39 protein-coding genes and 1 tRNA gene are annotated in these 48,806 nt (G+C 57.5%); 19 read left to right on the top strand and 21 right to left on the bottom strand.

Annotation, left to right across the window (positions count from 1 at the left end):
- Positions 1-39: 39 nt before the first annotated feature.
- Both CJ255_RS09150 and def read right to left on the bottom strand, forming a co-directional pair.
- The gene (locus tag CJ255_RS09150) at positions 40-1,713 is read right to left on the bottom strand and encodes a GAF domain-containing protein (RefSeq protein ID WP_097643798.1); all 1,674 of its coding nucleotides are present in this window, start codon (positions 1,711-1,713) and stop codon (positions 40-42) included.
- Positions 1,714-1,723: 10 nt separating this feature from the next.
- Positions 1,724-2,284, bottom strand: a complete 561-nt coding sequence (gene def / locus CJ255_RS09145; protein WP_097643797.1) for a peptide deformylase — start codon at positions 2,282-2,284, stop codon at positions 1,724-1,726.
- Positions 2,285-2,580: 296 nt separating this feature from the next.
- Between def and CJ255_RS09140 the strand changes: the two genes are divergently transcribed.
- From CJ255_RS09140 to CJ255_RS09125, 4 genes are all read left to right on the top strand, one after another.
- Positions 2,581-2,655 (top strand) — tRNA-Lys (locus tag CJ255_RS09140).
- 57 nt (positions 2,656-2,712) lie between these two features.
- Positions 2,713-4,863, top strand: coding sequence for a glycoside hydrolase family 2 protein (locus CJ255_RS09135; RefSeq protein ID WP_097643796.1), 2,151 nt, complete (start codon positions 2,713-2,715; stop codon positions 4,861-4,863).
- Positions 4,864-5,117: 254 nt separating this feature from the next.
- On the top strand, positions 5,118-7,040 hold the full coding sequence (locus tag CJ255_RS09130; protein ID WP_097643795.1) for a histidine kinase N-terminal 7TM domain-containing protein: 1,923 nt from the start codon (positions 5,118-5,120) through the stop codon (positions 7,038-7,040).
- Positions 7,037-8,662, top strand: a complete 1,626-nt coding sequence (locus CJ255_RS09125) for a GGDEF domain-containing response regulator (RefSeq protein WP_097643794.1) — start codon at positions 7,037-7,039, stop codon at positions 8,660-8,662. The genes CJ255_RS09130 and CJ255_RS09125 overlap by 4 nt, the downstream gene beginning before the upstream one ends.
- 152 nt (positions 8,663-8,814) lie before the next feature.
- Here the strand turns inward: CJ255_RS09125 and CJ255_RS09120 are convergent, their stop codons facing one another.
- Positions 8,815-9,135 carry a type II toxin-antitoxin system HicB family antitoxin gene (locus tag CJ255_RS09120; RefSeq protein ID WP_174714063.1) on the bottom strand — a complete coding sequence of 107 codons (321 nt, stop codon included), beginning with the start codon at positions 9,133-9,135 and terminating at the stop codon, positions 8,815-8,817.
- 404 nt (positions 9,136-9,539) lie between these two features.
- Here CJ255_RS09120 and dndB point away from each other — a divergent pair, with 404 nt between their 5' ends.
- The 6 genes from dndB to CJ255_RS09085 all read left to right on the top strand — a co-directional run bounded on the left by dndB (position 9,540) and on the right by CJ255_RS09085 (position 16,562).
- The gene (gene dndB, locus CJ255_RS09110; RefSeq protein ID WP_097643793.1) at positions 9,540-10,178 is read left to right on the top strand and encodes a DNA sulfur modification protein DndB; all 639 of its coding nucleotides are present in this window, start codon (positions 9,540-9,542) and stop codon (positions 10,176-10,178) included.
- 112 nt (positions 10,179-10,290) lie between these two features.
- Positions 10,291-11,721: a DNA phosphorothioation system sulfurtransferase DndC gene (gene dndC, locus CJ255_RS09105; RefSeq protein WP_097643792.1), complete on the top strand. Its 1,431-nt coding sequence runs from the start codon at positions 10,291-10,293 to the stop codon at positions 11,719-11,721.
- A 10-nt stretch (positions 11,722-11,731) separates the two neighbouring features.
- Entirely contained in the window at positions 11,732-13,813 is a 2,082-nt protein-coding gene (gene dndD / locus CJ255_RS09100) for a DNA sulfur modification protein DndD (protein WP_097643791.1), read from the top strand.
- On the top strand, positions 13,810-14,196 hold the full coding sequence (dndE, locus tag CJ255_RS09095; RefSeq protein WP_097643790.1) for a DNA sulfur modification protein DndE: 387 nt from the start codon (positions 13,810-13,812) through the stop codon (positions 14,194-14,196). The genes dndD and dndE overlap by 4 nt, the downstream gene beginning before the upstream one ends.
- A gap of 291 nt (positions 14,197-14,487) precedes the next feature.
- Positions 14,488-14,943 (top strand): aminotransferase class V-fold PLP-dependent enzyme, encoded by a 456-nt coding sequence (locus CJ255_RS25075; RefSeq protein WP_097643789.1) that lies wholly within the window; start codon positions 14,488-14,490, stop codon positions 14,941-14,943.
- Positions 14,944-15,491: 548 nt separating this feature from the next.
- Entirely contained in the window at positions 15,492-16,562 is a 1,071-nt protein-coding gene (locus CJ255_RS09085; RefSeq protein WP_165774632.1) for a DNA sulfur modification protein DndB, read from the top strand.
- On the opposite strand, the gene CJ255_RS09080 is transcribed toward CJ255_RS09085, so the two are convergent.
- The 6 genes from CJ255_RS09080 to CJ255_RS09055 all read right to left on the bottom strand — a co-directional run bounded on the left by CJ255_RS09080 (position 16,557) and on the right by CJ255_RS09055 (position 20,646).
- Positions 16,557-17,555: an HNH endonuclease gene (locus CJ255_RS09080; protein ID WP_097643787.1), complete on the bottom strand. Its 999-nt coding sequence runs from the start codon at positions 17,553-17,555 to the stop codon at positions 16,557-16,559. The genes CJ255_RS09085 and CJ255_RS09080 overlap by 6 nt on opposite strands.
- On the bottom strand, positions 17,552-18,448 hold the full coding sequence (locus CJ255_RS09075) for a DEAD/DEAH box helicase family protein (protein WP_165774631.1): 897 nt from the start codon (positions 18,446-18,448) through the stop codon (positions 17,552-17,554). Before CJ255_RS09075 ends, CJ255_RS09080 begins: the two co-directional genes overlap by 4 nt.
- Positions 18,449-18,618: 170 nt before the next feature.
- On the bottom strand, positions 18,619-19,230 hold the full coding sequence (locus CJ255_RS09070; RefSeq protein WP_097643785.1) for a sulfite oxidase-like oxidoreductase: 612 nt from the start codon (positions 19,228-19,230) through the stop codon (positions 18,619-18,621).
- 75 nt (positions 19,231-19,305) lie between these two features.
- Complete coding sequence (locus tag CJ255_RS09065) at positions 19,306-19,671, bottom strand: roadblock/LC7 domain-containing protein (RefSeq protein ID WP_097643784.1); 366 nt, start codon at positions 19,669-19,671, stop codon at positions 19,306-19,308.
- A 16-nt stretch (positions 19,672-19,687) separates the two neighbouring features.
- On the bottom strand, positions 19,688-20,302 hold the full coding sequence (gene recR / locus CJ255_RS09060; protein ID WP_097643783.1) for a recombination mediator RecR: 615 nt from the start codon (positions 20,300-20,302) through the stop codon (positions 19,688-19,690).
- Between the two features lie 32 nt (positions 20,303-20,334).
- A complete protein-coding gene (locus CJ255_RS09055) occupies positions 20,335-20,646 on the bottom strand; it encodes a YbaB/EbfC family nucleoid-associated protein (protein WP_097643782.1) in 312 nt (103 codons plus the stop codon).
- A 454-nt stretch (positions 20,647-21,100) separates the two neighbouring features.
- Here CJ255_RS09055 and lysS point away from each other — a divergent pair, with 454 nt between their 5' ends.
- From lysS to argC, 7 genes are all read left to right on the top strand, one after another.
- Complete coding sequence (lysS, locus tag CJ255_RS09050; RefSeq protein WP_097643781.1) at positions 21,101-22,225, top strand: homocitrate synthase; 1,125 nt, start codon at positions 21,101-21,103, stop codon at positions 22,223-22,225.
- A 111-nt stretch (positions 22,226-22,336) separates the two neighbouring features.
- On the top strand, positions 22,337-23,563 hold the full coding sequence (locus tag CJ255_RS09045; protein ID WP_097643780.1) for a 3-isopropylmalate dehydratase large subunit: 1,227 nt from the start codon (positions 22,337-22,339) through the stop codon (positions 23,561-23,563).
- 229 nt (positions 23,564-23,792) lie between these two features.
- Positions 23,793-24,293 carry a LeuD/DmdB family oxidoreductase small subunit gene (locus CJ255_RS09040; RefSeq protein WP_097643779.1) on the top strand — a complete coding sequence of 167 codons (501 nt, stop codon included), beginning with the start codon at positions 23,793-23,795 and terminating at the stop codon, positions 24,291-24,293.
- Entirely contained in the window at positions 24,293-25,300 is a 1,008-nt protein-coding gene (locus CJ255_RS09035; RefSeq protein ID WP_097643778.1) for an isocitrate/isopropylmalate dehydrogenase family protein, read from the top strand. Before CJ255_RS09040 ends, CJ255_RS09035 begins: the two co-directional genes overlap by 1 nt.
- Positions 25,301-25,321: 21 nt before the next feature.
- Positions 25,322-25,489, top strand: a complete 168-nt coding sequence (gene lysW, locus CJ255_RS09030) for a lysine biosynthesis protein LysW (protein ID WP_097643777.1) — start codon at positions 25,322-25,324, stop codon at positions 25,487-25,489.
- A 180-nt stretch (positions 25,490-25,669) separates the two neighbouring features.
- Positions 25,670-26,512 carry a lysine biosynthesis protein LysX gene (lysX, locus tag CJ255_RS09025; protein ID WP_097643776.1) on the top strand — a complete coding sequence of 281 codons (843 nt, stop codon included), beginning with the start codon at positions 25,670-25,672 and terminating at the stop codon, positions 26,510-26,512.
- Between the two features lie 228 nt (positions 26,513-26,740).
- Positions 26,741-27,778 (top strand): N-acetyl-gamma-glutamyl-phosphate reductase, encoded by a 1,038-nt coding sequence (gene argC, locus CJ255_RS09020; protein ID WP_097643775.1) that lies wholly within the window; start codon positions 26,741-26,743, stop codon positions 27,776-27,778.
- A gap of 471 nt (positions 27,779-28,249) precedes the next feature.
- On the opposite strand, the gene CJ255_RS09015 is transcribed toward argC, so the two are convergent.
- The gene (locus CJ255_RS09015; protein ID WP_097643774.1) at positions 28,250-28,492 is read right to left on the bottom strand and encodes a type II toxin-antitoxin system Phd/YefM family antitoxin; all 243 of its coding nucleotides are present in this window, start codon (positions 28,490-28,492) and stop codon (positions 28,250-28,252) included.
- A gap of 101 nt (positions 28,493-28,593) precedes the next feature.
- Between CJ255_RS09015 and CJ255_RS09010 the strand changes: the two genes are divergently transcribed.
- Positions 28,594-28,875, top strand: coding sequence for a hypothetical protein (locus CJ255_RS09010; protein ID WP_097643773.1), 282 nt, complete (start codon positions 28,594-28,596; stop codon positions 28,873-28,875).
- Between the two features lie 48 nt (positions 28,876-28,923).
- Here the strand turns inward: CJ255_RS09010 and CJ255_RS09005 are convergent, their stop codons facing one another.
- The 11 genes from CJ255_RS09005 to CJ255_RS08950 form a co-directional block, all read right to left on the bottom strand.
- Positions 28,924-30,606 (bottom strand): fatty acid CoA ligase family protein, encoded by a 1,683-nt coding sequence (locus tag CJ255_RS09005; protein ID WP_097643772.1) that lies wholly within the window; start codon positions 30,604-30,606, stop codon positions 28,924-28,926.
- Positions 30,607-30,738: 132 nt separating this feature from the next.
- Positions 30,739-32,784: a S9 family peptidase gene (locus tag CJ255_RS09000; protein WP_097643771.1), complete on the bottom strand. Its 2,046-nt coding sequence runs from the start codon at positions 32,782-32,784 to the stop codon at positions 30,739-30,741.
- Positions 32,785-32,912: 128 nt separating this feature from the next.
- The gene (locus tag CJ255_RS08995) at positions 32,913-33,824 is read right to left on the bottom strand and encodes an alpha/beta fold hydrolase (protein ID WP_097643770.1); all 912 of its coding nucleotides are present in this window, start codon (positions 33,822-33,824) and stop codon (positions 32,913-32,915) included.
- Positions 33,825-34,471: 647 nt separating this feature from the next.
- Positions 34,472-38,203, bottom strand: a complete 3,732-nt coding sequence (locus tag CJ255_RS08985; RefSeq protein ID WP_165774630.1) for an N-6 DNA methylase — start codon at positions 38,201-38,203, stop codon at positions 34,472-34,474.
- Between the two features lie 203 nt (positions 38,204-38,406).
- On the bottom strand, positions 38,407-39,951 hold the full coding sequence (locus CJ255_RS08980) for a UDP-N-acetylmuramoyl-L-alanyl-D-glutamate--2,6-diaminopimelate ligase (protein ID WP_097643767.1): 1,545 nt from the start codon (positions 39,949-39,951) through the stop codon (positions 38,407-38,409).
- A gap of 184 nt (positions 39,952-40,135) precedes the next feature.
- Entirely contained in the window at positions 40,136-41,206 is a 1,071-nt protein-coding gene (locus tag CJ255_RS08975) for a lipid II:glycine glycyltransferase FemX (protein WP_097643766.1), read from the bottom strand.
- Complete coding sequence (locus tag CJ255_RS08970; RefSeq protein ID WP_097643765.1) at positions 41,203-42,009, bottom strand: PIG-L deacetylase family protein; 807 nt, start codon at positions 42,007-42,009, stop codon at positions 41,203-41,205. Before CJ255_RS08970 ends, CJ255_RS08975 begins: the two co-directional genes overlap by 4 nt.
- Positions 41,990-42,898 carry a HEAT repeat domain-containing protein gene (locus tag CJ255_RS08965; protein ID WP_245863287.1) on the bottom strand — a complete coding sequence of 303 codons (909 nt, stop codon included), beginning with the start codon at positions 42,896-42,898 and terminating at the stop codon, positions 41,990-41,992. Before CJ255_RS08965 ends, CJ255_RS08970 begins: the two co-directional genes overlap by 20 nt.
- Before the next feature lie 13 nt (positions 42,899-42,911).
- The gene (locus tag CJ255_RS08960; protein ID WP_097643764.1) at positions 42,912-45,053 is read right to left on the bottom strand and encodes a hypothetical protein; all 2,142 of its coding nucleotides are present in this window, start codon (positions 45,051-45,053) and stop codon (positions 42,912-42,914) included.
- Positions 45,050-45,199 carry a hypothetical protein gene (locus CJ255_RS08955; protein ID WP_097643763.1) on the bottom strand — a complete coding sequence of 50 codons (150 nt, stop codon included), beginning with the start codon at positions 45,197-45,199 and terminating at the stop codon, positions 45,050-45,052. Before CJ255_RS08955 ends, CJ255_RS08960 begins: the two co-directional genes overlap by 4 nt.
- 27 nt (positions 45,200-45,226) lie before the next feature.
- Positions 45,227-46,198, bottom strand: a complete 972-nt coding sequence (locus tag CJ255_RS08950) for an ROK family protein (protein ID WP_245863285.1) — start codon at positions 46,196-46,198, stop codon at positions 45,227-45,229.
- A gap of 174 nt (positions 46,199-46,372) precedes the next feature.
- Here CJ255_RS08950 and CJ255_RS08945 point away from each other — a divergent pair, with 174 nt between their 5' ends.
- The gene (locus CJ255_RS08945) at positions 46,373-48,706 is read left to right on the top strand and encodes a histidine kinase N-terminal 7TM domain-containing protein (RefSeq protein ID WP_097643761.1); all 2,334 of its coding nucleotides are present in this window, start codon (positions 46,373-46,375) and stop codon (positions 48,704-48,706) included.
- The last annotated feature ends 100 nt before the right edge of the window (positions 48,707-48,806 follow it).

Here is a 48,806-nt window from a genome sequence, read left to right as displayed (position 1 = left end):
CTCTTTGATCTCGACACGAAAACGGGTAATTTCAGTGTATCACAACAATGCGGAATGTTCAATGGTAATTGGTATAATCTGTTGCAGCGCCACGCGCAGCGCGGCATCGCTATGTTCAGCTTTAGCCAGGCGTCGTTCGATCAACTGGGCATGACCCACCAGAGCGGCCATGGGACTCTTCAGTTCGTGGGTGGCTACGGAGAGAAATTGGTCGCGCATGCGCACGGCGGCCTCGGCTTGGGCACGAGCCTTTTGTAGATCATCATAGAGGCGCACCCGATCTAGGGCGTGCAGGGTCAACTCAGCGACCGTTAGCAGAAACTCCTGTTCAGCCGGGCTAAAGCTATGGGCTTGTTTGAAAGCAAAGATGATCCCGCCGCGCGCACCATCGCCAAGGGGCAGGGCGGCCACCCCGCCCGTGGAAATGTTGATCGCCTGGTGCGTTACATCACGAAAACGCGGATCATCTGCGGGTATCTGAGCAAGAAACAGTGCGGTTCCACAGCGCACCGCTTCGGTAATCGGCAGCTTGGCATCCAAGGGACAATTGTCGGTTTGATGTCCTTGTTCAACAGTATGTTCACTGGCATTAGCCAATTCAAGGCTTACGCCATCAGCCGAACGTAGTAGCAGGTAGCCCTGCTGGGCCTCTATCGCTGCTGTTGCCAACTCTACGATCACACTCGCCACCGCTTGCAGGTTCAGGGCTTCACCAAGCGCAGCGGTGATGGTCTGGAGCCAGCCGAGACGCAGCACACTCTGGCGTTCCGTGAGGTGCGAGGTGAGCGCTTCGGGTTGTAGTGCGAGGGTACTGAGACGCAGGCTGAGGAATTCGCTCAACAACTCGGCAATGGTCCACAGGATAAAGGTGGTCGGGTGTGGCTGTGTGTAATCCACACAACAGATCATACCCCAGAGGCTACCGTGATGAAAGAGGGGAATATTGAGTGCGGCACGTACCCCCTCTTGCTGCAATACGCTCCGCTGTGCCGCAGGAGGTGCAAGCAGCGTTACGTACTCATAGGCAAGCGGTGGCGACCCATGTGCTGCGGAGATCAACCCAACTGGATCGGTTTTTAGATCAACTAGAACACAAATCTGCGCGTTGAGGTAGTAGGCGCGTTGGAGCGGGGGCAGGCGGGTGGGCACCATGTGTGGGTGAAATGAGGCCACATTCGCATGGAGTTGTTCAGCCAAAACGAGGCTACTTCCATCGGGCTGGAACTGGACAACCGTCACACGCTCAAAGGCGGTCAATCGGCGCACCTGAGCCGCCACTACGGGCCAGATGCCCGCCAGGCTACGCAGGGTACGCAAGGCCCGCAACGCAGCCACCAGTTCGCTCCAGGGCATCAACAAGGAGGGGGCGGGCTCAAGTTCAAGCAAGATGCATCCGGGTTGGCGTTGGACTTGCGCCAGCAGGGGGTGCTGGGGGTGAGGGGGTTGCAGTTGCAGATGCATGAGCGAACGCATCTCCGGTTGCAACAGCAGCAGCATCGTGTGCAGATGGGCCACCTGGGCGGTTCCGAAGAGGGCTGTCAGCGGCTGAGCGAGCAGTTGCTCGGGCGCAACTCCGAGCAACTGCTCGGTATTGGCGCTCACCTGAAGTACCGTCAGGTCAGCCTCATGCAGCACCAGCAGCACCCCATGAGCTTGGATGTGAATAACGACATCATGTTCTTTGGCATCACACTCAAAGAAGAGATTAGCCATGAAAATTTCTTCAGACTACCAATTTCTCCGCCTCAGCCTCAGCGTTCATATCGCGCAAGGTACTCAAATCACGGATGCGTTCCGTAAAGAGGATGCCATTGAGGTGATCAACTTCATGCTGAATTACCCAACCAAGCAGGCCACCTGCTTTACGCAAACGCCGGAGCTTGCCGCTCACATCCTGAAACTCAACCGTCACCCAGGTATGGCGGGGCACCTGGCCATACCAACCGGGTAGGCTCAGGCAACCCTCTTCGCGCATGACCTCTTCACCACTGACCTTGACAATTTTAGGATTGATGAGTACATAGTGCTCGACGGGAGCAACCTCAACCTGGGTGCCATCTGGTTGTTCTTCAACTTCAGGAGGAATCTCGATGATACAAAGCTGGATCGGCAAACCAACCTGCGGTGCTGCCAAGCCAACCCCATTCGCTGCCTGCATCGTCTCAAACATATCGGCAATAAGCTGTTTCATATTGCGGTCGGGCAACTTGACGGGACGGCAATGAGTTTTGAGAACCTTCTTATCGCTATCGTTATCAATACGAAAAATTCGTCGCAACGCCATGATTGATGCTTGCTCCTCATATGTTCTACGCTAACGGAGGGGATGCGAGGGAACCAGGTTCCCTCGCGCACTCTCTTAATAATTATAGCATGTGCTGTCACCAGGGGTAGAGCTACGTCAAAAGTTTTTGGGGCTACGCCCCAAACCCCGTTTGTTGTTGCGTTGTGGCGGCGAAGCCGCCACAACGCAACAACAAGAGTTTTTTGGGGGAGGCTTCGCCTCCTCCAAACCTCCACCGGGAGGCTTAATCTTGGTTGACAGGATAGGCCAAGCGGCGTATAATGCTCTCGCTTTGCGGGCCTCTAGCTCAATGGTAGAGCAGTTGACTCTTAATCAATTGGTTCAGGGTTCGAGTCCCTGGGGGCCCACCAAGTTCGCGTAACGCCCCGTCCAAGTGCTGGACGGGGCGTTGCTGATCTAACGACACTATGCACGACCAAACCCTCACCGATCATTGGCAGATCCGCCCACTCAAGGAGTTTCATCAGGGTATCTACCCGCGCGATGAGCATGGTTGGCAGCCTGCTCAGGTGCCGGGCCATTGGCAACAACTGCCGGGCCTTGAAGCGCATCACGGCAAGGTGGTCTACCGTTGCCGCTTTACCCATTCCCACCCCCACCCTGCGCCGGGGCAACGTCAATGGCTGCGGCTCGCTGGTGTCTTCTACTATTCCCGTGTCTACCTCAATGGCGTAGATCTTGGTGCCCACGCGGGCTATTTTATCCCCCATGAGGTGGAGGTGACCGAGTTGCTTCAGGCTGAGAATACGCTGCTGGTTGAGGTGGATTGCCCTGAAGAGCGCAACAAATTGGGCAAAAAGATGCTCACGGGTGTCTTTTCGCACTGGGATTGCCTCGATCCTCATGCTAACCCTGGGGGCATCTGGCTGCCGGTGGAGTTGCATGCCAGCGGTGCGGTGCGCCTGAGCCACGCCCGTCTGCTGACGAGTGCCTGTGATGCGCGCTTTGCCCAGGTGCGTTTTGATCTTGACCTCAATGCTGCCCATGCCGGCCCGGTGACGCTGCGCCTGCGCTTTAGCCCCCGTACCTTTGCTGGGGCTACCCAAGAATTTGCGCTGCAACGCGAACTCATTGCAGGCGTGCAACGCATTGGCGGGCTGATCAAGCTGCGCGAGCCGCGCCTCTGGTGGACGCATGATCTAGGTCGCCCTGATCTCTATGATGTAACACTTGACATTGTAGTGAACGAGCAACTTAGTGACACATTCAAGCTCACCTTTGGTGTGCGAACATTTGAATTGCGCCAATGGATTGCGTATCTGAATGGCCAACGCTTTTTCGTCAAAGGCAATAACTATCCGCCGGGTGATATGCGCATCGCTACAATGACCCGTGAGCGTTATGAGCATGATCTGGTTCTGGCCCGCGATTGCCACTTCAATATGTTACGTGTCCATGCCCATGTAGAACATCCTGAATTCTATGCTGCTGCTAATGAGGCGGGCATCCTGCTGTGGCAAGACTTCCCGCTACAATGGGTCTACGATCATAGTGTCTTAGCTGAAGGCTTACGGCAAGTACGCGCCATGGTGCGGCTGCTTGGCAGCCACCCGGCCCTTGCGGTCTGGTGTATGCACAACGAAGCCTTTCTGCTCGAAGATACTGCCGACGAAAGCTGGTTTGCGCGACTACGCACCCAAATCTCGGCCCTGGGCTTCAGTTGGAACCGCGATGTGCTCGACACCCAGATGAAGGCTTTGGCTGAACAGGAGGATAGCACGCGCCCAGTGGTGCGCTCGTCGGGCGAATTTCACCTGCCCTATGCGCGCGAAGGAACCGATTGCCACGCCTATTTTGGCTGGTATCGCAGCTATGGCACCCTTGAGGATGCCGAAATGATGCAACGCCGCTTCCCTGGCAACCTGAGCTTCATCACTGAATTTGGCACCCAGAGCTTTCCCAACCTTGAGAGTAGCCGCCGCTTTATGCCCGATCCGCTGAATGAAGCGGCGATCCGCCGGCTTGAGGCGCACCACGGTCTTCAGGGTGAGATTATGGCCAATTGGCTGCCTTGGCGTGAGGCCAAATCGCTGGCTGAAGTGGTGGATATGAGCCAAGATTACCAGGTTTTTATCAACCGCTACTACGTGGATCGCCTGCGTGAGCGCAAATATCAACCTACGGGCGGAATCATTGCCTTCCTCTTCCTCGATCCCTACCCTGCGGTTCTGTGGAGTATTGTGGACTATTGGCGTGTGCCGAAGCGCTCTTACTATGCCTTGCGCCTAGCCTTCAGCCCGCAGTACGTCTACTGCATCTTCTTTCCACGCACCTACGCCCTGGGCGAGGCGATCCATCTGCCCATCAGCGTCGTCAACGATGCGCGACGCACGATCCTGGGGGCACAACTAGAGGCGCACCTGCGCGATCCGGCAGGCAACCTGATTGCCGAAGTGCGCCAGCGCCTCGACCTGCCCGCCGACTGCGCCCCGATTGTGGCCGACCGGCTGCGCCTCACTCCCACCATGCCCGGACGCTACACCCTGCACCTGCATCTGGCCGGCGTAGAACACGAGGTGCGTCAGGTCTACGAGATTGACGTGGGTGGCTCACGCTAGAGGTTTGCAGAGATATAGAGTTTTTTACCACAGAGGCACAGAGAACACAGAGGGGAGGTATAGCATTTCACAACAAAAACTCTGTGTCCTCTGTGCCTCTGTGGTGAAATTCTCTGTGCCTCTCCCTCGCAGATGGTGAAATCCTCTGTACCTCTCCCTCGCAGAGGGCGTAATGGTATAATTAGCGTTACACACATGGCCCTCGTGCCGCGTGTAGCTAATCGCCTCCCCCAATCCGAAGGTGTAGCTCCCTCATGCTACTAATCCTCGACCAACTCAACCAGTTGCTCGCAGCGGCTGTGTTGATTGTCACCTTCTCGCTGCTGGCCTATATCGCCATGCAGAATTGGCGTAATGATCTGGCCCGCGCTTTGTTGGTGTTGCTCACCGGGGTGGTGGTGGTCTATGGTGGCGATCTACTGCTCGCCCGTGCAACCCGGGCGAGTACGATTGAATTTTTGGCGCGAGCGCAATGGCTCGGCATTGCCCTTGTGCCCGCCGCCTACATCCATTTGGCCAATGGGCTGCTGGCAATTGGTGATCGCCAGACCCTCGCAGCGCGTACGCGCTCGCTGATTCCCCTGGCCTACGTGGGGAGTATCGCCTTCTTTCTGCTGGTGGCCTTGGGCACCGATCTGGTGGTGCGCGGGGAGTTGCCGAGTGGCCCGATTGCCCAATTTCGCCCCGGCCCGCTCTTCTGGGGCTATACGCTCTTCTTTATCTTTAGTGCGATCACGGTGATGATTGCGATTGTTGCCTCCGAACGTACCGCCCTGACCATTACCCAACGGCGCCGTCTGCGCTACCTTGGGGCCACCTTCGCCGCCCCCGGCATTGGCGTCTTCCCCTTTTTGGTCCTTGGTGCACCGAGTGCCACCCCTACCGCCGCCATCCTACTGCTCCAAGCCATCGCCAGCATCATCGTTGCTATTATGATCACCGTAATGACCTATAGCGTCGCGTTCCAGGGAGTGCTGTTGCCCGACCGCCTGATCAAGCAAGACTTCCTGCGCTGGTGGCTCTATGGCCCCTTTGTGGGCATCTCAATTGTCCTCTTTATGCAGGTGGTGCCGCTCTTTGAACAACTGCTGGGCTTGCCACAAAATACCCTGCTCACCTTTGGCGTCATGCTGATGACCGTCCTCATGCCCCTGTTTGTGAGTCGCGTCAAGCCCTACCTCGATGCCCTCGTCTACATGCAGGATCAGGACGAGATTGACTATCTGCGTAATCTACCGCGCAGTACCTTCACCCGGGCCGACCTGCGGGCACTACTGGAGAATTCGCTCGTGGCGATTTGTGGTGCGTTGCGGGTCGAGATCGGCTTTGTTGCCGCCCCAACCAACGATGGCAGCTATACGATCAAGGCGGTCTGTGGCCCGCGTAGCGATGTCAAACGCTTTGCCGCCGAGTATCCACTCGATGACCTGATGCCCCAATTGGAGCAACTGCCAGCGCGGGCGCGTGATACCCTGCCCCCAACCGATGCCTTCCTCTACTGTGGCGGCTTCTGTCTCTTGCCGCTCCGCAGCCCCGACGGCCTCTTCCTGGGCGCCTTGGCGGTTGCCTATGCGCCCGAACAACTCCAGCGCGGGGGCAGCCTTGCGCCCGAAACGCGCCAATTGATCAGCATCTTAGCTCATCAGATGGAATTGGCGCTCTCGACCGTGCAGATGCAGCAGCGCATCTTTGACACCCTGCGCGGCCTTGGCCCCGAAATGGAATCGCTGCAACAACTCGCGAGTCGTCTCGAACAGGCCACCCCCGCAACCATTAATACACTTGATAGCGACCTCATTCTCGATCCGGCCTTCCCGCAGTTGGTGAAGGAGGCGCTGACCCAATTCTGGGGCGGGCCAAAATTGAGCGACAGCCCTCTGCTTAGTCTCCGCACGGTGCGGCGCATGATCCAAGACCAGGGCGGCAATCGTACGCGGGCGCTCCAGACTGTCCTGCGCCAAGCAATTGCCAATCTGCGCCCCGATGAACAACTCGACCCCTCGGCCCAAGAGTGGCTGCTCTACAATCTGCTCGAAGGCCGTTTTCTGCAGCGCAAAACGGTACGCGACGTGGCCAACCGCCTCGCCATGAGCGAATCGGACTTCTACCGTAAGCAGCGTATCGCCATCGAAGAGGTTGCTCGCCAACTTGCGCTGATGGAAGATAGCGAACGTTGAACACGCATGTTCCTCCCGAAATTGACCAGCTCATTCATGCGGTGATGTCGCCCCTGACGAGCATCCATAGTACAGCTCAGTTGCTCCAGCGCTGTCTCAGCACCAGCGAACATGCCCAAGTTGGAATTTTACTGAGCGTTCTGGAGCGTAATGTGGTGCGATTACAGCAGACGTGTGAATGCTTTATTCACCATGCGAGTATCCATGATCAGCATATTCACATTTCACTGCCTGTAGCATATTTTAATGCCGAAACCGAGCATATCGCTCAGGTGGCCCAGCAAGCGGTGCCGCAGACCCAGCAGCGCAGGCCGTCACACGTACCGCTGGTGAGTGCGGTCGGCCAGATTCTGTTGCTCATTCCCAATGGAACGACCAGCACAACCCTCAGTACCGCTCTTGCTAGGTATGGCCACCAGATTCATATGGTACACAATTCCGTGGAGGGGCTGGATCTGGCGCGCACGCTACATCCTACGCTCATCCTGATTGATCCAGAGGTAGATGCCCAAAGCGAATTTATCATCCCACTGTTGAGCGAAGATCCCGAAACAAAAAGCACCCGCTTGGCACTCTTGGGCCAGCATATGCCAGCGGGCCAAACCATGCTGCCCCAGCTCATCAACCCGCAACTCACGCCAGAACAGATCGCAACCATGATCAACGGCATGATTGCTCCTGATGTCCATGCCCGCACAACTCGCCCCCACATCCTCATTGTTGATGACGAAAGCGACATTGCCGCCATGCTCGCCCATCAACTTGAAGACGATGGCTTTCAGACCACCCAGGTCTACAGTGGCACCGCAGCGTTACGTCTCACCCGCGAGCAGCCCTTCGACCTGATCCTGCTCGATCTGATGCTGCCCGATTTGGACGGCTTTACAGTGCTTGGCGGCTTGCGCGCCCAACCCAAGAGTCAACTGAGCCCGATTATTCTCGTGTCGGCGATCAATTCACCAACAGAGAAGGTACGGGGCTTGCAGTTAGGGGCCGACGACTACATCACCAAACCCTACAACACCGCCGAACTGAGCGCTCGGGTGCTGGCCACCCTGCGCCGTAGCGAACGCGAAGGCGGTGCCAACCCCTCAACGCGCCTGCCGGGGAATATCGCGATTGAACGGGCAATCAACCGACGCATTACTCAAGGCGAAGCCTTCGCAGTCTGCTACTGTGACATTGACAACTTCAAAGCCTACAACGACAGCTACGGCTTTCTCAAGGGCGACGCAGTGATCAAACGGACAGCCCAGATTTTGCTCGAAACCATGAGTAACCTAGGCAACCCCGAAGACTTCGTGGGGCACATTGGCGGCGACGACTTCGTGCTGATCAGCAGCCCCGAACGGGTTGAAGCAATCTGTCGCAGCGTCATTCGCCAATTCGACGCCACCGCGCCCTTCTTCTACGACCCCGCCGCGCGCCATAGAGGCAAAATCTGTGGCGAAGACCGCCAAGGCCGCCCCGCCGAATTTCCCATCGTCACCCTCACGATCACCGTAGTCAGCAGCACCCATCAACCCTTCCAGCACCTCGGCGAAGTAGCCCAACGTTCGATTGCCATCAAAAAGCGCGGCAAACGAACCCCGGGGAGTGTCTATGTGCTTGAAGGGAGGTAGGGGTAAGACGATTGCAGATTGCAGATTGTAGATTGTAGATTGTAGATTGCCGAACGTGGGGCTTGACATTGTACGACAACTCACACCAAGCGTTGAAGGCAGCGATCATGCAACCTATGACCTGCCATCCCTGCGCTCCATTGAACGCAGGCTTAACTGGCCTCAGCCAGCTTGTCACTGATCCACTGGTTCAAACTCTTGCCCTCACGCTGCGCCCGAACATAGGCTTTCCGATGCAATTCAGGCGACAGGCGCAACATCAGCCGTCCCGTGAATGGCTTGTTTGGTTCCTCGCCCCGCTCTGTGCAGAAGTCGAGGTAGTCATCAATCGAGTCACGGAAGGCTTGGATTAACTCTTCCACACTCTTGCCCTGGAAGGTGACCACATCGCGGAGATCGAGTACCTCTCCATGGAAGATGCCCGCCTCGTCATCAAGTTCAACACGACCTGTATAGCCCTTGTACTGCAGCATGGCTCATTCCTCCGGCTCAACGCCTGCTTCCGTTAGGAACCGTCGTAATGACTTGAGCGCACCTTTGTCGGTATCTGGCATAGGATGCGGGCGATGAAAGACGGCGCACACACCGTTAAGCTGGATCCGAACACGCGCTTCCTGCGCCAATCTCAGCACCTAACGCGTGCAGAAGCTACTCAACGTCCGCCCACGCAACGTCAGCGCGAACGGGATCAGCAAAAACGGCCCGTAGTGTCTTGCGGTGTCGGCTGTTTAGCTTCATAGTATCATGATACGACACTAAAGACAGTCCCGCAAGACTGGCTTGCGAGAACTCCCTAGCAGTTGTATAATGTAGCTTCCTGTATGTATCATACATACTTCCATTGTGATAAAATATACTTCCAGAGCAGGGTTGTGGGATGGACGGTTTCACCTATACGTTTCCGGCTATGCGTGGCGTGCAAGCGGGGCGTGAATACTATGTTGCCATGTGTCCCCTGCGCCTCTTGCCCAGGATCTTTGTCTTTGATGCTCAAGATTTGCCCCCTGAGTTGCGCTCACAGCGCGTCCTAAACCGCGCCCGTATCCCTGCGCTCACCCGCTACATTGTCGAGCATCCCAATGATTATGTCTTCTCGGCGATAACTGCCTCAATTGATGGCGAGGTGCGCTTTCTGCCCTCCGAAGATGCGACGCTACCGCGTGATCTGGGGCGGCTCATTGTTCCAGTTGATGCCCGCTTTATTGTCAATGATGGTCAACATCGGCGCGCCGCCATCGAAGAGGCGCTGCGCGAACGCCCCGATCTTGCTGACGAGACAATTGCTGTCGTCTTTTTTCTCGATGCTGGTCTGAAGCGTAGCCAACAACTCTTTGCCGATCTGAACACGCATGCGGTACGCGCCAGTGCTTCGATTGGTATCCTCTACGATTTTCGTTCACCATTAGCCGGTGTTGCGCGCCGCGTAGCGAATGAGGTGCCCGTCTTTAAGGGCATGACGGAGATGGAGCGTTCGACGATTGCTAACCGTTCGCTCAAGCTCTTCACGCTACCGTAAGTGCACTGAAACAGATACTTGGCCTACCCCTTTCGCCGGAGGAGTTGCGTCTCGAACAACTTCCCGTTGCGCCTGCGGTGGCGGCTGAGGATGATCTGCTAGAAATTGAACCATGACCACTTCTATCTTTTCGCAGCGGACAATCAGTGCAATCTACCAAGAGATTCGTGAGGTCTACCGCAGCAATGCGATGCCTTGGGTGATTGGCTATAGTGGTGGCAAGGATTCTACCGCTTCGCTCCAGTTGATCTGGTGCGCTCTGCGCGAGTTGCCACCCGATCAGTTGACCAAGCCGATCTATGTGATCGCCACCGATACGCTGGTTGAGACGCCCCTGATTGTTGATCATGTCAATGATAATCTCGGCAAGATTGGCCGCGTGGCGCGCGAGGCGGGTCTGCCGTTGACGGTACACCGGCTCACTCCGGCGATGCGCGATAGCTTCTGGGTGAATCTGATCGGGCGTGGCTACCCCACGCCCCATAGCCGCTTCCGCTGGTGTACCGAGCGCTTGAAGATTAAGCCCGCTGATACCTTTATTCTCAGTAAGGTCGCGCAGCATGGCGAGGTGGTACTGGTGCTTGGCCAGCGGCGCAGCGAGAGCAACGCCCGTGCCCAGGTGATGGACGACTATAAGATTACGGGCTATCGCCTTTCGCGCCATTCGACCCTGCCACGCGCCTATGTCTATACACCCATCGAAGACTTCGCCACCGATGATGTCTGGAGCTACCTGCTCAGTCTGCCTTCGCCCTGGGGCGGCAATAATCGCGATCTCGCTTCGCTCTACCGGAGCGCCCAGTCGGGTGAGTGTCCGCTGGTGGTGGATCTCTCGACGCCATCCTGTGGCAACAGCCGCTTTGGTTGCTGGGTCTGCACCGTCGTTGAACGCGACCGCTCAATGGAGGCGCTGATTGACAATGGCGAGGAGTGGATGACACCAATGCTTGAGTTCCGTGATTTTCTTGCTGCGACGCAAGATCCGGAGCGCCGCAAGGAGGTGCGCGACTACCGCCGCCGCGATGGGCAGGTTCATTTCCGCAAACGCGGTCAGGGCGAGTTGCTCATCCGTGGCCCCTACCGCCTCGCCTTTCGTAAAGAGTTGCTCACACGCCTCTTGAGCGCCCAGCGCCAGGTGCAGCGCGACGGCCCCGATCCCCACTATGAACTGATCAGCGCGGATGAATTGTACGAAATCCGGCGCTTGTGGCGGGTTGAAGCCCACGATTGGGAAGATGCCGTACCCGAGATCTACCGCCAAGCCACCGGGCGCGATCTGCCCTGGCCGCAGGATGATGGGGCCATCTTTGGGGCGAACGAACGGGCGGTGTTGGCCCAGATCTGCGCGGAAGAGGAGGTGCCGCTCGATCTGATGCTGGCGTTGATCGAGAGTCAGCGCCAAGCCAGTGGCCTCGGCGGGCGCACGCAGATCCACGCCCGGATTGACGAGGTGCTACGCAGCGAGTGGCGCAGCGAGGCCGAAGTCGTTACCGCCGTCGAGGCGCATCAGCAATGGATCGAGGGTCGCTTGGCGACCGCATAGGGCGTGAGACGTGGACTTTACCGAATTTCGGCTGATCAACTTTGGCCTCTTTGCGGGCGAGCATGTGATCAATGTGCAACCGCCACCACACCAGGGGAGTAATGAGCGGCCAATTGTGCTGATTGGCGGCAAGAATGGTGCGGGCAAGACGACACTGCTAGAAGCGGTGCGCCTCTGTCTCTATGGCGCTGCGGCGCTTGGGCGGGGAACCAAACGGGCCACCTACGAGGACTACCTGCGGAGTCGTATCCATCGTCAACTTGGTGCTCCGCTACAGAATACCTTTGCCGGCGTTGGCGTGAGTTTTGTCCACACGATTGATGGCAGAAGCCACACCTTTGCGCTGCGGCGCTTGTGGGAGCGCAAAACGCAGCGGGTGAGTGAGACCTTCTTTGTGGAGCGTGATGGTGGGCTGCTCAACGAGCAAGAGATGGCCGGGTGGGATCAGTTTCTGCACGATCTGCTGCCGCCGGGTTTGGCCGATCTCTTCTTCTTTGATGGCGAGAAGATCCAGGCGTTGGCCGATGATAGTGACTATAGCCTGATCGGGGCGTCGATTCGCTCTTTGCTGGGCTTCGATCTACTTGATCGCCTACGGGCTGACCTGAATATCTACTTGGCACGCCAGCGGCGGAGTGGCGGCACGAGTTTAGATGCGCTCTTAGCCGATCTCCGCACGCGCCGTGCGGCTGTCGAGGCGGAGTTTGCCCAGACCTATGCTGAACTTGGCCGACTCAACAGTCTCATTGCCCATAAGCAGGCCAAAGTAGAGGCCGCCGAGCGTCTGCTGGCCAGTGAGGGGGGCGATGTTGCTGCACAGCGCGCGGCGCTCAAGCAGCGGGCCGAAGCGCTCAACGAGACGTTGCGCCGCCATGAGCGCATGGTGGCCGAGCATGCCAATGGCCTCTTGCCCTTTGCGCTGATCCCGCAACTCGCGCACGCCCTCAGAGCGCGCCTTGAACTGGACGAGCGTACCGAACACTATCTACAGGTAACGACCGTCGCCGACTACTTTGTGGAGGAGTTTGAGCGCCGCCTGACCTTGGAGGAGGAATGGAGCAGCGGCGTAGATCTGAATGTAGCGCAGCGTGATAAACTGATTACCAAGCTGAACAGCCTTGTTCGTGCGGTTCAGGCGAGTCTGATCAACGCAGAGGATGCTGATCTAGCGCAAGAGGAGATCGTGCATCCGCTCGAAAAGGAGGCGCGGCGCGAGATGATGCGCTGGCTCGATCAGGCGACGAGTAGCCTACCAGAGCAACTCGCGACCATTGGCGAGGCGCTTGAGCGAGCGAGCGCTGAGTTGGCCGCAGTTGAGTTGCTACGCACCAAGCTACCGGCTGATGAACATACCCAGCCCATCCTGCAGCAACTGGCAACGCTACAGCGCGAGTTGGGGGGCCTAGAGCAGCAGCAGCGGACGCAGGAGGAGGCGCTGCACCAGGTTCGGCTGAAGCGCGAGGCGCTACAGCGTGAAGAGCAGGAACTCTACACACGCCTGATGCGATCTGATGATCCAAGCTACCGCGCAGACATCGCCATTCGTGCCCAGCAGGTACTTATACGCTACGAAACACGCTTGCGCCAGACCAAACTTGGCGAGCTTGAACGGGCGATTGTTGCATGCTTTGGCCGCCTGAGTCGCAAGGGCCAATACATCAAGCGCGTCACGATTGAGCCTGAGAGCTTTGCGACAACGCTCTACAACGGGCAGGGCGACCCCCTTCCGCGTGAGCAACTCTCGGCTGGTGAGAAGCAGATCTATGCGATTGCCGTCCTCTGGGCGCTACGCATCGTATCGGAGCGCACCATTCCGATCATCATCGACACGCCGCTTGGTCGCCTCGATAGCGAGCATCGTCAGCGGCTGGTGCAGCACTACTTTCCTCAAGCGAGCCACCAGGTCGTCCTGCTCGCAACCGATAGCGAGATTGATACGCCGCTTTACGGGCAACTCAAGCCAGCCATTGCGCGCGCCTACCAACTAACCTATCAGCCGGGCGAGGCGCGGAGTTGCGTTGAGCCGGGCTACTTCTGGCCCGAGGCGGAAGAGCACGAGTCTCACGAGGTGCCGGAGGTTGCAGGCCCATGAAACTCACCCGCATCCGCTTCTGCGACGAAGCCGACCAGCGCCTACGCCAACTCAAGTCGCGCACCACCCTCAGCGCCAACCTGCTCTGTCGCATCGGCTTCAACCTCTCGCTTGCCGAACCCTCCATTCCCGATCCGACCCAATACCCCGAGAGCAGCACACGCGAGATCGAGCGCGACACCCTGACCGGGCGTTACGACACCCTTTTTCTCGCCCTACTGCGTCAGCGCTGCCTCAACGACGGCATTGCATCTGATGGCGAAGCCTTTGAAGCGCAGTTCCGCGCCCATATGAATCGTGGCGTACTCTTGCTGTATCAGCAGGTGAAGTCATTGGCTGATCTGTGTAAATTAGCGTCTTTAGGGCAGGAGCGAGGCGAGTAGGCAGAAGACCTTTTTACCGTCGTAGTGCCGACTTTAGTCGGCATCCCAGGGTTGTCGGTGACCTCAGCCGACTGAAGTCGGCACTACCTATAGGCAACGGAAATGGGTTTGGTCACATCCATGGCGTCGTGCTTTGTCATGCTGAACGCAGCGAAGCATCTCTCTGTTGACCGCAGTAGACCCTTCGCTCCGCCTGCGGCTCCGCTCAGGGTGACAGCATGCCACAGTGCAAAAACGAACCAAACCTATTTCCGAATCCTATACCTCTCCCACGCCGAAAGGCACAACCCTATGACAGAACCACCAATCTACATGGATCACCACGCAACCACCCCGGTCGAGCCGAGGGTCTTAGCTGCGATGCTCCCCTACTTCACTGAGGTCTTTGGCAACGCGGCGAGTAGCGATCACGAGTTTGGCTACCAGGCGAGCCAAGCGGTGGAGCATGCGCGCAGCCAACTGGCCGCGCTAATCAATGCGCGGCCTGATGAGATCATCTTTACCAGCGGGGCGACCGAAGCGAATAACCTTGCGCTCTTTGAACTCGCCATCGCCACCGGCTCAGCCTGCACCAGCGCCACCGTCGCGCCATCGCATGTTATCATGGCACTCGGCCTAGGCGAAGCGCGGGCGCACTCCTCACTGCGCTTCGGACTAGGGCGTGCCAACACAAGCAGACAGATCGCCACCGCCGTCGCAATCGTCGCCCGGCGAGTAGCGGAACTCAGGGCGTTGTGGGGGGGGTAGGGGGTGCGAATCGCCTGGCAATCTATCTGGGAACCAATTCTAGCCCCTGGTCAGTTTTTGGCATCTTGGTCGAAGCCGTACATTCATGGAATATGCACGCATCACGTCATACGCCAATGTAGGGGCGTAGCAGCGGCCATCCCCAGGGATCGCCGTGCAGGAGGGAATGTGCGGGCCGCTGCTACGCCCTCCCCTGTAGCGATCGCCAATCCATCGCATGCGTAGCGGGCGTCATGGGATGAGTCGTTAGCGCAGCATGTATGGAACACGCACGCATCCCGTCGCATCCCAATGGCACCACCGTGGCATGGCCTCGGGAGGGCGTGACACCGACGGAAAGGGCGTAGCAGCGGCCTTTGGCTCTCGGTAGCGGCATGATTCCTTGGGTGGCCGCTGCTACGCCCCTACATGTGGGGGAACATGGATTGTTCGTCCAACTAGGGGGGGCGTCGGTCACCAAGAGATCGGTGCGAAAATTTATGTCATACTCTAGTGCCTAGCCCCCCCGCCCTGAACGGGGATACTGCGATGAAAGGAATGCTCTGGCTGTGAATTGTTATACCTTCCCTGCGCTCCTTGGAAATCAAGGTGAATATATCTACTACCTTATTCAGTGTAAAATACGTCTATTAACAAGAATTTTTCTATTTGATGAGGCTGAGGTGCCAGCAGATCTGCTGCGTATGCAGACGGTTGATCAATCAATTGTTACGAAATACATGGATTATCTCGCCAATCGCAGAGGTGACTATACTCTGGCGCCACTCGTTGCCGTTGTAGATGAAGTTGGCACGTTTGAGCCATTAGCGCCTGAGATGGCGGAAATTGGGCGGCTGCATGTGCCAATGAGCGCCCGCTTGATCATCCGCGATGGTCAACACCGTCGCGCAGCGCTGACCGCGTTGCTCAAGCGGTCTCCTGCGCTCGGTGACGATACGCTTGCGATCATGCTGCTTCCCGATCCAGCATTGCGCCGGGCAGCCAGCATCTATGCCGATTTGCATCCAAGTCCAATGGCCGCCACCCGATCAAAACGGGTTCTCCACGATCACGGCGAACTCGCTTCGCTCGTGCGGCAACTTGTGAATGAAGTGCCCCTATTTCAAGGTTTCACTGAATTAGAGAAGACAACTATATCGAATCGTTCGACCGCAATCTTTACGCTCAGTGCAATCTACCAAGCAACCCAGGCGTTGCTGAACAATGGTGCAAAGGAGATCATTCGCGTTGAGCAGGCGGCCATCGTGCGCGAATTCTGGCGGATACTCAGCACGACAATCCCGCAGTGGCAGCAAGCAATGCGCCGTGAAATGAGTGCTGCCACGCTACGCCAAAACTACATCCACTCCCACACGGTTACGCTGCTGGCGATTGGCATGGCGGGACACGACCTCATTGCTGCCCATCCTGACGATTGGCAAGAGCGGTTGAAGATCTTGGGGGATGTTGATTGGTCACGCGAGAACCGATCGCTCTGGGAGGGTCGGGCGATGGTGCGTGGCAAAATGAATAAGTCACACGACAGCATTCAACTTACTGCCGCAGCGATCAAGCGCCTTTTGGGCCTGAAGATGACTGAACGTGAGCTCGCATTGGAGCAAGCCCTATTGGACTCATGATAGGGTATGAGGGTTGACTGGACGAAAGACCCTCTCCATGTGCCATTGTAGCGCGATAGCCGCGGGCCAGAGAGCCTTGTCAGTCGGCTTATAGATCGCTTTTCCATTCAACATGAGCACAGATTCGGCTTGTTGTTCATTCAGCGCAAGAACAGGGGAGGTTTTGATAATATATTTGGGTGTGACTGTGATCAACCCTTGATCAAAAATCCAGTGATGCAGACCGCATAATGCCATTCCATTACGTGGATCGTCGTTATGGCTATGACTCCAAGGAACAATGTGGGCCGCAGCAACAGAAGTACGCCCCTCTGGTGTTACGATACGAATACCACATAGCGCACATGTATGCTGATACGCATCAACTACCACACGGCGGAAAGCAGTGGAGCGCACCTCAGTAGCATACTGCTCTTCAGGCAATGGCGCTTCCTGAAGCGTGAAACGACCACGCGAGCGGTTTAATAGATCGCGGCTGTATGCAAATGAACTCGTAGTAATATGGCTGACGTCAACAACAGTCGAACGTACATCAGGGCTAAACCAGTTCTCTATGAGAACACGGCGCAATGCATCTCGACTTTCAGAATCCTGGAGCAGTTGGAAGAGATCTTCATTGAGTTGGGCAAAGAGGGTCTGGTTTTTGATTTGCCGAAACACCTCGTTGCGATTCATGAGCCGAAGATTCGGTGCCACGCCATGATCATCTACTAGACGCCAAAAGCCCTCACTACACATGTGGTAGAAAGGCATCACCGAGTTACTTTCACGATCGCTTCCTACAATCTTCACCCAATACAAATCAAAGGCGTCCATAAGATCAACATTAAGCCGGATGGTATTACTATTGATAATCTGTTGTGCAAGCAGATCCATTACTGACATGAGCAGAATGGGTTTGTAGGGTGCATAGTGAAATGTTGCCTCAGGCCAGAAGGGTTTCTTATCGGCTTTGAGTTTGGTAAAGGCTACGGTGTACTGATCAAGGCTCATGGAGGTGGATCCTGTTGTTTAACCGCAGCAGCCAAGGCGGTGATGGTCTTGCCGGTGCCGGTGGCCATTTCGCAGATGCCTTGGCATTCGTTGGCAAACCATGCCTCTATCGCCTCTTCTTGGTAGTCGCGGAGGCGTAGCTCGCTGGGGCGCTGGGGGTGCGTGCGGCGGTAGCGTTCGCTCCGCTCTGCGGTCTGTTTGGCTACTTGGTAGGGCCGCTCGTGGGTGCGGAGTTTGAGGATCTGCTCGCGGATGGCGTCGGGCAGGAGCAGCACGCGCACGTTGGGGTCTTCGTCGCGCCAGAGTCGCTCGAAGCGTTCTTGGTCATGCTGAATGAGTTCAAGGTGTCCTGCTTTCCACGAGCAGAAGATTTTGATCGATTCGTAGTTGCGCGTCCCCTGAATACTGTCGTTGTAGCTCCCCTCAAAGCTGACTTGATTGCCATGCACGTCACTGAAGAGGCCAAATTTGGCATGAAATTCGCCCGTAAGTTCTGCGGTGGGCACGGCGAGGCGGAAATCGAGGATGTTGTCGGCCACCATCCAAGCCAAAGCGGAAAGCGTGTGCGCCTCTAGGCTACGCGCAAGATCACCAACGGCATGGGCCAGCACGGCCCGCAGCACCTCGTCGCGGCGGGCCTCTACGCCCTGCTGTAGCGCATGCCAATCCTCTTGTGCAAGGATCGGGCTGGTAATCCAGCGTGCATGCCCGCCACGGGCAGCAAATGCAGTAAGCCCAATGGCGTTGATGCGTAGCCAGCCGGAGCTAAAATAGCCTACCCCACGATCATACCGGATCGCTCTGCAAAGCAGAGGCTCGAAGAAGTCGTGTGTCAGATCATGGCGTGAGGTTTCGAGTGTAGCCGGTAGGTTGAGATCGCGGAGTAAAGTCATGGGTTTTAGCATCATTGTCACCCTGAGCGCAATGAAGACTTTCTCTTGGGAACCAAAAGAGATGCTTCGCTGTGCTCAGCATGGCAATCATGCGGCATGTTTAAGAACGCTAAAGCCCATTAGGACGCCATGTTCGGCAATCTACAATCTACAATCTACAATCTACAATCTCACTCAGCGTAGCGCTCTTCTTTCCATGGATCGGCATTGTTATGATAGCCATACCGCTCCCAGAAACCGGATGTGTCCTCACTGAGAAATTCAATCCCACGTAGCCATTTGGCGCTCTTCCAGAAGTATGTGCCGGGGGTCAAGAGGCGTAACGGAAAGCCATGCTCAGGCGTCAGTTCTTCGCCTTCATACCGATAGGCTAGTAATGCGTTGGGCTGCATCAATACCTCAAGCGGCACGTTCGTCGTATAATTCTGCTCACAGTGGGCAAGTACAAAGCGGGCGGTTGGCTTCAGAGGCGGGAGGGCTTGCACAAAGGTACTGAAGCGCACCCCCTCCCAGCGGGTATCGAGCTTACTCCAGCGCGTCACACAGTGAATGTCGGTCACCACCTCGCAGGTAGGCAGTGCCCGAAATTTGGCAAAACTAAAGCTCACTGGTGCCTCAAGTTCACCCCAAACCCGCAAATCCCAATCGTGCTGCACATCCCGATAGATCGGCACATGACCATAGTGCATCACAGGAAATTTATCAGTCACATACTGACCCGGCGGAACACGATCCTCTTCGCCTGCGGGTGTATGGTCATGCTGTTTGTTCAGATTAAACATGGGCTCTTCCTTACGTTCCGCCGGAACACGCGAAGGATGCATGGGAACCACGTTCCCGTGCATCCTTTACGAACATCATAATTCCTCACGCAACCGATCAAGCAGATCATCAAGCGTAACGCGGGCTTGCTCAAGATCACCATCAGCATAGAGGCCCAAGACCGCAAAATAGCCAGGGGTGACCAATGAAGCAAGGTAGACCAACTCCTCGGTCTCAATGGTCAGATCAAGCACATGCCCGCTCCCAATCCGCCCTGACGCGGCATTGCTCATCGCAGCAATGGTAGCTAATTCCAGTTCAGCCAATTCGAGGTCGTATTCTTCCTCTTCTTCATCATCGAAGACCATCTCGACGCGCAGGCCATCGGTGGCAACCACGCCAGCGAAACGGGCACCATCCAAATCGTCAAGGGCGTCATAGAGAATGTCGGTGAGGCTCATGGGGGTTACTCTTTGCTCAAAGCTCACGGCGGCTCTCCAGGGCTGCCCCAAGCGTCGCGGGGTCGGCCCACTCCAGATCACCACCAGTCGGCAGACCACGGCCAGGGCGGGTGACACGCACCCCAAGTGGGGCGAGATCCTTCAGCAATAGATAGGCAGTTGCATCCCCCTCAGTATTGGGGTTGGTTGCCAGAATGACCTCATCTACCGGCTCGCTACGTACCCGTGCCAACAGTTGCTCGATCTTCAAATCTTCGCGATAGATGCCCTCCAAGGGTGCAATATGGCCATGCAGTACATGGTACAGCCCCCGGAAGGCAGCCGTTCGTTCAATCGCCAAGACATCCAAGGGTTCCTCCACCACACAGATCTTTGTCTGATCGCGCGTGGGACTCGCACAGACCGGGCAGAGTTCGTCTACCGTGATGTTAAAACAGCGCACACAGAGTGTGACCTGTTCCTTCATTGCTTGGATGGCCTGTGCTAAGTTGCGTGCCTGCTGTGCGTCAGCCCGCAGCAAGTAGAAGGCAAGACGCGAGGCGCTCTTCGGCCCGATCCCCGGTAGCCTACTCAACGCTTCGATCAGTCGCGCAACGGGCTCGACAATCAGGTTGTCACTGTGTGATGACATAGGTGTTTTGGCTTTCGCCTACGGAAACAATGCTAAAATAGCCCAGGCATGCCCTTCATGCCGCCCATCAATGGCCCCATGCGCTCTTCAGCCAGATCTTGCGCTCGCTTGGTCGCATCGCTGAACGCGGCAAGCAAGAGGTCTTGTAACATCTCCACATCGTTGGGATCAACCACTTCAGGGCTAATTGTGACCCCTTTGATCTCGCGGTGGCCATTCATTTGTACGGTAATCGCGCCGCCACCTGCCGTACCCTCAACAATCGCTTCGCCAAGCTCTTCCTGAATCTTCTGCATCTGACGCTGCATCTGCTGGGCCATCTGCTGTAGCTGCCGTGGATTCATGCCTACTCCTTTTTTTGGGCTACTCAAGGTGTCATAGAGGGGAACCATGTGCCCCCACGCCGCATAATAACAACGAGGTTGCCTCATATCTTCCTAGTGTCCTAGCTTACCACATCCGCGCAATGCCTGCCAAGCTTATTGTTTCCGATTTGACACCCCCCGCAAACCATGCTATCATCCGCCTCGCCCTTCAGCCATCTGTTCTTCTGTTTTTCACCTATGCCAATCTTCTCGAAGCAGTTCAAGCGCAGCAAAAAGCCAGCCATACGGCTTGGTTAGCAGCGCTTGCACGCGAGTATCGAGTGTAGGCCCGGCGCACCAGGCTATGCTGGTGCGCCGGGTTTTCTATGTCACTTTGGAGGTATCTGTATGAAACCGATCTGTCGCCTCACCCCCCGATTAGCCCGCCCGGAGTTGTTTGGTGCATGTCAAGTCAGACAAGGATCTTCTACATATGTCGCTTGAGCGCTGTTTTTTGCTCGATACGACGCTGCGTGAAGGTGAGCAGTTTGCAACTGCGCGTTTTACCAGTAGCCAGCGTCTTGCTATTGCCGAGGCGCTTGATGCCTTTGGGGTTGAGTATATCGAGCTTACCTCGCCCGCTGCTTCGCCGCAGAGTGCCCGCGACCTTGAGTTGATCGCTCGGCATGGCCTGCGTGCCCGTATCCTTGCTCACGTCCGTTGCCACCTTGATGATGTGCGCCTCGCAGTTGAGCATGGGGCTCAGGGGGTGAATCTGCTCTATGCCACCTCCGCCCAGCTTCGCCAAGCAAGCCACGGGCGCTCCCTTGACCAGATTGTCGAAGAGGCTGCGAAGGTTATTGCCTACCTACACGGCCATCAGGTTGAAATTCGCTTCTCGTGCGAAGATACGTTTCGCACTGAGTTGCACGAGTTGATCCGCATCTATCGCGCAGTCGCTGCATTGGGAATTGAGCGCATTGGCCTGGCTGATACGGTTGGTATCGCAACCCCCCGCCAGGTCTATGATGTGGTGGCCCAAGTGCGCCGCGAGGTTGATTGCGATATTGAGTTCCACGGCCACAATGATGCTGGCTGTGCGATTGCCAATGCCTTCTGTGCGCTCGAAGCGGGCGCGACCCATATTGATGTGACGGTTTTGGGGATTGGTGAACGCAATGGAATCGCTTCGCTCGGCGGCATGGTGGCCCGCCTTGCAACCTTCAATCCTGATTTGGTGGCCCGCTACGATCTTACGCTGCTCCCCGAACTGGATCGCATGCTGGCCGAGATGGTGGGCGTTAGCATCCCCTTCGATGCGCCCATCTCAAGCCCCTATGCCTTCCACCATAAGGCCGGGCTGCATACCAAAGCGGTGCTGGCCGATCCACGAAGCTACGAGGTTCTCGATCCCGCTGCCTTTGGCCGCACCCGCACCGTCGCAGTGGCCCATCGCCTCGTTGGTTGGCACGCGATTGCTGAACGCGCCCGCGAACTCGGTATCTACCTCAATGAGGCCGCCGCCCGCGAAGCCGCCGCCCGCATCAAAGCCCTCGGTGATGAGCATGAACTTGATAGCACCAGCGTGGACGAGATTTTGTATGAATATGCGGAGTAACGGGTAAGGGTGCGTGAGGGAACCAGGTTCCCTCACATCCCTCCAGAATTTAGTTATGGCCTGGGGCGTAGCCCCATCAATACAAGTCGCGCTCATGGAGCCACAACCAACATGCAAACCCTAAGTGAACAAATTCTCTCCCGTGCCGCTGGGCGTACCGTCAGCGCCGGGGATGTCGTGACCGTCAATGTGGACTTGGTGATGATGCACGATAGCCTGTCGCCAAGTATTATTCGTGTGCTCCATGAGGAGCTTGGGGCTGAACAGGTTTGGAACCCGGAGCGGGTTGCGGTCGTGATTGACCACGTTGCGCCTGCGGCGAGTGTGCAGACCGCTGAGAAGCAGGCGGATGTGCGCCGTTGGGCGCGGGCCCAGGGGATTACCCATTTCTTCGATGTGGGCCGTGGCATCTCCCATCCGGTCTTGGTGGAAGAGGGAATCGCGCGCCCCGGTATGGTCATTGTGGGCAGCGATAGCCATTCGACCGCCTATGGTTGTGTGGCGGCCTTTGGCTCTGGGATGGGTACGACCGATATTGCGTTGGCTGCTGCCACCGGGCGCACCTGGTTTCGCGTGCCCGAAACGGTTGTTGTGCGTGCCCACGGCAACTTCCGCCCCGGTGTGAGCGCCAAGGATTTGGGACTCCGCGCTGCCCGTGAACTGCGTGCCGACGGCGCAACCTATGCGGCTGTTGAATGGCACGGTGTTGAACAGCTTACCGTCATGGAGCGTATGACTCTTGCGACGCTCTCGATTGAAGTGGGTGCCAAGGCGGGCCTTGTGCCCCCCACTGGCCTCAAGCTGCCCGTGCCTGAATGGCTTACGTTGCAAGAGGACGCACGCTACAGCCGTGTGATTCATGTTGACCTGAATACCCTGGAGCCGCAGGTGGCTGCGCCCCACACCGTAGATAATGTGACCGACCTGAGCGCTTTGGGTCGCGTTGCGGTAGATGTGGTCTACTTGGGCACCTGCACCAACGGCCACTACGAGGACATGGCGGCGGCAGCCCGCTTGCTGCGCGGGCGACGCCTTGCCCCCGGCATGCGGATGCTCGTCGTACCTGCAAGTGCCCAAGCGCTGCAACGGGCCACTGAGGATGGCACGCTGAATACGCTGCTCGCCGCTGGGGCTACGATTGGCACGCCTGGCTGTGGCGCCTGCATCGGGCGGCATATGGGTGTGCTTGCCCCCGGTGAAGTCTGCCTCTTCACGGGCAACCGCAACTTCCGTGGGCGCATGGGCAGCCCCGAAGCGCAGATCTACCTCGCCTCGCCCGAAGTCGCCGCCGCAACCGCCCTGACGGGCTACTTGACCCATCCGCAAGAGCTTGGGTAGGGGTGGGAGTACCAGGTACTCCCACGCTTAACTTTCCTCACCGAGCCACCGCCCCGCTGGCTCGGTGGTTGAGCCTGCTGAAACCAGCCTGTCGAAGCCAAGCGGCGTGGCCCAGAGCTTTTTCACGCTAACAAAGGTGGCTTCGACAAGCTCAGCCACCGCGCCGCTGGCTCGGTGAAGGTTTACAATAATGGGAGAAGCCACTTCTCCCCGATCCCCGGAGGTTCCTATGGCCCGCGTCTGGATCTTTGGCCAAGACATCAATACCGACCAGATCGTCCCTGGTCGCTATGCACCCTACATGTTGAAGAACGAAGCCGACCTACGCAACTATCCGTTTGTTGAGCATCGGCCCGATTTTGCTGCCAATGTGCAGCCGGGCGATCTCATTGTTGCGGGTAACAACTTTGGCTGCGGGAGTTCGCGTGAGTATGCGCCGCTCGCGCTGCGTATGGTTGGCGTTGGCGCGATCATTGCGCCCCTCTTTGCGCGCATCTTCTTCCGTAATGCGCTCAATTTGGGCATTCCCTGCTTCACCGCCGACCTAACTGGTGTCCTGCGTGATGGTCAAATGGTTGAACTACAGCTTGAAGCAGGACAGATCATCACGGAAACGGGTGAATGTATTCAGTTGCCGCCGCCGCCCTCCTTCCTGCGTGAAGTGTGGGCGGCTGGTGGGATTGTGCCCTTCTACCGCACCCACGGGCGCTTCCCAGGGGAGGCGGCCTAATGCGTGTTTGTGTGATTCCGGGTGATGGGATTGGGCCAGAGGTACTAGGGGTAGCCACGCGCATCCTGCAAGCCTTGGTGCCAAGTGTAGCCCTGAGTGAAGCTGAGGCGGGTTGGGCCACCTTCGAGCGCCACGGGACGGCCCTGCCCGCTGCGACCTTGGCGGCAGCCCAGGCTGCCGATGCGATCCTCTTTGGTGCGGTTGCCTCGCCGAGCCATAGTGTACCTGGCTACCGCAGCCCGATTGTGCAGTTGCGCCGCGAGCTTGATCTCTACGCCAATATTCGCCCGACCCAGATGCGGGCAAGCGCAAACCAACCGGCCCATTCGCTCGTTGTGGTGCGCGAAAATACCGAAGGGCTCTACGCCGGGCGCGAACGGCTTGCCGATGATGGGGCCACCGCGATTGCTGAACGGGTGATTACGCGCCAAGCCAGCACGAGGATCGTGCGTGCCGCCTGCGAATTGGCCCGCAGCCGGGCGCATGATCTGCAACGCCCTGGCCGTGTTACCATTGTGCATAAAGCCAATGTACTGCGGGTTAGTGACGGCCTCTTCCGCGAGACGGCGCTCGCGGTGGTGCGCGACTACCCTGACCTGACCCACGATGAACTGCTGGTGGACGTGGCGGCGATGCATCTTGCCCAAAGCCCCCAACGTTTTGACGTGATTGTCACCACCAACATGTTTGGCGACATCCTCTCGGATGTTGCCTGCATTCATGGCGGTGGACTGGGCCTCGCCGCTTCAGCCAATCTAGGCGAGCAACGCGCCCTCTTTGAGCCCGTCCACGGGGCTGCGCCCGACATCGTTGGGCGTGGCTGCGCCAACCCGCTTGCCGCCATCGAATGTGTTGCCATGCTTTTGGCATGGCGCAAGCTGCCCGATCAAGCTGCGCGGCTACGCAAGGCCAGCGCCACAGTGCTGCGTGATGGGCCGCACACCCCCGATCTGGGGGGCAACGCCACAACTGAAGCTCTTGCTGAAGCTGTTTTAGCACAATTGTAATAATGGAGTAAAAACAAACCTATGGAAGCCACATGCCCCGAATGTGCCGCCAGCGTCGCCCTACCCGCCGACACCCTCGAGAGCGAGATTATTGTATGCCCCGAATGTGGTGCCGAGCTAGAAGTTGTCAGCCTCGATCCGCCCGCATTGGCGCTCGCCCCTGAAGTCGAAGAGGACTGGGGCGAGTAGCTAGGCGAAAAACCGATAGAAGCAAGAGATGCAGAGGATTTCACCACAGAGGCACTGAGAGCACAGAGTTTGTAACGCAGAGAGTGCTAACGATGGTGATTACCGTACCATGCAACTCTCTGTGTTCTCTGTGTCTCTGTGGTGAAATTCTCTGTACCTCTCTCTTCTCAAGGAGAAGTTATGCGTATTGGAGTTCTCTGTTCACGCATTCGCGCCGAAGAGAAATTGCTCTTCACCGAACTAGATCGGCGCGGGTTGCGTTATACCAAAATTGATGATCGTGCCCAGATCTTTGATCTGCACCAGCGCGAGTACCCCTACGATGTGGTCCTTGAACGCTGTATTCAGCATAGTCGGGCGCTCTATATGCTCAAGCTCTTTAACGACGCGGGAGTGCCGACGGTCAATACCTACCAAGTTGCCGACATCTGTGGCGACAAGTTTCTGACGACTCAGGCGCTCGTGCATGCCGAAGTGCCCACGCCCCGCTGCCTGCTCGCCTTTACCCCAGAGAGCGCCTTGAGCGCCATGGAGCAACTGGGCTACCCAGTGGTACTCAAGCCGGTCGTTGGCTCTTGGGGGCGCATGGTGAGCAAGGTGAACGACCGCGATGCTGCGGAGGCCATCCTTGAGCATCGTGATGTCTTGGGCAACTACCAGCACTCGATCTTCTACATCCAAGAGTACATTGACAAGCCGGGGCGTGATATTCGCGCCTTCGTCGTGGGCGATGAGTGCATCGGGGCGATCTATCGCGCCAGCGAACACTGGATCACCAACACCGCCCGTGGCGGCACCGCCAGCAACTGCCCAGTCACCCCCACCTTAGCCGATTTGAGCCTACGGGCAGCCAATGCCGTCGGTGGGGGCGTGGTAGCCATTGATCTGCTTGAGACCCACGATGGCCGGCTGTTGGTCAATGAGGTGAACTACACCATGGAGTTCCGCAACTCAATTGAGACCACCGGGGTGGATATTCCGGCGCGGATTGTTGATTATGTGCTTGCCGTGGACAAAGGCTAGGGCTGCCGCCCTCGCACCCGTTATTGGGGCGAAGCCCCAAACCCATTGTTCTCTTTCGTGTTGGCGGCGAAGCCGCCAACACGAAAGAGAACAAGTTCTTCGTGAGGGGCGCAGCCCCAAACCCAGTTTTTTGTTCCGTGTTGGCGGCGAAGCCGTCAACACGGAACAAAAAAACTTTCTTGGAAGAGGCGCAGCATCCCCCAAACCCCCGCTAGGAGAAGAGAAACTATGACCCTCAAAGTAAGCATTGTTGGCGCATCGGGCTATGTTGGTGGCGAGTTGCTGCGTTTGTTGCTGTGGCATCCGGCGGTGCAGGTGGCCCAGGCGACCAGTGGGCGCAATGCGGGGCGCTATCTGCATCAGGTACACCCCAATCTGCGTGGCCGCGCCCAGATGCAGTTTGTGCATCCCGACCGCCTGGAGCCTTGTGATGTACTCTTTTTGGCGTTGCCCCATGGCGAGGGGGCCAAGGCCATTGAGCATTACACCAGCCTTGCGCCAACCATTATTGATTGTTCTGCCGATTTTCGTCTGCGCGATCCTGCGACCTATACCACATGGTACGGTACGCCCCACCCCGCGCCCACCTGGCTCGAACGCTTTGTCTATGGGCTGCCCGAAGTGAGCCGCGAGGCGCTGCGGGGCGCGAAGTTTGCCAGTGGGGTGGGCTGCAACGCCACGGCTACCAACCTGGCCCTGCTGCCGCTCGTGCGTGCCGGGCTGATTGACCAGAGCAAACCAGTTGTGGTCGAAGTCAAAGTAGGCTCGTCAGAGGGCGGCGCAAGCTCTAGCGACAGCAGCCACCACCCGGAACGAGCGGGCGTCGTGCGCTCCTTCGCCCCAGTGGGTCACCGTCACACCGCCGAGGTTGAACAGGTCACCGGCTTATCCAACGTACACCTCTCGATCACCTCAGTTGAACTGGTACGCGGAGCCTTAGCCACAGCCCACGCCTTCGCCGCCCAGCCGATCAGCGAAAAGGAACTTTGGCAAGCTTATCGTAGCTTCGTCAAAGATCAACCCTTCTTACGGATCGTCAAGGAGCGCCAAGGCATCTACCGCTTCCCCGAACCCAAAATCCTCGCCGGGAGCAACTTCGCCGATCTGGGCTTTGCGCTCGATCCAGCCAGTGGGCGAATTGTAAGCATCTGCGCCCTCGACAACCTCATGAAGGGCGCCTCAGGCAGCGCGGTGCAGTGCATGAACCTGATGTGCGGCCTTGAGGAGACATTGGGCCTTGAGTTTCCTGGGTTGCACCCGGTGTAATACCAAATCCGATAGCCGATAGCCGATAGCTGAAAGCCGAGCATGGCATCTTAATGCGCTAGATTGTCATTGGGCATGCGGCATGCTCAATGGTAAAATTGGTATTACGAGTGATGAGTGACGAGTGACAAGCAGGGTATACCTCATTGCAATGCGTTCACCACATGCCTCGACACCATCCATACAAAGTAGGTAGTGCCGACGTTAGAGAAGCAGAAATTTGTAAGTACCCCAGCAGCCTGTCATGCTGAATAGTACATGGTTCGCATGCATCGTAGTGCCGACTTTAGTCGGCTGAGGACTTTGGCAGCGATGGGAAGCCGACTAAAGTCGGCACTACCTACGGCATCTCAGAGTGGCACAGCAACGGGGCAATCAACAACTTCTGCTTCCCTTAGTCGGCTTCCCATCACTGCCATAACGTCCGCACTACGATGCATGCGAACCATATTTGTCACTCTTGGCTCCTTGTCACGCATCACCGGTATCATATCTTCGACGGCTCTCTGCGAGAGCTTCGAGGATCGTATCGCGTGTTACTGGACGATCCAACTGGATACCGGGAATGTCTAGTGGTGATACCGTCCGTGGTTCGGGGGTCAGGACGAAGCTCTGACCGTCACGGCGTTGGATGCGTACCGCGCCATCGCGGTATGCTTGTTCTAGGATGGCGGCAAAGTTCTGGCGTGCTTCAGAATAGGTATAGCTTTTCATAGCGCAACCGCAAGAATGACAGATGTATCGTCCACGATGAGCATATTGTTTTCCTGATGTACAACTGTACAAGTATTCTAGCATATGAGCGAGGGGGCTTTATGAGTACAACGATTGCGCTACGCACCATACCAGCCGCTCATCTCACTTTTGATTTGAGCATGGTGTTTGAACTTGCGCGTCATCTCTCGATTGAAGAGCAAGATCAACTTATCGCACAACTCCTCGAATCTCGATCTTCCAATCCTGCAACTTCATCAAGCGAACTACGTGACCACTTTGCCGCGTGGGATCAAGAAAGTAGCCTGCATCCCCCTTCCGCAGATGAGGAACTTGCCTATGATGCGCTCCTCGCCCGCTTAGGTAGGGAAGTTGCTGCCTAAAAACCTCTGTGTACTCTGTGCCTCTGTGGTTCAACCTCTCCCTCCCCGCTACCCCCGCTGCTCCGCCGCCCAGAGCGCCAATTGCTCACGGAAGATCTTCGCGTTGTGGCGGATGTCCACCGGGAAGGCGGGGTGCAGCAGGAAGCGCTGGATCGGTGCGGTCATGGGGTAGCGTGCCCCAAGGTTACGCAGTTCACCAATCAGAATCTTGACCGCCGCTGGGTCGCGCATGATCCGTACTTCGCGTGGTTCGATGATTACTACGGGCTCTTGTGCGCCGCTGGGCCCAATCCCAACCAATGCACTGCGGGCAACGGCGGAGTTTTGGTTGAAGACCAGTTCTACCGGCTCGCTGTAGAGTGTCCCATGGGTTGGGCCGGTCTCGACGCGGTGGCTCTTGCGCCCGTAGAACCAGAGCCGCCCCTCGTCGTCGAGGTAGCCCAGATCGCCCATGCGGTGCCAAATGGTTGTACCTTCGGCAATCTTGGCTTTGGCCGTCGCTTCGGGCCGATTGATGTAACGGTGGGTTACGGCAGGGCCTTTGACCACAATTTCGCCCACTTGGTAGGCGGGGAGCGCCAGAGTTTCATCCCAGGTGGCAATGGCTTCATCCGTAATCGGGATGATCCGTAGGGTTACTTCGGGCACAGCGCGGCCTACGCAGGTACCGGCCAGCGGATCGCCGCCGCGGGCCGCATTGGCCGCCTGCACTTCGCGCCCGTTGATCGATGCAATCGGCAGCGCCTCGGTAGCCCCATAGGGCGTATGGGTGTCGGCCAGCGGATCGAGGATCGCCCGAAAGCGCTCGTGTAGGTCAGCAGGCACGGGCGCACCGGCCATCATCACACGGCGCAACGTCGGCAAGCGAATGTTCTTCTCGAGGCAATAGGTCGTCACCTTACGCCAGATCGCAGGCGAACCAAAGGTTGAAGTGACCGCCTGATCTTGGATACATTCCACCACCGCCGCCGGATCGCAACTGGCTGGGCGGGTGGGATCAATTGGTGGAATAGCCGAAGTACAGCCAAGGGCAACGTTAAAGAGTGCAAAGAGCGGAAAGGCGGGCATCTCGATCTCGCCAGGTTCAAGCTGAAAGAGGTTACGCAACAAGCGCACCTGCGCCTCGAACATACCGTGGCTATAGAGGACACCCTTCGGCACTCCGGTGCTCCCAGTCGTAAAGATGATCGCCGCATCATCATTGGCATGCACAGGTGCCAATGGGAAGGGCGCATCCAAAGGCGGACTGAGATCCGCCAGGTTGAAATCGCCAAAGGGGGCCAAGCGCGAACCAACCATAATGCTCCGTTGCACCGTCTTGAAGGCGCGGGGAAAGAGCATACGGGCAACATGAGCACGCGGCACGCCCACCATTGCCTGTGGCTCACACTCTTCAATACACTTGACCAGATTGCGTCGGCCCATGGCCGGATCGATCAGAATCGGCACCGCGCCCAACTTCATCAACGCAAAGGTCATACTAATCAACGGCAGACCGGCTGGTACCATCGAAAGCACCCGCGTCCCCTGCGTCAAACCAATTCCACTCAAGCCCCAGGCATAGCGATCGCTCACGCGATCCAACTCAGCAAAACTCAAGCGCCGATAGATCGTGATACCGGCACGATCACGTCCCTCACCCATCACCACCGCAACCTGATCGGGGCGTTCACGGGCCATCGCGGGCAGGTGGCGGGCAATATTGGCCTTTGCGGGAGTGGTAACAAGCATCGGGGACTCCTCTATATAACACCAATTACCCTTGAACATGCCGCATCATCAAGAACGCGAAAGCTCATTGAGACGCCATGTTCGGCAATCTACAATCTACAATCTACAATCTGAAATGGATGGCGCAAGTGATCACGCCCCACCCCCAAGCGCCTCAAGCAAAAAGGCATACTCAAAGGCAAGCTCCTCTAGGATGGCGAAGCGTCCAGAGGCCCCGCTATGGCCCGCTTGCATGTTGGTGCGTAACAGCAGCATGTTGCTGTCGGTCTTGCGTGCCCGGAGACGCGCCACCCATTTGGCTGGATCCCAATAGGGCACTTGCAGGTCGTATAGACCGGCGGTGGCGAGGATATGGGGGTAGGCTTGGGCACTAATCTGGTCATAGGATGAATAGTCGCGCATCGCGTGGAACTGTTCAGCAACGGCGGGATCGCCCCACTGCTCATATTCGCCAATGGTGAGCGGCAGTTCTGGGTTGAGCATGGCGCTGATCACGTTGGTGAAGGGGACGCGAGCAATCACGGCGCGGAAGAGGTCGGGGCGCATGTTGACGACCGCGCTCACGAGTAGTCCACCAGCACTAGTGCCGCTGATGGCAAGCCGTGCGGCGCTGGTGTAGCCATGTTCAATCAGGTGTTCCGCGCAGGCGATGAAGTCGCTGAAGCTGTTCTTCTTGTTGGTCAGACGGCCTGCTTCGTACCACGCCCGCCCCAACTCTTGCCCACCACGCACATGGGCAATCGCACAGACAAAGCCGCGATCCAACAGGCTGATCCAGTGCGGATTGAAGCCGGGATCGTAGCTCATACCATAGGCACCATAGCCTACCAGCAGCGCAGGGGCAGTGCCATCCTGGGGCGTCTCGCGGCGACGTACCAGCGACATGGGCACCAAAGCCCCATCGGGGGCCGAAGCCTCGATCCGTTCGGCCACATAGCGTGCCGGATCGTAGCCACTGGGAATCTCGTCGCGCTTACGCAACTGCCAGCGCCCCTTCTGCAGCTCATAGTCAATCACCGAGCGCGGCGTGACCAGTGAGCTATAGACGAAACGCACGCTGTCGCTGGTATACTCGAAGTTGCCTTCAGGATAAAATTTGTAGACCGATTCAGGAAAGCGCACATAGCGCACATTGGTGCCGTCGGGAGCCGAGATGCGCAATTGTTGCAAGCCAGCACGCCGCTCGTAGACCACGAGGTGGTTGGCGAAGGCATCCACGCCATCAATCAGCACATCGGGGCGGTGGGGCAGCAGAACACAACGCTGGCTTGGATCGGCCACGGCAGCAATGCGTACACAGAAGTTCTCAGCCTCGGCATTGCTCACAATCAAAAAATTGTCACCCTGATGCTCAAGCTGATACTGCACCTGAGGCTGCCGCTGATCAAAGACAACAAAGGGGGCAGCGGGATCATCAGCGGGCTTGTAGCGCACCTCGCTACAATCGAAGCTGAAGAGATTGAGTAGCAAAAACGCACCCGAACGGGTCTTACGCAACGTCAGCGAAAAACGCTCATCCGCCTCCTCATAGAGCAACTCATCCTCAGCGGGGTCGTGACCAAGGGTATGGCGGTAGAGACGATAGGCGCGGTGGGCCTGATCAAAGGTCGTATAGTAGAGTGAACGACCATCCTCGCCCCATGCTATGTTCCAGGCAACATTGGGGATCTGTTCAGGCAACAGCGCCCCACTCTGCAGATCCTTGATTGCCAGGGTATAGATCTTTGCGCCAGTGGTATCAAGGCCATAGGCAAGCAGGCCATGATCAGGACTCGGCGCACAGGGGCCAAGCTGGCAGTAGGCATGGTTCGCTGCAAGCGCATTGAGATCGAGCAGTAACTCTTCCGGGCCATCGGGGGCCCATTGACGACAGAAGAGCGCATGCTCATGATCGGCCTCGTTGCGCTGATAATAGAAGTACGGCCCACGACGCACCGGCACCGAGCGATCCTGCTCCTTGATGCGCCCACGCAACTCATGGTAGAGCTGCTCACGCAGAGGCGCATGCTCAGCCAACAGAGCCTCCGCATAGCCATTCTCAGCCTCAAGATAGGCCAACGTCTCCGGGTTATCACGATCCTCAAGCCAGGCATACTCATCACTGAGCAGCAGCCCATGCACCGTGCGCGTCAGCGGACGCGGAATCGCATGGGGCGGCTGCGGGTCTTTAGTGGCCATGAAGCTGGGCTCCTAGTCGGAAGAACAGAGGAACAAGGGAATAGAGGAACAGAGGAACAAGGGAACAGAGGAACAGGAGGTCTTCAGCATATTCTGATGCCGCAAACCTACTTTCTATTTTCTCGTTCCTATTTTCTCGTCTCCGTATCCTTCCCTAAGAAACGTACCACCCGAGGCACCGCCTCTGCATGGGCATCCTCCAAGACATAGTGGGCCGCATAATCAAAGCGCACCACTTCTGCATCGGGGAAGCGCTGCATCCAACCGGCGAGGAAGTGATCAGAGAAGCACCAATCCTGCCCGCCCCAGAGGATCAGCATCGGTTTGGAGCACAACGTAGGTAACTCACGATCAATCGCATCAACCAGGGCCCAGGTGGGATGCTTCGGGCTCATGGGGATGTCGCGCACAAAGCGCTGAATAGCAACCCGGTTGGCCCACGAATCGAAGGGTAGCAGGTAGCCTTGACGCACTGCAGGTGCCAAGGGACGCGCAGCGGCCATGACGGTTGCGGCGAGCGCAAAGGCATTCAAGCCGCGCACAGCAAGATCGCCAAATATGGGGTAGCGACAGACCGCAATGCGCCAGGGCAGGCGCGGGGAGAGAAAGGCGGAAGTATTGAGCACCACAATACGCCGCACCCGTTCAGGGTTGCGTACCGCCCAACCCATACCAATCGCCCCGCCCCAATCATGCACAACCAGATCAACCTGTTGCAAGCCCACATGATCTACCAAGCGCCCCAAATTCTCAATGTGGGTTGCCAAGCGATAGGGATAATCCTGCGGCTTATCAGAGAGACCACAGCCAATATGATCGGGCACAATGACGCGCTGGTGCGGACGCAACCCAGCGATCAGGTGGCGGAAATAGAAAGACCAGGTTGGATTGCCATGCACCAACAGCACTGGCGGCCCAGCCCCCTCATCCACATAGCTCATCGTCGCCCCAGGCAGAGGCAAGCGGGCCGTATGGAAGGGGTAGAGATCGCGGATCGGCGTCAGATCGAATGGTGACAGAGCAGCATGAGTCGCATCCATGAACATTCCTATTGCACAACGTTGCTTTAGCAGCCAGTATAGCATAGAGCAACGACCCCACCATTCGCATTACCTTCCTCGTGGCCGATGCCGGGCCACATGTGCCCGGCCCCTCGCAGTTTACCTACCTCGACGGTATCCGTGAAGCGGTCGCCCGTGGGGTTAAAATCTACCCTATACCGTGGAACGGCTTGATGATCTGATTGTGGGTATTGTTGAGCGTGAATTGAGTACGGCTATTGGTGCGCGCTAGAGCGAGGGGGAGGCAGATGGAGATGCATTCCTCTCTCTAACTCTCTCCTTTCCGCTGTATCACGAGGTTCTTGTTATATCTTGCCAACGTTCCACCCACTCTTCGTGCAAGTAGAAGTGGAAATTCGGCACAAGCATCGGTTTTAGCTTGAGGGTTCCACTAATGATGAACGCTGCATACTCCACAAGCGTTGCGGTCGGTGTCAATCCACGCTGCTCGGCAAGCTTGAGCAACTCGTTTACGGTTTCCCGGTTGTGAGTGCGAATATGGTAGGTGCGAACGGTGCCTTGATCATCAAAGCGAAGATATACTAACCACATTGTGTTATCTCCAAGAGATACGATTTTGCCTTATTGGGTCTCGTTGGATGCCACCCCCAACAAGCAAGCCCATATCACACCCCACCTGCATCACGCCGCCGCCGTGCCCACGGCAGCATTGCGCTGATCGCGGCGCACATCGGTGGCGTGAATTGATACCAGGCCATCACCACCGCATCAATTTGCTGCTGAAGAGCAACACACTGATCCCATTGCGCTTGTGCGTCACGACATACGCCCTCAAAGAGTGGTAGCCATGTGCTTGCGGTTGCTGGATCGGGGATTTGGATTGTGCGTGCCATTGTCCAAGTTCGCTCTTGAATGGTTGGGTCATCAAAGAACTGGTTCAGCATTCGATGCGCCGCAGCCTGTGGATGCGCGATGGTGATGCGCTTATTGTTCTGCAGCCAAGCAACGCGCCGTGATGCTGGCCCAGTGATCGTGATGACACCCTGCTGTTCTAGGGCGTCTAGGGTGATGGTGACACCGGCCACTCGTTGCAGGTAGGCTGTCGGTAGGATGGTGATTGCTTCTGGACTTATGGTTGGTAACGCATCGGTAGCGATGGCAAAGGGTTGTACGTAGTCTGTCTCGAATTGGTGACGGGCTGCTAACAGGCGATCCGCAAGGCTTGCCAGTTGTGCTTCAGGGAAGGTTGCCGGATCAGGAATGGGTAGGCGCTCCAACTCATCCTTGCTGATGTGGCTGTTGGTAGAAAAGAGATTGATCAAGTAGGCAACGGTGGTGCTGCTCAACAAGGCCAACAATGCCTTGCCCCGCGCTTCTGTCTGACCTGGGAGCAGGAGCATGCGCCACACAACATGGGTAAATGCGAGTGGCCGTGTGCCGTCCCGCGTAAACCATGTAGGGGTGAGCCGTTCACGGGTGTTGAGCCGCGCCGTTTCGCGGAGTACAATGCCCATTTGTGGCGACGTGAGGGCTGCAATCTCGGTAAGAACCGCTGCGGTGCGCCCATGATTGCCCGTTGCGCCCGTTGATGGCATAGCCCAATCAGACGGGTTATATGGTAGTGGAGCAAAGGGACGAACGTTCTCCCCTTTGTAGAGCGCTACGGCACCCGCCCGCCCCCGGCATGCATCTCCCTGGCGGAATGGATTGGTATAGGTTGCGTTAACATCACCCTGGCGTACCTCAAACGCCGCCAAGAGCGTTCGCATCTGGTAAGCAAGGGTGTCACTGACGGCACGCACATGCTGCCAAATCTCGTACTGCTCCTGATGCGTTCCAACCAGCCATGCGCTATGCCATGCACCGCCTGGTGGCACAGCCTCAGTTACATGGTTCGCAGGGAGAGCAAGCAAGCTGGGCGGCACATCCTCTAAGCGTGCGCCACCACCTACGGTAATGGTGGCTGGAGTGGGCTGGCGCTGGACACAGAGTATGCCAACAGCCTGATCAACATCGCCGAAGAGGATATCGCCTCGGAAAAAGCGGATAACGGTGGTGAGGCTGAACGGCGCAGTAGTGGCGCGGAAGCGCACGGCAGCGGCGCTCACGTCGCCAATAATAGTCAGCGGAACGATATAGGCCATCTGACCGCCATCGGCAAGGTAGTAGAGGCCGAGTTGCAGGAATAGCAGGTAGAGGTTGGTATCCCCAGAGAGCGCACTTGCCCAAAATGGACTTCCGCGAAATCGTGCTGCCGCCACATCCTCTTGTTTGCTGGTGACGTAGGGCGGGTTAGCAATGATATACATAAAGCCCTGCCGATAATCGCCTTGGCGGGCTTTGATCGCAAACGCATCGTCAAGCAACTGATCACTCAACCGTTCAGGAATAGTTAGCGGGCCAAAGGAGCCAGGTGATCCGGCAAATAGCACTTCGAGCGGCAGATCAAGACTATCGGTATTGAAAATGGCAAATCGATCAATCGGTTTTGGCTCAATACCGTGCAGAATACTAAAATCATCGAGCGCCTGGATGAGCAAATTCATTTCGGCCAAGTAGCAGGCAAATGGATTGCGCTCCATGCCCACAAATGCTCTCGTCAAGGCATCAAGATAGCGTTGGGCCAATTCGTGACGCAATGCAGTGTTCGCCTCAAGGCTCTCTATCCCAACTGGCAGACCATTGCGTTGACACAACGCCTCGATGAGCGCATCACGGTAGCGGCGTGCAGCCCGGAGGAGGAAACTGCCACTTCCACAAGCTGGATCGAGAAGATTACGGCCAATCATTGCCCGCCCACTGTAGCCGAGCGCATCCAACATAGCGTCTACCACAGAAGCAGGGGTAAGAAAGTGACCCTTGCGTTTGCGGGCCGTTCGATCAATGTACCGCTCATAGGTGAACCCAATAACATCGCTTGTGACCTGTTGGAAGGAGTAGTGACAGAGAAAATAGAGCGTCTCCAACAACAGAAAGTCGTCAGGCACAAACCAATCAAATGCCGCCTGCTGAAAAAAGTGCAAATAATAGCGACTAGCTTTACGTACCAGAAGGCTGTAGAAGTTGTCAGTAAGAATACTGGCACCGGCAACCTCTTTGAAGTGCAAGCGCACATAGGTCTGCCAGTTCAGAAAGCCGCCATCACTCGCCAGACGTGGCGAGATGATCCCTTTGTCCTCTAGGACACGTACCAATAAGAGGCGCACAAACAGGACGTAGGCCACCTGTTCCGCATAGAGTGCTGGTGTCTTATCGGCTTCGTCATTCTGACGCGCACACCAAAGATGGTATGCATCAGCAACGGTAAAGGTGGCACTCTGATAGCGAAGAGTTCGCATTGCGCCGTTGATGCGAGATGCCCGATCTTGCCATGCTACGACCGCAGCGCGACTCGATGCCGTCAATCGTCCACCATACTCAGCCTCGACAATCTGAGTCAATGCAGCAATCTCAGCAGGCTCAAGTGTGCCCAAACGTTCGGTAATACGTGCAGCAGCGTTCTGAATCGGTGTGTGCAACGATGGGTATGCCATTGTAGTGAGAAAGTTCGTGGTTGCGTCTTCCCATTCGGCAATCAAGCGCTGCTCTTCGGCCTCTTGACGCGATCTTCCAACGAGTGCCTCTTGGATCCGTACCGATGCCGCAAGGCGGAGATGTTCGAGTGACTGACGACTTCCGGCTATAAACTGCTCTAATGCTGCATCGCCTTCCAATGGGATCGCACGAGCAAGAAACTGCTCCTCATCAACAGCTATCGCTTCAATGAGCGATGAAAAGCGGGTGAAGCGCTCCTTGCGAAACAGGAGATAGAAGACCGAGAGTTGATTTCGTTCAACTTCGGCAACACGAGGAAGTAGTGCGTTTCCTGCACCAAACAGATCAGCGACATTGATAGACGCAAGCTGTTCATAATCAAGCGGATCGCTAGAACGAAAGCGAATAGCAACTATCCGCCGCATATTGCACCAGACGGCATAGCCTGCGGTGCCACCACTGTAGCGACGCATCTGGGGAAGATCGCCAATAAAGTCGTCATGCGAACTGTTTTTATCTTCCCAAATAAAGGCAATGCCAATCGTTCCATGCACAACATAATCCGGGCGGTTTGCCCCCCCACCTGGAAGCGTGCGATTGTAGATGACATCCCCGCCTTCAGTGAAGCCAAGCCATTCGAGAACATAGCGTGCAAATTGTACGTCAACCACTGCCGCTTCGTCATTATCACGTTCCAGCTCTGGACGTGCAAGATAGGCTGCGTAGCTTTCAGGTGCAGGGGAGTGGGTAAGACGAATCTGGACTCGGTCGATTACCTGGGCACGGAATGAGACAAAGATGTCGTTGGGAACAATCGGTGTTTGTGCGGGAGGTGGCGTTGCCGTAGCAGACGATGATGCCATAGACCCCTCTCCTGAGATCGATGTACACAAAAGGGCGGAACGCTGTAGATGCGCTATCATAAACCATGATTGGGATGCCATGTTCGGCAATCTGCAATCTGCAATCTACAATCGTAAATGGTACCCTCTGTGCCTCTGTGGTGAAAACCTCTGTGTTCTCTGTGCCTCTGTGGTGAAAAATTCTGTGTTCTCTTTCCTCTTCTCTACCTCTCCCCATACCCCAAGGCCCGCAATGCCGCCTGTGCGACCGCCGCCTCATCCCAGGGGATGCTGTGATCAGCATAGATGATGCTGCCCTCGTGGCCTTTGCCTAACAGCAGTACCAAGTCGCCAGGACGGGCGGCGGCGAGGGCCGCATGGATCGCGGCGGTTCGGTCGGGGATAGCGTGGTAGTCGCGTCCGGCTCGGTGGCCAACCTGTTCGGCACCGGCGGCGATGTCGGCCAGAATGGCCTCACGGTCTTCGCCACGCGGATCCTCGTCGGTGAGAAAGAGCAACTCGCAGTAACGGGCCGCAATTTCGCCCTGCATCGCCCGCTTGGCGCGGTCACGTTCACCGGCGCTCCCAAAGACGGCCAGCATGCGCCCTTGGGTGAGCGGGCGCAGCATGGTGAAGATTTGCGTAAACGAATCGGGACTATGGGCATAGTCTACCAGTACAGCGAAGGGCTGGCCGCAGACCACAGGCTGCATGCGCCCCCGTGGGCCACGCACATGGGCCAAGGTGTGCAACGCCTGCTCCAACGGAATCCCCTGGCACAGCGCAACACTCAGGGCCGCGAGGGCGTTGGTGCCGTTGAATCTGCCCGGTAGCGGCAGCCAGCCCTCAGCCCGACCCCAAGGGCTGCTGATCCGCATATGGCTGCCCGTAGGCGTCTGTTGCATCAGTTCGCCGCGCACATCGGCGGATGCTTGCAGGCCAAAGGTGAGCCGCTGGGCATTGGCGGGCGCGGCGGCGAGGAAGAAGCTGTGGTTGGGATCGTCGGCATTGACGATGGCCCATGGCCGCGTAGAACGCGGCGGGCCTGCGGGAACCTCTTCGGCCAAGAGGGCAAAGAGTTGGGTCTTATCGGCGCGGTACTGCTCAAAGCTGCCGTGGTAGTCGAGGTGTTCGTGGCTCAGATTGAGAAAGACAGCCAGATCAAAGCAGCACCCGACCAGACGTTGCCACTTGAGCGAGAGGGCGTGCGAGGTGGCTTCGATCACCGCACTGGTACATGTGGCAGCCACCATCTCGGCCAGCAGCGCCTGCACCTCCAGCGCCTCCGGCGTACTCTGGCGCGTCGTATTGGCCCAACGTCGCGGACCAATTTTGAAGTCCACCGTGCTGATCAAGCCGCTCGTCTGCCCCGCTCCATCAAGCAGTTGGCTTACCAGATCAGTAGTCGTACTCTTGCCCTTCGTACCCGTAACCCCAATGGTACAGAGTTGACGAGCGGGGTAGCCATAGAAGGCCGCAGCAAGTGGTGCAAGGGCCACGCGGCTATCGTTGGTAAGCACCAAGGTCGCCTGTGCTGGCGGCTGACCCGACCAGTAGCGCCTATCCACTACCAACGCCACCGCGCCCCGCTCTAGCGCCTGGCTGATATAGCGATGGCCGTCGGTATGGTAGCCCTTAATTGCTACAAAGAGCCCCCCTGGCACCACCTGGCGCGAATCATACGCCACGCCGCTAATCGGACGATCAAGCGGGCCAAACACCTGCGCGTATGGCACACCAGCCAGCAAATGGTGGAGTAAGAGAGCCATGATTTTTCGTTAGGGGAAGGATCCAGAAACGAGGAAATAGAAAATAGGTAATACCAACTACCCTTGAACATGCCGCATTATCAAGAACGCGAAAGCCCATTGGGACGCCATGTTCGGCAATCTACAATCTACAATCTGCAATCTACAATCTGCAATCTGCAATCTACAATCTGCAATCTGCAATCTACAATAAACGCAAAGCCAACCCATAGAGCGGCGCGAGAAGCACATGATCATAGGCGGGCAAATAGCGCACCACACGCCCGCCAAAGCCCTTCTTGAAGCGGTAGACGCCCTGAAGCGGATCGCTCGCGGCGGCAGCTTCGAGGCTGGCGCGGGTGTCCGGATCGAGGGCTGCCGCTGCCCGCCCAAGTGCATCGGGGATACCCCAGAGATCGTAGTAGCGACAACCCAGGTTGCGCGCCCAACAGAGCGCCTCCCATGCGAGCAGGTGGTTGGCCCCGCTGCGCAGCCCCGTTTCATCGGCTCCACTGTAGAGGTAGAGGCCCGCACGGGCATCGGCAAAGACCATATGGGCCGCAATGGGTTGCCCCTGCTGTTCAGCGAACAACAGGCGTGCGTTGGGTTGGAAACGTTGCCACGCGGTCTGGTGGTAGGCGGCACTATGCACGGCAAAGCCCGCCCGCTGGCCTGTCGCTTCCATAATGGCTTGGAAGGTGCCAAGATCGGCGGCGCTGCCCACCCGCACACTGACGCCATTGCGCCCGGCACGCCGGATGTCGGCACGATGGCCCTTCGAGCAGTTGGCCAGCAGGCTGGCTTCGGGTTGGTTCAGATCCACATGGATGCTGCTGCGTGGCTGAATGGTCGCGGCGCTCCGCAGTCCTTGCAGCAACAGCCATGTATGCAGGCTATCGGCCTGGGGATCATGTTCAAGCAGGGGCGGTTCGAGGCGCAACAAGATCGCACGGGCACGCCGCGCCACGCGCTTGAGCCCATTGAGCAACAGCCGATTCACATGGGCTTGCGGAGCAAAGAGGGGGCCGCGTGGCGTATAGGCCAGACTCAGGCCAGAGCGCGAGCGTATGAGCAGTTGGGCACCAGCCAGCAGGGTTCCCTGCCCATTGCAGACCGCTAGGTGGCGCACCTGCCAACCAAAGCTGGCTTTCAGCGCCCCCCAATGGCTCTGCTGCAGCAGATTGCCATGCGGGTGCGTTTGCACAAAGGCATCCCAAGCTGCCGTAGTGGGTTCAAGCAGCGCGAGGGCATGGGTTGAGGAAGAAGGTGTGGTCACTGAGGTATCCAGAGGCGTTCAGCATAGCTACTGCCTGGCCTAGCCAAGCCAGCGGCATAGTTCTTCACCGTCGTTTCCATCGTAGCGCAATCCCCAAAGAGCATGCCAATTTGGCTGCGATAGGCCGCAATAGCGGCCAACTTGCGGGGCAAGGTAGCATCAATGCTCTGCACCACCGGCTGAAAAGCAACCTCATCGCCCAACGCATTGAGGCGTTGCAGCAACGCCCCGGCGGTCGCAACGTAGGGAAAATCTTCGTAGTAGGCCAGCGCACAACCTTGGTGAGCCAGCGCATGGGCGGCACGATGGGCAATCTGGTGGTCTACATGATGCCCCACCCCCAAGGGCGCATAGAAGGTTGCGCTGGGAAAGCGGGCGGCCAGGTTGGCAAGTTGGGGGGCCACCTGGCGCACCAGCGGATCGGTGGGCACGACGGGGCCAAAGAGTTGTTCATTGGTGGCATAGCTGTCGGGCATGCGGTAGATCGCATCGAGCCACGCCAAATGGTAGCTATCGGCAGCGAGCAGATCAAGGGCAGCGGCATCCTCCGCACGGCGCAGACGCACCACCTCATGGTCGGGCAAGGCCCAGCGCTCATGCATCGCGGCGGCAAAGCCACTCAAGCCCGCATCGGGCGGAGGGCTCCCGCTACAGAGATTGACCACCAGCACCGCCTCGTCTTGGCTGGTAAGCTGGGCAATCAGGCCGCCACACGAGAGCGCCGCATCATCGAGGTGGGGCGCAAGGAAGATATGGGCGTAGGGTGCAACCAGTTGCGCCAGATCAGAAGTATGGATCGACATCCTCAAGGTTCAACTCAGCAAGCGCATCATGAGCCGCTTGGCGCCGCGAAGGCTCTTGGGAGCGGGCCAGCCGTTCGAGGATGCGTTTCGCATTGGGGCCACCAACCTGACCCAGCGCCCAAATTGATGCCAAGGAGATCTCAAGATCATCATCTACGAGGGGCAAGAGCGCCGTAAGCAGTGGGCGGCCATCTTCAGCCAACTCACCCACCGCGCGGGCGGCCTCATAGCGCAGCGAGGGAGCGGGGCTCTGCAATTCACGTTCGATATAGGGGAACCATGTAGGCCGCATCGAGCGGCCCATAGCAAGGATCGCACTCTCGCGCATGGCCAACTCAGCGTGGGCATAGGCGCGACCAATTTCAGCCTGAGCTTCGCGTGAATTGGCGAAGTAGCCCAGGGCTTCAACTGCACGCCGTCGCACCTCAAGGGGTTGTTCAGGATCAACGGTGACCCGCAGCAACTCAGTGAGCAGCCGTTGCCCCGTGGATACGGACAGCGTGCCAATTTCAGCACGATAGGCAAAACGGGCCAATGCGATCGTCGCGGCAGCGCGCACCGGCCCGGCATCATCATCAAGCATGGCGAGGAAGCGCTCCATTGTGCGCTCGCTCTCGTCCTCCCAGAGGCCAGCGACGGCTGCGGCGCGTACAAGATCATCTGGATCACTCAGGCAGGCCCGCAGCACCGGGTGAAAATCGAGGTCAATATTATCTTCACTCAGCGCATCAAGCGCCTGCACAACTTCGAGGCGGCGTTCAGCGGGAAATTCACGCCAAACCTGCCAAAAGCCACCCAGACCCTCGTGGTCGAGGGCCGAGAGCAGCTTCAGATCATGATGGGCCAGTGGCCGCCCCACGTCACCAAGGGGGGCCAACCGGGATTCCAAGCTCTGCAAAGTCTCATTCATCATCATCGGTATAGCGACCGCCATAGCGACGGGGGGTCGGCTCTGGATCGCTCATAATATCGGTCAAACTCAACTCCTCCTCCTCTTCATCCTCATCATCGCCACTGAGGGCTGGTGTGAAAGAGAAGAGATCGGGCGTCGTCGCATCAGGTTCAAACTGCTCATGCTGCTGAATCAGATGCCGAATAAGGGCCAACGAACCGGGGCGCAAGACATTAAAGGCAACAAAGAGATCATCAAGCTTCACGGCATAGCGCGGTGCCTCACGGCTCCCCACCTGTTCGCCCATCACCTCGGCGACATGCTCCAGCACCATTTCAGCCTTGCGCCGTTCGCCCATAGGGAACGACTTGAGGCGATTGAGCCGGGGGAAGCGCGTCTGATTGGGCAGCAGACCGGCATCAACTGCGGCATAGTAGGTAAAGTTGGTAAAGCCGAGCTTATTCTTCTTCTCATCGAGGGTAAGGATCCGCTCCTCGTGTTCCTCAAGCTCATCATAGCCGATGACGAAGAGATTCGGCTCCGTGCCACGACTCAGGGTGATCACTGCGCCGGGCACCAGATGCTCATGGAAGAACTCCTCCAACCCTTGCAACCAGCCACCGCGATTGCCGGTGGGGTAGCGCACCTCCACAAGCGTAGAGGAGAAGTGTTGCAGCGAATCGAAGCGCAACACCGCACTACGCTGGTCGGGCAGCGCTGGCGGAGGCAGCAACGCCTGGATACTCGCCGTCAACGGCAGCACCCCATACTCCCACGAGAAGAAGGGCAGCGTCAGGGTCAGACTACCTTCAGCATCAATCAATTCAAGCTCATCCGGTTCGGCGCTATCATCAAAGCCCTCGACCAGATACGAGGTCAACTGCCCCATCTCGGCGGCCTTGACACGTTTGCCTCCGATGTTGGGCAGCCCCTTCGCCGACCAGAGGTTAACACCTTCGACCCCAACAAACTCAAAGTCCTTCTCGCGGTAGAGGCGATAGTTCAGCGAGAAGAGCCAGCCCTCATAATCAGACTGGCGGGCATTATGGTAGAAGATATCCGCGATCAATTCGCTATCGAGGAGCGGTTCACCCCGTTCATTGATATACTCACGAATTTTACGCAGATCATTCTTCCCCAAATTGATCACATTCGCTTCAGGGAAGAAGCGCGAGCCAAAGCTCACAATACGCCCGAGGGGGTCTTGCTCAATCTTCTCGACCAGGGCTTGACGCAAGGCAGGCCCATGTTCAGCCAGCAACTCATCAAGCGGGCGACGCAGATCAATCGCGCTGCCATCGGCCAGGGTAAAGACCGTTGAGCGTTCGTAGGCCGAGCGGGGGGGCGGGGGCGGTGGCACCGGCTCAAGCGGCTGAGCGGGCGGCTCAGGCACCACGGGGCGAGGTGCTTCAAACGGTTGCTCTGGGGCCACAGGCGCTTCAGCCGCAACTGGGAGCTCCTCAGGCTCAGGCGCAAGCACAGATGGTTCGGCCTGCTCCAAGGCTTCAGCGGCAGGCAGTATTTCAGGCTCAGGCGCAAATGCAGATGGCTCAGGCTGCACATCAGGTTCAGCGCTTTCGGCCTCGATTTCGGCAAGGACAAACTCAGACGGTGTTGGAGCTCCCCCAAGCGGATCAAGCGGTACTGGTTCCACCTCAGTCACCGGCTGCTCACCTTCAGACGCATACTCTTCAGGCTCAGGTGCGGCAAGAGCCCCCACCTGAACCTGCCAATAATCAGAAATAAAGACCGGCTCAACGGTCGTAATCGCCGGGCGCGAGGTCGAAACCACCACACTAATATCATCTATGGGCAGCGGTTGTTCAGGATCGTGCAAACGCTGCCGAAAGCTATGCGTATCGGTATCATCACGCGCCACATACCGCCCTTGGCGCGACGTCACAAAATGAACCTGACCATCCACTTGTTCACGGGCAAAACGCTGATCATCACGCAGGGCAGCCTCAATCGCAGCGGACATCGTAGGCTCATCGCGCTGATGGCGCCGAGCCATAAAGGTTGTCAGATGCGCGAGCGACTGACGAATCGGGGCATCAACAGCAAAGAGCCCACCCTGGGCCACCATCAGGCGAAAAATTTCATCGGCCAGCGCTTGCTGGTCGGTAGACTCCATAGGGGGAGCGGCGGTCATTCACTATCCTCCATCACCAATTTGCTAAGGATCACGAGGTACTGGCGCAGCAGTTCATCAATATCCTTCGGCTCACCCGAAGAGCGCAACCACTGCAACAGTTTATCGGTTGCAGTTTCACCAAAGCTAATCATCTTGGCATCCATCAGACCCCCAGAGCATATACGTTTACATCAATTCGACAGACTATCCAAAGCGGTTGCAATCGCACCAATACTAACGCTATTAGGCCCAAGAATCGAGGCCACCACGGGCAAGGGACGAGCGAACTTAGGGGCAATAAAGTCATTGACCTTCGTGGCAATCGCATGCACAAAGGCATCACCACCGATACGCACCACAATCCCACCGAGGACAACCATTTCGGGATCAACCAGAGCGACCGTTTGGGCACAGCGGGTCGCAATCAGGTCAACCGTCTCTTGGATAACTTGGTTTCCAATGGGGTCAGCGGTAAAGAGCGTTTCAAGGTTCTGGGTTTCAAGGCCAAGGCGAGCAGCACGGGCCAGCAGGCCGCGAATCGAAACCAACTCTTCCAGCATTTCAGGGCGACCCGTACCGTCCCAGCCATGGCCAACCACCGCGTGGCCAATCTCACCAGCGGTAGACGTAGCCCCATGGTAGAGGTGGCCATTGAGGACAAGGCCGCCACCCACACCACTACTCAGGTGCATATAGAAGAGGTGCTTACGTCCAGCCCCAGCGCCAAAGGTCGCTTCCGCGAGCGCAATCAGATTCGCATCATTATCAATCAGGGTCACCGCATCAAAAGCCTGCTCGAAGCGTTCTTGGAGGGGAAAATTCTCCCACCGGGGATCACGCGGAGCCAGGCGTACCACCCCATAGCGTCGGTCTACCGGGCCACTAAAGCCAACCCCAACACGCACAAGGCGCTCGGTGGTTACGTTAGCCTGAGCAAGCAGATCACGCGCCAAATCAAGCGCACATGCAACACTCTCATCAGGACTGCCGCTGGCAAGCTCGGTATGGGCAGTAGTGAGGGTATGATTATGGAGATCAACGAGCGCAGCACGCAAGCCATAGCTGCCGACGTCAACGCCAAGGATATGGCCCTGATTGCCGAGCATCCCCCAGCGATTTTGGGCCAAGCGATCCTGAATGAGCGTCTGCAATTCGGCCATCATTGGCCTCCTTTCATGCACAGCAAGCAGAACGGGAATATCCCCGCCAGGCTTGATTATAGCATACCCTGGTAGCTTGTTGGGGTTACGCTCCATTCGCTATGCCGAACCCCCAATCAGTATTGCCCAAGCACAAAATCTGCGTTACAATCGCATGGTACACATGCAAACTAGTATATGCTCGACATACAACCAGAAGTTTTTTTCGCCCTAGCGCTGATCTGCGTCGCCATTTTGACGGCTGGCATGGGGGCGTGGGCAATGTACCTGCATACCCGAGGGAGTCTGAGCTTTACGCTGCTCATGCTGAGCCTGGGGTGGTGGTCGTGTGCCTATGCCCAAGAGTTGGTTAGCCTTGATGCGGCAACTTCGTTGCTCTGGGGGCGCTTGCAGCATCTATCCAGTACCACAGCGCCGGTCTTCTGGTTGCTGTTTGCGCTGAGTTATAGCGGCCATCCGAGGGCGGAGAGTCGGCGCCTGCCGCTGCTGCTCATGCTGGTTCCGCTGCTGACTAATCTGCTCGTCTGGACAAATGATCTGCATAGCCTCTTCTGGCTGAGGGTGGAGTTTGTTGCAGTAGGCAGTTTTCAACTCATTGTTGTTGAGCGAGGGCCGTGGTTTTGGGTACACTTGCTCTATTCCTACCATCTATTGGTAGGTGGCTTGCTGTTAATGCTCAATATGGCTTGGCGGGCTGCGCCACCCTACCGTACACATGCGCGCTATATGGTAGTGGCCGCGCTCTTGCCTATGCTCAGCAATCTGCTCTATCTTACCAACCTGAGCCCGATTCACCACCTTGACCTGACATCCCTTTCGTTTGGCTTCAGCGCCCTGCTGATGGCATGGGCGGGTTACCGTTCGCACATGCTGACGATTGTGCCAATTGCCCGTTACCAGAGTGTTGAGGCAATGGCTGATGGTTTGATGGTGCTGGACGCTTCTGGTCATGTGGCCGATATGAACCCTGCCGCCCAACGCATCTTTACCACCAACCTTGATGCCGCGTTGGGCCATGCGGTGACCGAGGTTGCCCCACCCCTGGCAGCGGCGCTTGCGCGGGATGAAGATAACCAAGAGTTGTATTTGGCTACAGGGATGGATGTGCAGATCTATGATCTGCACCGCGACTGGCTGCGGAGTAGCAACGGTAGCGCCTTGGGCTGCTTGGTGGTCTTGCGTGAGATTACTGAGCGTAAAGCAACCGAGGAGCAACTCCGGGCACAGAAAGAACTCTTTGCTGGTTTGGCTGCGGTAGCCCAAGCGGTAGGCGGCAATCCGACGCTCAATGAGACGCTGCGCGGAGTGTTGGATGTGGTGGGTGAGCTGACCGATACGCGACCAGGGAGTATCTTCCTCTTTGCTGAAGCGACCATGGTGATCCAGAGTGTGCTGGTACGCAGTGAGGTACGCCCGGAGGCGGTGCAGGCTCTGGTTGGCCGCGTGCTTGATGTCGGGCTGGCCGGTTGGGCTGTGCGCGAGCGTGAAGTGGCAGTGGCCGATAATGTGGCCAACGATCCGCGTTGGGTGACACTGCCCGACCAACCTTACCAGGTGGGCTCGGCCATGGCTGTGCCGATCATCGCAGGTCCACGTGTCCTCGGTGTCCTGACCTTAACCCATGAGCAGCCCTACTACTTTCAGGCTGAACATGTTACCCTCATGCGTACCGTCGCAGGCCAGATTGCGTTGGCGCTGCGCAATGCCCAGATGTATGAAACCCAGCGCCAGTTGGCCGAACAGGCCGAAGCGGCCAGTCGGGCCAAGAGTACCTTCCTCGCGGCGATGAGTCATGAATTGCGTACCCCCCTGAACACGATTATTGGCTATAGCGAGATGCTCGGTGAACAGGTGGATAGCCGGGGCGTGGGCGATCTGGCCAGGCCACTTGGTCAGATCAGCAGCGCGGGACGCCAACTGCTGGCCCTGGTGAACAACCTGCTCGACCTCTCGCGGCTCGAAGCGGGCCAAGCGCGTCTCCACCTTGGCCCGGTAGATATGTCCACCCTCGCCTTTAACCTTGCCTCCACCGCACGCTACATGGCCAGCGAGCAGGGCAACAGCTTCCACCTTGAGTGTAGCGACGACTTGGGCCTAGTGGTGACCGACTTGGGCAAATTGCGCCAAATCATGCTGCATCTGATCAACAACGCCTGCAAATTTACCCAAGGGGGCGAAATTACCCTGCGGGTTCAGCGTGGCGTCGAGATGCAGCAGCATCGGGAATGTTGTGAAAACCTGGACTGTATCCTCTTCACTGTGAGTGACACCGGCATCGGAATGAGTGAGGATCAAATGAAAGCAATCTTCACCGACTTTACCCAAGCGGATGGCTCGCACACGCGGCGCTACGGCGGGCTAGGCTTAGGGCTCACGCTCAGCCGTCAACTCGCAGCCCTGCTCGGCGGATCGATCACCGTCACCAGCCAGCCATCGCGGGGCTCAAGCTTTACCCTCTGTCTCCCACTCCAACCGCCCAGTGAGGCGGTGAGGGTAGAGGAGGTGGAGTGATACGATTGCAGATTGCAGATTGCAGATTGCAGATTGCAGATTGCAGATTGCAGATTGCAGATTGCAGATTGCAGATTGCAGATTGCAGATTGCAGATTGT

The organism is Candidatus Viridilinea mediisalina (genome assembly GCF_002532535.1).
GTDB classification, from domain to species: domain Bacteria; phylum Chloroflexota; class Chloroflexia; order Chloroflexales; family Chloroflexaceae; genus Viridilinea; species Viridilinea mediisalina.
The sequence above is the reverse complement of the archived record's forward strand: the minus strand, read 5'-3'. Positions and strand labels throughout refer to the sequence as shown.

Bases quoted from the DNA above. Each gene is read 5' to 3' on its own strand.
- CJ255_RS09150 (WP_097643798.1), bottom strand. From the start codon at position 1,713: ATGGCTAATCTCTTCTTTGAGTGTGATGCCAAAGAACATGATGTCGTT.
- def (WP_097643797.1), bottom strand. From the start codon at position 2,284: ATGGCGTTGCGACGAATTTTTCGTATTGATAACGATAGCGATAAGAAG.
- CJ255_RS09135 (WP_097643796.1), top strand. From the start codon at position 2,713: ATGCACGACCAAACCCTCACCGATCATTGGCAGATCCGCCCACTCAAG.
- CJ255_RS09130 (WP_097643795.1), top strand. From the start codon at position 5,118: ATGCTACTAATCCTCGACCAACTCAACCAGTTGCTCGCAGCGGCTGTG.
- CJ255_RS09120 (WP_174714063.1), bottom strand. From the start codon at position 9,135: ATGCTGCAGTACAAGGGCTATACAGGTCGTGTTGAACTTGATGACGAG.
- dndB (WP_097643793.1), top strand. From the start codon at position 9,540: ATGGACGGTTTCACCTATACGTTTCCGGCTATGCGTGGCGTGCAAGCG.
- dndC (WP_097643792.1), top strand. From the start codon at position 10,291: ATGACCACTTCTATCTTTTCGCAGCGGACAATCAGTGCAATCTACCAA.
- dndE (WP_097643790.1), top strand. From the start codon at position 13,810: ATGAAACTCACCCGCATCCGCTTCTGCGACGAAGCCGACCAGCGCCTA.
- CJ255_RS25075 (WP_097643789.1), top strand. From the start codon at position 14,488: ATGACAGAACCACCAATCTACATGGATCACCACGCAACCACCCCGGTC.
- CJ255_RS09080 (WP_097643787.1), bottom strand. From the start codon at position 17,555: ATGAGCCTTGATCAGTACACCGTAGCCTTTACCAAACTCAAAGCCGAT.
- CJ255_RS09075 (WP_165774631.1), bottom strand. From the start codon at position 18,448: ATGACTTTACTCCGCGATCTCAACCTACCGGCTACACTCGAAACCTCA.
- CJ255_RS09070 (WP_097643785.1), bottom strand. From the start codon at position 19,230: ATGTTTAATCTGAACAAACAGCATGACCATACACCCGCAGGCGAAGAG.
- CJ255_RS09065 (WP_097643784.1), bottom strand. From the start codon at position 19,671: ATGAGCCTCACCGACATTCTCTATGACGCCCTTGACGATTTGGATGGT.
- recR (WP_097643783.1), bottom strand. From the start codon at position 20,302: ATGTCATCACACAGTGACAACCTGATTGTCGAGCCCGTTGCGCGACTG.
- CJ255_RS09055 (WP_097643782.1), bottom strand. From the start codon at position 20,646: ATGAATCCACGGCAGCTACAGCAGATGGCCCAGCAGATGCAGCGTCAG.
- lysS (WP_097643781.1), top strand. From the start codon at position 21,101: ATGTCGCTTGAGCGCTGTTTTTTGCTCGATACGACGCTGCGTGAAGGT.
- CJ255_RS09045 (WP_097643780.1), top strand. From the start codon at position 22,337: ATGCAAACCCTAAGTGAACAAATTCTCTCCCGTGCCGCTGGGCGTACC.
- CJ255_RS09040 (WP_097643779.1), top strand. From the start codon at position 23,793: ATGGCCCGCGTCTGGATCTTTGGCCAAGACATCAATACCGACCAGATC.
- CJ255_RS09035 (WP_097643778.1), top strand. From the start codon at position 24,293: ATGCGTGTTTGTGTGATTCCGGGTGATGGGATTGGGCCAGAGGTACTA.
- lysW (WP_097643777.1), top strand. From the start codon at position 25,322: ATGGAAGCCACATGCCCCGAATGTGCCGCCAGCGTCGCCCTACCCGCC.
- lysX (WP_097643776.1), top strand. From the start codon at position 25,670: ATGCGTATTGGAGTTCTCTGTTCACGCATTCGCGCCGAAGAGAAATTG.
- argC (WP_097643775.1), top strand. From the start codon at position 26,741: ATGACCCTCAAAGTAAGCATTGTTGGCGCATCGGGCTATGTTGGTGGC.
- CJ255_RS09015 (WP_097643774.1), bottom strand. From the start codon at position 28,492: ATGAAAAGCTATACCTATTCTGAAGCACGCCAGAACTTTGCCGCCATC.
- CJ255_RS09010 (WP_097643773.1), top strand. From the start codon at position 28,594: ATGAGTACAACGATTGCGCTACGCACCATACCAGCCGCTCATCTCACT.
- CJ255_RS09005 (WP_097643772.1), bottom strand. From the start codon at position 30,606: ATGCTTGTTACCACTCCCGCAAAGGCCAATATTGCCCGCCACCTGCCC.
- CJ255_RS09000 (WP_097643771.1), bottom strand. From the start codon at position 32,784: ATGGCCACTAAAGACCCGCAGCCGCCCCATGCGATTCCGCGTCCGCTG.
- CJ255_RS08995 (WP_097643770.1), bottom strand. From the start codon at position 33,824: ATGGATGCGACTCATGCTGCTCTGTCACCATTCGATCTGACGCCGATC.
- CJ255_RS08985 (WP_165774630.1), bottom strand. From the start codon at position 38,203: ATGGCATCATCGTCTGCTACGGCAACGCCACCTCCCGCACAAACACCG.
- CJ255_RS08980 (WP_097643767.1), bottom strand. From the start codon at position 39,951: ATGGCTCTCTTACTCCACCATTTGCTGGCTGGTGTGCCATACGCGCAG.
- CJ255_RS08970 (WP_097643765.1), bottom strand. From the start codon at position 42,009: ATGTCGATCCATACTTCTGATCTGGCGCAACTGGTTGCACCCTACGCC.
- CJ255_RS08960 (WP_097643764.1), bottom strand. From the start codon at position 45,053: ATGACCGCCGCTCCCCCTATGGAGTCTACCGACCAGCAAGCGCTGGCC.
- CJ255_RS08955 (WP_097643763.1), bottom strand. From the start codon at position 45,199: ATGGATGCCAAGATGATTAGCTTTGGTGAAACTGCAACCGATAAACTG.
- CJ255_RS08950 (WP_245863285.1), bottom strand. From the start codon at position 46,198: ATGATGGCCGAATTGCAGACGCTCATTCAGGATCGCTTGGCCCAAAAT.
- CJ255_RS08945 (WP_097643761.1), top strand. From the start codon at position 46,373: ATGCTCGACATACAACCAGAAGTTTTTTTCGCCCTAGCGCTGATCTGC.